The 55,482-nt window shown below is 70.8% G+C and carries 54 protein-coding genes (2 of these 54 running past the window's edge); 30 read left to right on the plus strand and 24 right to left on the minus strand.

Annotated features, from left to right (window positions below; all coding sequences use genetic code 11):
• On the plus strand, positions 1 to 74 hold the 3' portion of the coding sequence (locus OF850_RS10315) for a class I adenylate-forming enzyme family protein (protein WP_301589987.1). Its footprint begins 1,261 nt before the window's first position; only the last 74 of its 1,335 coding nucleotides appear in the window; the start codon falls outside the window, past its left edge; its stop codon occupies positions 72 to 74.
• Here OF850_RS10315 and OF850_RS10320 read toward each other — a convergent pair.
• On the minus strand, positions 71 to 493 hold the full coding sequence (locus tag OF850_RS10320) for a YciI family protein (RefSeq protein WP_301589989.1): 423 nt from the start codon (positions 491 to 493) through the stop codon (positions 71 to 73). The genes OF850_RS10315 and OF850_RS10320 overlap by 4 nt on opposite strands.
• Positions 494 to 669: 176 nt before the next feature.
• On the opposite strand from OF850_RS10320, the gene OF850_RS10325 reads away from it, so the two are divergent.
• Positions 670 to 1,638, plus strand: coding sequence for a Bug family tripartite tricarboxylate transporter substrate binding protein (locus tag OF850_RS10325; RefSeq protein WP_301589990.1), 969 nt, complete (start codon positions 670 to 672; stop codon positions 1,636 to 1,638).
• A 1-nt stretch (position 1,639) separates the two neighbouring features.
• On the opposite strand, the gene OF850_RS10330 is transcribed toward OF850_RS10325, so the two are convergent.
• From OF850_RS10330 to OF850_RS10350, 5 genes are read right to left on the minus strand one after another with little or no spacing between them, the layout of a single operon-like run.
• Entirely contained in the window at positions 1,640 to 2,116 is a 477-nt protein-coding gene (locus tag OF850_RS10330; protein WP_301589991.1) for an ureidoglycolate lyase, read from the minus strand.
• Positions 2,113 to 3,051 carry an allantoinase PuuE gene (locus tag OF850_RS10335; protein WP_301589992.1) on the minus strand — a complete coding sequence of 313 codons (939 nt, stop codon included), beginning with the start codon at positions 3,049 to 3,051 and terminating at the stop codon, positions 2,113 to 2,115. The genes OF850_RS10330 and OF850_RS10335 overlap by 4 nt, the downstream gene beginning before the upstream one ends.
• Position 3,052: 1 nt before the next feature.
• Complete coding sequence (locus OF850_RS10340) at positions 3,053 to 3,742, minus strand: cyclase family protein (RefSeq protein WP_301589994.1); 690 nt, start codon at positions 3,740 to 3,742, stop codon at positions 3,053 to 3,055.
• Between the two features lie 7 nt (positions 3,743 to 3,749).
• On the minus strand, positions 3,750 to 4,559 hold the full coding sequence (gene proC / locus OF850_RS10345) for a pyrroline-5-carboxylate reductase (protein ID WP_301589995.1): 810 nt from the start codon (positions 4,557 to 4,559) through the stop codon (positions 3,750 to 3,752).
• Between the two features lie 51 nt (positions 4,560 to 4,610).
• Positions 4,611 to 5,237, minus strand: coding sequence for a YqgE/AlgH family protein (locus OF850_RS10350; RefSeq protein ID WP_408906467.1), 627 nt, complete (start codon positions 5,235 to 5,237; stop codon positions 4,611 to 4,613).
• A 93-nt stretch (positions 5,238 to 5,330) separates the two neighbouring features.
• Between OF850_RS10350 and OF850_RS10355 the strand changes: the two genes are divergently transcribed.
• Positions 5,331 to 5,813: a peroxiredoxin gene (locus OF850_RS10355; protein ID WP_301589996.1), complete on the plus strand. Its 483-nt coding sequence runs from the start codon at positions 5,331 to 5,333 to the stop codon at positions 5,811 to 5,813.
• A gap of 8 nt (positions 5,814 to 5,821) precedes the next feature.
• Here the strand turns inward: OF850_RS10355 and OF850_RS10360 are convergent, their stop codons facing one another.
• From OF850_RS10360 to OF850_RS10370, 3 genes are all read right to left on the minus strand, one after another.
• On the minus strand, positions 5,822 to 7,828 hold the full coding sequence (locus OF850_RS10360; protein ID WP_301589998.1) for a sensor histidine kinase: 2,007 nt from the start codon (positions 7,826 to 7,828) through the stop codon (positions 5,822 to 5,824).
• Positions 7,829 to 7,948: 120 nt separating this feature from the next.
• Complete coding sequence (locus OF850_RS10365) at positions 7,949 to 8,599, minus strand: TVP38/TMEM64 family protein (RefSeq protein ID WP_301589999.1); 651 nt, start codon at positions 8,597 to 8,599, stop codon at positions 7,949 to 7,951.
• Positions 8,596 to 9,312 carry a glycosyltransferase family 2 protein gene (locus tag OF850_RS10370; protein ID WP_301590000.1) on the minus strand — a complete coding sequence of 239 codons (717 nt, stop codon included), beginning with the start codon at positions 9,310 to 9,312 and terminating at the stop codon, positions 8,596 to 8,598. Before OF850_RS10370 ends, OF850_RS10365 begins: the two co-directional genes overlap by 4 nt.
• A gap of 81 nt (positions 9,313 to 9,393) precedes the next feature.
• On the opposite strand from OF850_RS10370, the gene OF850_RS10375 reads away from it, so the two are divergent.
• The 3 genes from OF850_RS10375 to tldD are packed head-to-tail and all read left to right on the plus strand — an operon-like array spanning position 9,394 to position 16,435.
• A complete protein-coding gene (locus tag OF850_RS10375; RefSeq protein ID WP_301590001.1) occupies positions 9,394 to 10,476 on the plus strand; it encodes a COX15/CtaA family protein in 1,083 nt (360 codons plus the stop codon).
• Positions 10,476 to 15,005, plus strand: a complete 4,530-nt coding sequence (locus OF850_RS10380) for a PAS-domain containing protein (protein ID WP_301590002.1) — start codon at positions 10,476 to 10,478, stop codon at positions 15,003 to 15,005. The genes OF850_RS10375 and OF850_RS10380 overlap by 1 nt, the downstream gene beginning before the upstream one ends.
• Positions 15,002 to 16,435, plus strand: a complete 1,434-nt coding sequence (gene tldD / locus OF850_RS10385; protein ID WP_301590004.1) for a metalloprotease TldD — start codon at positions 15,002 to 15,004, stop codon at positions 16,433 to 16,435. The genes OF850_RS10380 and tldD overlap by 4 nt, the downstream gene beginning before the upstream one ends.
• A gap of 18 nt (positions 16,436 to 16,453) precedes the next feature.
• Here tldD and OF850_RS10390 read toward each other — a convergent pair whose 3' ends face one another.
• The 6 genes from OF850_RS10390 to OF850_RS10415 all read right to left on the minus strand — a co-directional run bounded on the left by OF850_RS10390 (position 16,454) and on the right by OF850_RS10415 (position 22,635).
• Positions 16,454 to 16,735, minus strand: coding sequence for a hypothetical protein (locus tag OF850_RS10390; RefSeq protein WP_301590005.1), 282 nt, complete (start codon positions 16,733 to 16,735; stop codon positions 16,454 to 16,456).
• 161 nt (positions 16,736 to 16,896) lie between these two features.
• Positions 16,897 to 17,787 carry a DMT family transporter gene (locus OF850_RS10395; RefSeq protein WP_301590006.1) on the minus strand — a complete coding sequence of 297 codons (891 nt, stop codon included), beginning with the start codon at positions 17,785 to 17,787 and terminating at the stop codon, positions 16,897 to 16,899.
• Between the two features lie 54 nt (positions 17,788 to 17,841).
• Positions 17,842 to 19,848, minus strand: coding sequence for a TonB-dependent receptor (locus OF850_RS10400; RefSeq protein WP_301590007.1), 2,007 nt, complete (start codon positions 19,846 to 19,848; stop codon positions 17,842 to 17,844).
• Between the two features lie 153 nt (positions 19,849 to 20,001).
• Positions 20,002 to 20,820 carry an ABC transporter permease gene (locus OF850_RS10405; protein WP_301590008.1) on the minus strand — a complete coding sequence of 273 codons (819 nt, stop codon included), beginning with the start codon at positions 20,818 to 20,820 and terminating at the stop codon, positions 20,002 to 20,004.
• The gene (locus OF850_RS10410; protein ID WP_301590009.1) at positions 20,813 to 21,601 is read right to left on the minus strand and encodes an ABC transporter ATP-binding protein; all 789 of its coding nucleotides are present in this window, start codon (positions 21,599 to 21,601) and stop codon (positions 20,813 to 20,815) included. Before OF850_RS10410 ends, OF850_RS10405 begins: the two co-directional genes overlap by 8 nt.
• A 17-nt stretch (positions 21,602 to 21,618) precedes the next feature.
• Complete coding sequence (locus OF850_RS10415) at positions 21,619 to 22,635, minus strand: ABC transporter substrate-binding protein (protein WP_301590010.1); 1,017 nt, start codon at positions 22,633 to 22,635, stop codon at positions 21,619 to 21,621.
• 156 nt (positions 22,636 to 22,791) lie between these two features.
• Here OF850_RS10415 and OF850_RS10420 point away from each other — a divergent pair, with 156 nt between their 5' ends.
• Together OF850_RS10420 and OF850_RS10425 are read left to right on the plus strand one after the other, a co-directional pair.
• Positions 22,792 to 23,208 carry a rhodanese-like domain-containing protein gene (locus tag OF850_RS10420; protein ID WP_301590011.1) on the plus strand — a complete coding sequence of 139 codons (417 nt, stop codon included), beginning with the start codon at positions 22,792 to 22,794 and terminating at the stop codon, positions 23,206 to 23,208.
• The gene (locus OF850_RS10425) at positions 23,205 to 23,669 is read left to right on the plus strand and encodes a DUF3237 domain-containing protein (protein ID WP_301590012.1); all 465 of its coding nucleotides are present in this window, start codon (positions 23,205 to 23,207) and stop codon (positions 23,667 to 23,669) included. The genes OF850_RS10420 and OF850_RS10425 overlap by 4 nt, the downstream gene beginning before the upstream one ends.
• A 12-nt stretch (positions 23,670 to 23,681) precedes the next feature.
• On the opposite strand, the gene OF850_RS10430 is transcribed toward OF850_RS10425, so the two are convergent.
• The 7 genes from OF850_RS10430 to OF850_RS10460 form a co-directional block, all read right to left on the minus strand.
• Complete coding sequence (locus OF850_RS10430; RefSeq protein ID WP_301590013.1) at positions 23,682 to 24,266, minus strand: ankyrin repeat domain-containing protein; 585 nt, start codon at positions 24,264 to 24,266, stop codon at positions 23,682 to 23,684.
• Position 24,267: 1 nt separating this feature from the next.
• Positions 24,268 to 24,549, minus strand: coding sequence for a hypothetical protein (locus tag OF850_RS10435; RefSeq protein WP_301590014.1), 282 nt, complete (start codon positions 24,547 to 24,549; stop codon positions 24,268 to 24,270).
• 48 nt (positions 24,550 to 24,597) lie between these two features.
• Positions 24,598 to 25,989, minus strand: coding sequence for an HlyD family type I secretion periplasmic adaptor subunit (locus OF850_RS10440; RefSeq protein WP_301590015.1), 1,392 nt, complete (start codon positions 25,987 to 25,989; stop codon positions 24,598 to 24,600).
• Positions 25,986 to 27,710 (minus strand): type I secretion system permease/ATPase, encoded by a 1,725-nt coding sequence (locus OF850_RS10445; RefSeq protein WP_301590016.1) that lies wholly within the window; start codon positions 27,708 to 27,710, stop codon positions 25,986 to 25,988. The genes OF850_RS10440 and OF850_RS10445 overlap by 4 nt, the downstream gene beginning before the upstream one ends.
• Positions 27,710 to 28,048, minus strand: coding sequence for a hypothetical protein (locus OF850_RS10450; RefSeq protein ID WP_301590017.1), 339 nt, complete (start codon positions 28,046 to 28,048; stop codon positions 27,710 to 27,712). Before OF850_RS10450 ends, OF850_RS10445 begins: the two co-directional genes overlap by 1 nt.
• Before the next feature lie 83 nt (positions 28,049 to 28,131).
• Complete coding sequence (locus tag OF850_RS10455; RefSeq protein WP_301590018.1) at positions 28,132 to 28,515, minus strand: GtrA family protein; 384 nt, start codon at positions 28,513 to 28,515, stop codon at positions 28,132 to 28,134.
• Positions 28,516 to 28,549: 34 nt separating this feature from the next.
• A complete protein-coding gene (locus tag OF850_RS10460) occupies positions 28,550 to 31,132 on the minus strand; it encodes a tetratricopeptide repeat protein (RefSeq protein ID WP_301590019.1) in 2,583 nt (860 codons plus the stop codon).
• A 277-nt stretch (positions 31,133 to 31,409) separates the two neighbouring features.
• Between OF850_RS10460 and OF850_RS10465 the strand changes: the two genes are divergently transcribed.
• The 3 genes from OF850_RS10465 (at position 31,410) to OF850_RS10475 (ending at position 36,162) form a co-directional block, all read left to right on the plus strand.
• A complete protein-coding gene (locus tag OF850_RS10465; RefSeq protein ID WP_301590021.1) occupies positions 31,410 to 32,705 on the plus strand; it encodes a Hint domain-containing protein in 1,296 nt (431 codons plus the stop codon).
• Positions 32,706 to 32,867: 162 nt separating this feature from the next.
• Entirely contained in the window at positions 32,868 to 34,478 is a 1,611-nt protein-coding gene (locus OF850_RS10470; protein ID WP_301590022.1) for an ABC transporter substrate-binding protein, read from the plus strand.
• Positions 34,479 to 34,584: 106 nt separating this feature from the next.
• A complete protein-coding gene (locus OF850_RS10475; RefSeq protein ID WP_301590024.1) occupies positions 34,585 to 36,162 on the plus strand; it encodes an ABC transporter substrate-binding protein in 1,578 nt (525 codons plus the stop codon).
• Between the two features lie 7 nt (positions 36,163 to 36,169).
• On the opposite strand, the gene OF850_RS10480 is transcribed toward OF850_RS10475, so the two are convergent.
• Together OF850_RS10480 and OF850_RS10485 are read right to left on the minus strand one after the other, a co-directional pair.
• Positions 36,170 to 36,586: a hypothetical protein gene (locus OF850_RS10480; RefSeq protein ID WP_301590025.1), complete on the minus strand. Its 417-nt coding sequence runs from the start codon at positions 36,584 to 36,586 to the stop codon at positions 36,170 to 36,172.
• 21 nt (positions 36,587 to 36,607) lie between these two features.
• Positions 36,608 to 36,790 carry a hypothetical protein gene (locus tag OF850_RS10485; RefSeq protein WP_301590026.1) on the minus strand — a complete coding sequence of 61 codons (183 nt, stop codon included), beginning with the start codon at positions 36,788 to 36,790 and terminating at the stop codon, positions 36,608 to 36,610.
• A gap of 73 nt (positions 36,791 to 36,863) precedes the next feature.
• Here OF850_RS10485 and OF850_RS10490 point away from each other — a divergent pair, with 73 nt between their 5' ends.
• The 19 genes from OF850_RS10490 to OF850_RS10580 all read left to right on the plus strand — a co-directional run.
• Positions 36,864 to 38,438: an ABC transporter substrate-binding protein gene (locus tag OF850_RS10490; RefSeq protein ID WP_301590027.1), complete on the plus strand. Its 1,575-nt coding sequence runs from the start codon at positions 36,864 to 36,866 to the stop codon at positions 38,436 to 38,438.
• Entirely contained in the window at positions 38,435 to 40,015 is a 1,581-nt protein-coding gene (locus OF850_RS10495) for an ABC transporter substrate-binding protein (protein WP_301590029.1), read from the plus strand. The genes OF850_RS10490 and OF850_RS10495 overlap by 4 nt, the downstream gene beginning before the upstream one ends.
• A 190-nt stretch (positions 40,016 to 40,205) precedes the next feature.
• A complete protein-coding gene (locus OF850_RS10500) occupies positions 40,206 to 41,798 on the plus strand; it encodes an ABC transporter substrate-binding protein (protein WP_301590030.1) in 1,593 nt (530 codons plus the stop codon).
• Positions 41,799 to 41,820: 22 nt separating this feature from the next.
• Entirely contained in the window at positions 41,821 to 42,762 is a 942-nt protein-coding gene (locus OF850_RS10505; protein ID WP_301590031.1) for an ABC transporter permease, read from the plus strand.
• Complete coding sequence (locus tag OF850_RS10510; protein ID WP_456314022.1) at positions 42,759 to 43,667, plus strand: ABC transporter permease; 909 nt, start codon at positions 42,759 to 42,761, stop codon at positions 43,665 to 43,667. The genes OF850_RS10505 and OF850_RS10510 overlap by 4 nt, the downstream gene beginning before the upstream one ends.
• Positions 43,668 to 43,713: 46 nt before the next feature.
• Entirely contained in the window at positions 43,714 to 44,709 is a 996-nt protein-coding gene (locus OF850_RS10515) for an ABC transporter ATP-binding protein (protein WP_301590032.1), read from the plus strand.
• Positions 44,706 to 45,737, plus strand: a complete 1,032-nt coding sequence (locus OF850_RS10520; protein WP_301590033.1) for an ABC transporter ATP-binding protein — start codon at positions 44,706 to 44,708, stop codon at positions 45,735 to 45,737. The genes OF850_RS10515 and OF850_RS10520 overlap by 4 nt, the downstream gene beginning before the upstream one ends.
• Positions 45,727 to 46,035 (plus strand): hypothetical protein, encoded by a 309-nt coding sequence (locus OF850_RS10525; protein WP_301590034.1) that lies wholly within the window; start codon positions 45,727 to 45,729, stop codon positions 46,033 to 46,035. The genes OF850_RS10520 and OF850_RS10525 overlap by 11 nt, the downstream gene beginning before the upstream one ends.
• 69 nt (positions 46,036 to 46,104) lie before the next feature.
• Positions 46,105 to 46,608: a (2Fe-2S)-binding protein gene (locus OF850_RS10530; RefSeq protein ID WP_301590035.1), complete on the plus strand. Its 504-nt coding sequence runs from the start codon at positions 46,105 to 46,107 to the stop codon at positions 46,606 to 46,608.
• 57 nt (positions 46,609 to 46,665) lie between these two features.
• Positions 46,666 to 49,038, plus strand: a complete 2,373-nt coding sequence (locus tag OF850_RS10535) for a xanthine dehydrogenase family protein molybdopterin-binding subunit (RefSeq protein ID WP_301590036.1) — start codon at positions 46,666 to 46,668, stop codon at positions 49,036 to 49,038.
• Positions 49,039 to 49,052: 14 nt separating this feature from the next.
• Entirely contained in the window at positions 49,053 to 49,847 is a 795-nt protein-coding gene (locus tag OF850_RS10540; RefSeq protein WP_301590037.1) for an FAD binding domain-containing protein, read from the plus strand.
• A 38-nt stretch (positions 49,848 to 49,885) separates the two neighbouring features.
• A complete protein-coding gene (hpxZ, locus tag OF850_RS10545) occupies positions 49,886 to 50,284 on the plus strand; it encodes an oxalurate catabolism protein HpxZ (RefSeq protein WP_301590038.1) in 399 nt (132 codons plus the stop codon).
• Positions 50,281 to 51,519 carry an NAD(P)/FAD-dependent oxidoreductase gene (locus OF850_RS10550; protein WP_301590039.1) on the plus strand — a complete coding sequence of 413 codons (1,239 nt, stop codon included), beginning with the start codon at positions 50,281 to 50,283 and terminating at the stop codon, positions 51,517 to 51,519. Before hpxZ ends, OF850_RS10550 begins: the two co-directional genes overlap by 4 nt.
• Before the next feature lie 97 nt (positions 51,520 to 51,616).
• Positions 51,617 to 52,390, plus strand: a complete 774-nt coding sequence (locus tag OF850_RS10555; protein ID WP_301590040.1) for a cold-shock protein — start codon at positions 51,617 to 51,619, stop codon at positions 52,388 to 52,390.
• Positions 52,391 to 52,480: 90 nt separating this feature from the next.
• Complete coding sequence (locus OF850_RS10560) at positions 52,481 to 52,777, plus strand: hypothetical protein (protein WP_301590041.1); 297 nt, start codon at positions 52,481 to 52,483, stop codon at positions 52,775 to 52,777.
• A gap of 18 nt (positions 52,778 to 52,795) precedes the next feature.
• Positions 52,796 to 53,791, plus strand: a complete 996-nt coding sequence (locus OF850_RS10565) for a Bug family tripartite tricarboxylate transporter substrate binding protein (protein ID WP_301590042.1) — start codon at positions 52,796 to 52,798, stop codon at positions 53,789 to 53,791.
• 84 nt (positions 53,792 to 53,875) lie between these two features.
• Positions 53,876 to 54,559 carry a GntR family transcriptional regulator gene (locus OF850_RS10570; protein ID WP_301590043.1) on the plus strand — a complete coding sequence of 228 codons (684 nt, stop codon included), beginning with the start codon at positions 53,876 to 53,878 and terminating at the stop codon, positions 54,557 to 54,559.
• Positions 54,556 to 55,062 (plus strand): cysteine dioxygenase family protein, encoded by a 507-nt coding sequence (locus tag OF850_RS10575; RefSeq protein WP_301590044.1) that lies wholly within the window; start codon positions 54,556 to 54,558, stop codon positions 55,060 to 55,062. The genes OF850_RS10570 and OF850_RS10575 overlap by 4 nt, the downstream gene beginning before the upstream one ends.
• A gap of 57 nt (positions 55,063 to 55,119) precedes the next feature.
• A protein-coding gene (locus OF850_RS10580; RefSeq protein WP_301590045.1) for a DMT family transporter crosses the window boundary here: on the plus strand, positions 55,120 to 55,482 show its 5' portion. It continues 528 nt past the right edge of the window; the window shows 363 of its 891 coding nt (coding positions 1-363); the start codon lies at positions 55,120 to 55,122; the stop codon falls past the right edge of the window.

Raw genomic sequence — 55,482 nt, forward strand, 5'->3', positions numbered from 1 at the left:
TGGGCACCCTGCCGCGCACCTCCCTGGGCAAGGTGCAGGTGGCGGCGCTGCGCGCCCTGATCGGCGATGCCTAGTGGCGGGGTGAGGCCGGACGCAGCCTTTCCTCCGCCTCGGCCAGTTCGGGCGTCATCGCCTCGCCGAAATCCGCCATCTCGTAGAGGGGGCGGATTTCCAGCGTGCCGCCATCGGGCATCGGGTCCGGGCAGCGCTTTGCCCAGGCCAGCGCCTCCTCCATGTCCTTCACCTGCCAGAGCCAGAAACCGGCGACGAGTTCGGTCGTGGCGGCGAAGGGCCCGGACTCCACGCGGCGCTCACCACCCCCGAACACGACGCGATGCCCGGCCGAGGAGGGCTTCAGCCCTTCGCCGGCCAGCAGGATGCCGGCCTGCGCCAACTCCTCGTTGAAGCGGCCCATCGCCGTCAGCAGCTCGGTCGTCGGCATCGTCCCGGCTTCGCTGTCCCGTGTCGCCTTCACCAGCACCATGACGCGCATCGGATCGTATCCCTTTTACTTCGGACGAAGCCTCGCGCAGCATGGCGGCACGGCCAAGGGGCCTCCTGCCCGGAATCCGGGCAGGATCGGGCCGGGCAGGGCCACTTCGCCGTCGCCGCTTCGATTGACACCGTGTCATCTGCGGCGGGAGGCTGCGCCATCTCAGGAGAACCGCCATGCCGACCCGCCGCCTCCTCCTTGCCGCCGCGCTTGCCGCACCCGCCATCGCGCAGGCGCAGGGCAGTGATTGGCCCCAGCGCTCCATCCGCCTCATCTCGCCCTTTCCGCCGGGCGGTGCCGCCGACCTCCTCGCCCGCGTGCTGGCGGAGGAGCTGAGTCCGGTCCTGCGACAGACCGTGGTGGTGGAGAACCGCACCGGCGCCGGCGGCAGCGTCGGGACGGAAGCGGCGGTGCGCGCCACGCCCGATGGCTACACGCTGGTGATGGGCAGCACGGGGCCGATCTCCATCAACCCCTCGCTGTTCCGCCTGTCCTACGATCCGGCGCGGGACCTTGTCCCTGTCGCGCCGCTGGCCTCCGTCGCCTCCGTGCTGGTGGTGCATCCCGCCGTGCCCGCGCGCAACCTGGGCGAGCTGATGGCGATGGCGCGGGCGCGCCCAGGCGAGCTGTCCTACGGTTCCAGCGGCATCGGCTCCGCGCAGCACCTGTTCACCGAATTGCTGCTCCAGCAGACGGGGCTGAACATCAACCACATCCCCTATCGCGGCACTGGCCCGGCCATGGTGGACACGGTGGGCGGGCGGCTGACGATGATGTTCGACACCACCCCGACCGCGCTGCCGCATATCCGCGACGGGCGGGTGCGGCCCCTGGCCGTCACCGCCGCGCGGCGCGACCCCGCCCTGCCGGACGTGCCCACCATCGCCGAGGCGGGCGTGCCGGGCTACGAGGCGCTCGGTTGGTACGGGCTCTTCGCCCCCGCCGCCACGCCGCGCCCGGTGGTCGAGCGCCTCGCGCAGGAAGTGAACGCGCTGCTGGGCCGCGCCGAGTTCCGCGCCAAGCTGGAGGCGCAGGGCGTGGAGCCGATGAGCCGCAGCGTGGAGGAGTTCTCCCGCTTCGTCGCGCAGGACCGCACCCGCTGGGGCGAGGTGATCCAGCGCGGCAACATCCGCCCCGACGGCTAGTTCACTCCGAAAGGGTCACCGGCTCCGGCAGGGTGGCCCATTCCTCGTCCCGCGCCTTCTCGCCCGTGCTCCACATGAGCACGGCGAAGCGCGCGGGACGGTCCAGCGCGTGCATCGGGTGGTGCCAGGCGTCGATCGCGTAGTTCACCGCCTGGTCGCCGCGCGCCACGAAGCCGCGCAGCCCCGCCATGTCCGGCGCCCCGCCCTTGTCCGGCGCGACCATGACCACGTAGCGCGACACGTCCATCGGCACGAAGCACTGCGAGGACGAATTGTGCCGCTCCATCCTGGTCGCGACGATGGGCAGCGCATGCGGCGCGATGTGGCTGAAGGCGAGCGTGGGCGTCGGCGCGCCCGGCAGGGCGCGCAGCGAGGCGCCGAGCATCGGACGCTCGCCCAGGGCGGGCGCGTCCATCACCTCGCCAAAAGGCGCGAAGGCCTCGGCCGTGAGGGGTTCGAGGCGAAGCGTGCGGGTCATGGCGCCTCCAGCGCGATCTGCTCCATCCCCGGCTCGTAGGGGAAGGTGCGATGCCAATGCTCCGCGATCTCGACGCGGCGGGCGACCCAGACGCGGTCGTGGCCGCGAACGTAGTCGAGGAAGCGCGCGAGGCCGGCGGCGCGGGCCGGGTGGCCGATCAGCCGCAGGTGCAGCCCGCAGGACATCATGCGCGGCTGCGTCTCGCCCTCGGCGTAGAGCATGTCGAACTGATCTCGCAGGAAGGAAAAATAGTCATCGGCGGTGGAGAACTGGCCGCGCCCGAACTTCGCGTCATTGGTGACGAGCGAGTAGGGCACGACGAGGTGCGGCTTGCCGTCCTGCGTCACCCAATAGGGAAGCTCGTCGTTGTAGGCGTCGCTGTCGTAGCGGAACCCGCCATGCTCCAGGAGCAGGGCGCGGGTGTGGATGCTGGGTCCGTAGCGGCAATACCAGCCGGCGGGGCGCTGGCCGGTGGTCCGCTGGAGGCTTTCGACGGCGCGGCTGATGTGCTCGCGCTCCTCCTCTTTCGAGAGCTTGTAGTGCTCGACCCAACGCCAGCCATGGCAGCAGATGTCGTGCCCGGCCTCGCGGATCGCCTGCGCGGCGGGCGGATGCCGCTCCAGCGCCAGGGCGCAGGCGAAGATGGTCATGGGCATTCCGCGCTCGGCGAAGAGGCGCATGACCCGCCAGAAGCCGACGCGGGCGCCGTACTCGAACATCCCTTCCGCCGCCAGGTCGCGCTGCCCGACGGGCACGGGCGAGGCGGGCGTCTCGGTCAGCCCGGCTTCCGAGCGCCCGTCGCCATCGGGCAGGGAGGGCTCGGAGCCCTCCTCGTAATTCATGACGAAGTTGATCGCGATGCGGGCATCGCCGGGCCAGCGCGGATGCGGCGGATGGGCGCCGTAGCCGACGAGGTCGCGCGGATAATAGGTCATGCTATTCGAACAGCGCGACGGCGCGGATCGGGCTGGCCGTGCCGCCGCGGATCTTCAGCGGCAGGCCGATGAAGCGGAAGCGGCCGCGCCCCACCAGCGCCTCCAGGTTGGCGAGGCATTCCATGTGGGTGATGCCGCGCTCCGCGCAGGCGAGATGCGCCTGGAAGTTCGGCTCGCCCTCCGGCGCGGGGCTGATCGCCTCCACGCCGAACATGCCGATGCCCTGATCGGCGAGCCAGTGGATCGCCTCGACCGAAAGCCCTGCGAAATCGTGCAAGTAGCCCGGCTTGCCGAGCAGCCGCGCATTGGTGCCGAGCAGCACTAGCACCGTGTCGCCCACCCGGATCGTCTCGCCCGACTTCCGCACCGCCTCCTGCACTTCTTCCACCGTCGCGGCGTGCTTCAACGGTACGTGCGACAGGTCGATGCAGAAGGCGGAGGTGATGAAGCGCTCCAGCGGCACCTCGTCGATGGAGGCCGCGCCGGGGCGGGAGTCGAAATGCACCGGCGCGTCCACATGCGTGCCCGCGTGGTCGCTGAAGCTGATGGAAAGCGCCTTGCTGCTGAAGGTCGTGTTGCCGGCGTGCTTCTTCTCGGTGTGGTCGTTCCACACCGTCATCACCACGGGCGGATGCGACGGGTGCACCTGGGTGCGGTGGAAGATCTCTCGGCTGAGGTCGATGATTTCCATGGAAGCCTTATCCTGCCAGTTCGCGGGAGCGCGCGGTCGCGGCGGCGATGGCCTCGCGCATCAGGGCGGGCCACGCCTCCTCGCGCATCAGCACGGCCAGGGCGCGTTCGGTGGTGCCCTTGGGGCTGGTGACGTTCACCCGCAGCGTCGCCGCGTCCTCCGTGCTGGCGGCGAGCAGCGCGCCCGATCCGGAAACGGTCGCCCGCGCCATGCGGCGCGCGAGATCGGCGGGCAGGCCCTGCGACAGCGCCGCCTGCTCCAGCACCTCGGCGAGCAGGAACACATAGGCCGGGCCGCCGCCGGACACGGCGGTGACCGCGTCCAGCATCCCTTCCTCCTCCACCCAGGCGCATTCGCCGATGGCGCCCAGCAGCGCGTCGGCCAGCGCCTTATGCTCCGACGAGACGCCGGGCCCGGCGAAGGCTGCGGTGAAGCCCTGGCGCACGGCGGCGGGGGTGTTGGGCATGGCGCGCACGATGCGTGCGGACCCGCCGAGCAGCGCGTTCATCCCCGCCACGCCGCGCCCGGCCATGATGGACAGGAACACCGTGTCCTCGCCCGCGAAGCGCGCCAGCGGCGGCAGCGCACTCGGCGCTTCCTGCGGCTTGGTGGCGAGGATGACGGCGCCCGGGCGGAACCCGTCGGGGATCGCGCCGGGTTCCGGCACGTGGCGTACGCGGCCCGCGAAGGCCGCGACGGCGGGGGCGTGGGGCTCGACCACCACGGTTTCGGGCGGCAGGCCCTGCTCCAGCCAGCCGGCGAGCATGGCCCCGCCCATCTTGCCGCAGCCGAGCAGGAGAAGGGGAGGGAGCGTCATGCCGGAAAGCCTAGCTTGGCTTTCCGGGGGCGGGAACCTCGTCCCCGCCGTTCAGGCGTGGCCGGCGGCGCCGCTCAGCAGCAGGGGGTCCACCTTCAGCTTGGCCAACGCCCGGCGCCACTTGGTCGCGGCGTCGCCGTCGAACAGCAATTCCTCGTCCGCGCCGACGGACAGCCAGGAATTCTGCACGATCTCCTCCTCCAGCTGGCCGGCGCCCCAGCTGGCATAGCCCAGGGCGAGGATGCATTCGCGCGGGCCGCCCCCCGCGGCGATGGCCTTCAGGATCTCCACGCTCGCGGTCAGGCCGAAGCCACCCTCCACCGGCAGCGAGCCCTCGGCCTTCCAGTCGCCGCTGTGCAGCACGAAGCCGCGGCTTTCCTCCAGCGGGCCACCGGCGACGAGGCGGATGCGGCGGGCCGGCGGCACCGGTTCCACCCCCACCTGCTTCAGCAGCGCGTCAAAGGTCAGGCGCTCGATGGGCTTGTTGAGGATGAGGCCCATGGCCCCCTCCTCCGAATGGGCGCAGACGCAGATCACTGCCCCGGCGAAATTCGGGTCCTGCATGTGTGGCATCGCGATCAGCAACTGCCCGGCGAGGCGTCCCTCCGCGATGGGATCCTCCGGGCTGGGCCCACCCCGCGCCGCCCCGAAGGCGGCCTTCCAGTCGTCCTTGGCCATAGGTGGAAGATGGCGAGGCCGGTGCCCCCCTGCAAGCGTGACAGCGTCCCGGCTCTTGCCTAAAGCGGAGGGCAGCACTCCGGAGGAATCGGGATGACGATCAAGGTCGGGGACAAGATCCCCTCTGCGAAGCTGATGCAGGCCACGGCCGAAGGGCCGCGCGAGGTGACGACGGAGGAGTTGTTCGGCGGCCGCACCGTCGTGCTGTTCGGCGTGCCGGGCGCCTTCACTCCCACCTGCTCGGCCAAGCACCTGCCGGGCTACGTTTCCAACGCCAAGGCGCTGCGCGACAAGGGCGTGGACACGATCGCCTGCGTCGCGGTGAATGACGCCTTCGTGATGGGCGCCTGGGGCCGCGACCAGGGCGTGGGCGAGGACGTGACGATGCTCGCCGACGGGTCGGGCGCCTTCACCAAGGCGATGGGCCTCGAGCTCGACCTCACCGCCCGCGGCCTCGGCCTGCGCTGCCAGCGCTTCGCCCTGGTGGCCAAGGACGGCGTCGTGTCGCACGTGGCCGTGGAGGCGCCGGGCGCCTTCGAGGTCAGCAAGGCCGAGGCGCTGCTCGACGCCGTCTGAGCGCCGGGTCAAGCCTGACGGAGGAGGGCGAGGGGGGCCGTGCCGGTCGGCGTGGCCTCCCCCGGCCAGCGCAGTACGCGGCGCAGCCCATCCGGCGCCCATTCCTCCTCCACGCACCCGCCCAGTTGGGCGACAACCGTGGCATCCACCAGTTCCGAGCCGAAGCCACGCTCCGCCGGGGGTGAGACGGGCGGGCCGCCCTGCTCGCGCCAGGACAAGGTGATGGTTCCCCCCGGCACCGACAGGTCGAGCAGGATCCGGCCGCCCGGACGGGACAGCGCCCCGTGCTTCAGCGCATTGGTCAGCCATTCATGGACGACCAGGGCGAGGGGCTGCACCTGGTCGGCGGGAAGCGTCGCGTCCAGGCCCAGCACCACCACCGCGTCCCCATGCGGCTTGGCGAGGCGCTTCAGCAGCCCCCGCACCGTCGCGGCATACCCGCCCCCGCGCGACAGGTCGTGGGCCACGGAAAGTGCGTTCAGCCGCTCGCGCAGCTCCTGGGCCAGACCTTCCGCTTCGGGGTGGCGGTGCGCGCTGGCCGCGACCAGGCCCGTCACCAGAGCGAAGCTGTTTTTCACCCGGTGATCCATCTCGCGCGCCAGAAGTTCGGCGCGCCGCCGCTCCTCCGCCTCGGCCGAGACGTCCAGCACGGAACCGACCAGCCGTTCCACCCGCCCATCCTTGCCGCGCAGTGCGAGGGAGCGGTGCCAGACATGCACCCAGTGCCCGGCGGCGTGGCGGACGCGGTAGCGGGCCTCGAAGCTTTCGGCCTCGCCGCGCTCCAGCGCACTGCGCGCCGCCAGCCAGCGCTCCCGGTCGGCGGGATGGATGCGTGACCGCCACCACTCGCGGCCGGGCTCGTCCGACGCCTCGCCCACCAACGCCGCGACGCCGGGGGAGCGGACCTGCTCGTCGCGGTCGGGCAGGCATTCGTACACGCCGCCGATGAAGGCCTCGGTGACGAGTCGCAGCCTTTCCTCGCTCAGGCGCAGCGCCTCGTGCGCCTCGTCGCGGGCGCGGCGCGCGAAATGGATGCGCCGCGCCGCCTCGTCCACCTCGGCGATCCCGGTGCCGGCGCCGGGAACCGGCCCCGCGCGCAGCCGGTCCAGCGCCCCGACGAGCCGGCGCCCCAGCAGCACGGCGATAACGATCCCGAACAGCACCAGCGCAAGCCCGGCGAGCAGGGTGGGCGCCATGGCGCGCGAGGCGGCGGCCAGCGGCGCCAGCTTCGGCGCGGCCATCACCACCGCATAGCCGCTTTCCGGCGCCGGGGCGGCGGCGACCACGCTGCGCTGCCCATCCATGCTGACAAAGGAGGGGTGGACGCCCTCACCCCTGCCGAGCAGATCCCGGATCTCCGGCCGGGCTTCCGCGCCCACGAAGCGCTCCTCCAGGCGGGAGCGGGCCGCCACGCGCATCCGGTTGTCCAGGATGGCCGAAGTCCAGTTCTCCGGGATGCGCTGGGCCTGGAGGAGGTCCTGCAGCCGGCTGTTGCTCAGCACGTAGCCGAGCAGGAAGCGCTCGCCCCCCAGGATCACCGGCCGTCCGATCAGGATGAAGGGCTTCCCCGAATGCGCGCCGATGAACAGGGGGGAAACGAAGAACCCCTCCTGCGCCAAGCCAGCCGTTACCGCCTCTCCCGCACCGGAAAGGCGCGGGTCGACCCGACCGAGCTTGGTGTCGAACAGCATGGTGCCGCGCGAGTCGTAGAGCGTGACGGAGGTACCCTCGGGCAGGGTCGGCCGGGCCTGCTCGATGAAGTCGTCGAAGTCGCGCGAGGCCAGGGAGCGGGCCAGGACCAGGGTGTCGATCCGCGCGCGGGCTTGGCCCAGCTCCCGATCCACGGCGAGGGCGAGGGCGCGGGCTGTGGCGAGGAGCTGCTCGCTGAACCGGTGCTGCTCGGTGCTGACCGCCCGCCAGACCGCGTGGCTGGCCAGGACGGTGAAGGGCACGGTGAGGCCCAGCGCCATGAGGACAAGAAGCAGCCGGAAGGAAACGGGGAGCCGCTTCAGCATCGCTCTCTCCCCGGCGGACATTAGCGGCAGGATCCCAGCTACTGTGATGCTTCCATTATGGATAAGTCGGAGGGAGGTGTTTGCGCAAGCCAAACGCGTGAAAGTTGCATGGCTTCTCCGTCAGAAATGGCGATTCCGCCGCATCATCCACAAGCCGAGCCCGACTGAAGCCGCAAGCATGAGCAGGGAGAGCGCGACCTGCACCGCGCCGTCCACTCGTACGCCCTTACCCAGCAACGAAAAAACCACGGTCTGGGGAAGGAAGCCCAGGGTCGAGGCCAGCAGGAAGGGCCCCGCGGGAATGCCCACGGCGCCAGCAAGGAGGTTGAGGGCCAAGTTGTTGCCGACGGGAAACAGCCGCAGGGCCAGGGTGGTTCCGAAAGGCTGCCGACGCATGGACTCAACCAAGGGACGCAGCCGCGCCCCGAAGCGCCCGGCGAGCTTGTCCTCGGTCCAGCGCCTCCCAATGGCCCGCGCCCAGAAAAAGGAGATCCCGCTTCCCCCGGCCTGGGCGAGCAGGGCGAGGGCGGAGCCCAGCGCGGCGCCGAAGGCATAGCCCCCCAGAAAGGCCACGGCCTGCCGCGGTAGGCCCGCCGCGACCATGACGGCGCCCAGCAGCAGGAACGCGGCCTCTCCCCTCACGCCCTGGCCGCGCACATGGGCGTCCACCCATTCGGTGCCCGGCACGGCGCCCAGTTCCCGCAGGATCCAGCCCACGGAAGCCAGGCCCAGCACCAGGAGAAGGAGCCGGCCCAGCGCAGCGGGGCTCACTGCTCCTCCACCTCCGGCCGCCGGCCGCGGCGCTGCAGCCAAGCCACGCCCACGAGGTCGAGAAAGGACACCAGCAGCCGGTCCAGCGTGCCATAGTTGGAAGCGCCGCGCGTGCGGGGCCGGTGATTCACCGGCTCGCTGACCACCCGCCCCCCCGCGCGCAGCGCCAGGGCGGGGAGGTAGCGGTGCATGTGGTCGAAATGCGGAAAGCCGAGGAACATGGCCCGCGAGAAGACCTTGAGGCCGCAGCCCGTGTCCGGCGTGGCATCGCGCAGCAGCCGGGCGCGCACCCGGTTGGCGATGCGCGAGGTGACGCGCTTCGTCGCCGTGTCGCGCCGGTTGACCCGGTGCCCGGCCACCAGCACGGATTCCCCCTCGCGCCGGGCGCGGTCCAGCAGGCGCGGAATGTCGGCCGGGTCGTTCTGCCCATCCCCGTCCAGCGTGGCGATCCAGGGGGCGCGGGCCGCCTTCACTCCCGAGACGATCGCCGCCGACTGGCCGCAGCTTTCGCGGTGGCGGAGCCAGCGCAGCGCCGCATGGGTGCCTGCCGCCTCGCGCAACGCCGCCGCCGTGCCGTCGGTGGAGCCGTCATCCACAAAGATCACCTCGTGTGGGACGCCGGCCAGCGCGGCCCCGATCTCCGCCAGGAGGGGGGCGACATTGGGGGCCTCGTTCCGCGCGGGAATGACGACCGAAACGAGCGGTTCGGGCATGGATGCGGCGCTACCACCCGCGCCCTTGCCCCACAAGCGGTGGGCTGCCCATGCGATGCGAGTCTCACTATCATGGGTTGCATGCCGTTCGACGCCTCCAGCAAGACCGCCATCCCCCCCGCCGAGCACGGGCGGCGCGGGAACCCGCGCGCCGTCGCGCTATGGCTCCTCGCGGTGGCAGGGCTGATCTGGATCATGGTGGCGCTGGGCGGCGCGACGCGCCTCACCGGCTCCGGTCTTTCCATCATGGAGTGGGCGCCGGTGGCCGGCACCCTGCCGCCGCTTTCCGAGGCGGAATGGCGCCGCCTCTACGACCTTTACCGCACCATCCCGCAATATGAGCTGGTGAATGCCGGCTTCGGGCTGGAAGGCTTCAAGCGGATCTTCTGGCTGGAATGGGCGCACCGCTTCTGGGGGCGGCTCATCGGCTCCGTTTATCTGGGGGGCTTCCTGCTGCTGTGGTGGCGCGGCGCCATCCCGCGCGCGCTGATGCCGCGGCTGTGGCTGCTCTTCGTGCTGGGCGGGATGCAGGGGGCGATCGGCTGGTTCATGGTCGCCTCGGGCTTCGAGGCGGACCGCACCGCGGTCTCGCCCTACCGCCTCGTGCTCCATCTCGGCATGGCCTTCCTGCTCTTCGGGGTGATCCTGTGGACGGCGCTGGGCCTGCTGCGCCCGGTGCGCGAGGCGCTGGGGCCGCGTCAGGGCAGCGTGCGGCGCCAGGCCCTGGCGGCCTTCGTGCTTTCCGTGGCGACCATGCTGGCGGGCGGCTTCGTCGCCGGGACGCGGGCGGGCTTCACCTGGAACACGTTTCCGCTGATGGACGGGCGCCTCGTCCCGGCCGGGTATCTCGACCTGTCGCCGCTCTGGACCAACCTGACGCTCAACCTCGCCACAGTGCAGTTCAACCACCGCCTCCTCGCCACGCTGACGCTGCTGGCCGCTTTCGGCGCGGCGCTGGCGGCATGGCGGCGCCTCCCCGCCGGCACGGCGTGCCGTGCCGTGCTCGGCTTCGCGGCCGTGATCGGCGCGCAGTACGCGCTGGGCATCGCCACGCTGGTCCATGTCGTGCCGGTCTCGCTCGGCACGCTGCACCAGGCGGTGGCGGTGGCGGTGCTCGCCACGGGGCTTCTCGCCTTGCACACCCTGCGCAAACCGGAACGTTGATGGACACGCCGCGCCAGCCAAGCCTCCAGGACGCGCTGGACGCGCTTCCCTTCTCCTTCGCCGCCTTTGCGGAGCATGGGCGCCTCATCCTGTGCAATGAGGCCATGCGCCAGCATCTCGGCCTTGCGCGGGCCGAGGCCGAGGCGCTGGACTGGACCGCCTTCCTCCGGCGCCTCGCCTTCCGGGGGCTGCTGGGCGACGGTGCGCCGGAGGAGCGCGCGGCGGAATTCCTGCCCTTCGGCGGCAGCCCAGCCACCGGGGCGCGGCTGCTTCGCACCGCCGAGGGGCGGGCGCTGGACTGGTTCCACGCCTCCATGGCAGGCGGCTGGGTCGCCGGGCTTGCCGAAGCGGGACCACGCGCCGCGGCGCTCCAGGCGGCGGAAGCCGCTTCCCGCCAGGCGAGCGAGGTGATCGCGCAGCTGCAGACCGGCTTGGCCCGCTTCGACAGCAACGGGCGGCTGCGCCGGGCCAATCCGCGCTACGCGGATCTGCTGGGGCTGCCCGAAGGAACGCCGCTCGAGGGGGTGACCCTTTCCGACCTGCTCGACATCCAGATCGGCGCGGGCGAGATCCCGGCGGAGGTGAAGCCGGCGATCGAAGCAGATTTCGCCGAAAGGCTGAGCCGCGCGCGCGGGTCCTGGCACGTGGAGCGGACCAAGCCCGATGGCCGCACCATCCGCTTCGTGAACCACCCGATGCCCGATGGTGGCTGGCTGGCCGAGGTCACGGACATCTCCGAGGCGCGCAACGCGGAGCGCGAGGCGCGTCGCCGCGCCGCGATGCACGACGCGCTGATCGAGGCCCTGCCGGTTGGCGTCGCGGTCTATGGACCCGACCGGCGCGTGTCGCTGGTGAACCAGGCCTATAACCGCATCCTCGCCGACGACCCGATCCGCATCGGAGAAAATCTCCGCGACATCGTGGAGCGGCGCGCCCGGCGCGGTGAGTTCGGCCAGACCGACCCGGAAGCGGCGGTGGAGCGCGTCCTCAGCCGGCTGGACCAGCCGCAGGGCTTCGAGCGGCGGCGCCCCGGCGGCGGCGTCGCCGTGCATCGCTCCGTGCCCCTGCCCGATGGCGGCCACGCCATGGTGGTGTCGGACATCACCGACCTCCAGGCCGCGCGGGAGGAAGCGAAGGAAAGCGCCTCCGTCCTCGACACGATGCTGGAAAGCACGCGCCATGGCATCGTGCTGTTCGACGCGGAGGGCAAGGTGGTGGCCGCGAACCGCCTCGCCGCGCCGCTCGCCGGCGTTTCGCCCGACGCCTTTGCCCCCGGCACCTCCATCTACCAGCTTCGCGAGGAGCAGGCGCGCCGCGGCGTGTTTGGCGACAAGGCGGAAACCCAGGCCTTCCTGGAATGGCGCGGGCACCAGCCGCTGCGAGCGCAGGACGCTTATCGCCGCGCCGGCCCGTCCAACACCGTCATCGAGGTGGTGACCGACGCCCTGCCCGATGGCGGCTTCGTCCGCTCCTACACCGACGTCACGGCGCTGGTGCGGGCTGAGCGCGAGGCGCAGGCGCGGGCGCAGACCTTGCAGCGCGTGCTCGACACGGTGCGGCACGGCATCATCATGTATGACGCCGAGAACAAGGTGGTGGCCGGCAACGGCCTCGCCGAGCGGCTCTTCGGCCTGCCCGAGGGAGCAGTGCATCCCGGCATCACTTATGACGAGCTGCGCGCCATCCAGGTGGCGCGCGGCGAGCACGGGGAGCCGGAAAGCGCCGCCCGCGCCATGGCCGCGCGCCCGGCCCTCACCGACGGAGAAAGCACCTACCAGCGGCGCCGCCCGGACGGCACGGTCGTCGAGATCCGCACCGAGTACTTGCCGGAGGGCGGCTGCGTCCGCTCAGTCACGGACATCACCGCCCTGGCCGCCGCTCAGGCGGAATCCGCCAACCGCGCCGCCATGCTCCAGGTCATGCTGGACAACATGCGGCACGGCATCATGCTCTTCGACGCCGAGGAGCGGGTGGTCGCCTTCAACCGCCTCGCTGCCGAGTTGACCGGCATGGGCGAGGCGCTCGTGGTCGGCGCCACCATGGCGGAGCTGCGCGCCGCCCAGGCCGCGGCCGGCGAGTTCGGCGACGCCGAGGGAACGGCGCGCTACGTCGCGGAGCTGGAAGGGCGCGACAACCGCCAGCCGGCGCAGCGCCGCCGCCGCCGGCCGAACGGGATGGAGCTGGAGGCCACCTTCAGCCCCGTCCCCGGCGGCGGCTACGTGCTCACTGTCACCGACGTGACGGGCCGTGTCCGCGCGGAGGAGGAAGCGAAGCAGCGCGCCGCGCGCATGGAGGCGACGCTCAACGCCACGCGGCACAGCCTCACCCTCTACGGGCCCGACCACCGCCTCGTCTCCGCCAACGGCATCGCGGGGTCGCTCGTGGTGGGCGGCGACCCGAGGCCGTTGATCGGCCTCACCCTCCGGGAAGTGATGCGCATCCAGCTGGAGCGCGAGTTCCCCAACCAGCCGGAGGAGGTGGAGCGGGAGCTTTCGAGGATCATGGCGCTGGACCGTTCGCAGCCGCAGCGCTACCAGCGCCGCCGCCCGGACGGGCGCGTGCTGGACATCACCTCCGACCCCACGAAGGATGGCGGCTTCGCCGTGGCCGTCGCTGACGTGACGGCGCTGGTCCGGGCGGAGGAGGAGGCGAAGCGCCGCAGCGAGTTCCTGCAGGCCATGGTGAACAACAGCCGCCAGGGCGTGCTGCTCTACAACAAGGACCGCGTCCTGGTGGCGGCGAACCGCCTGGCCGGCGAGCTGCTGAACATGCCTGGCATCGAGAACCGGGCCGGCGCCACCGGCTCGCAGATCATGTCCGAGCTGGGGCCGGCAGGGTATTACGGCGAGCCCGGCACCGCCGAGGCGGAGGCGGTGGAAACGCAGCTGCGGGGCCTCGACCGCTCCATCCCGCACCGCTTCACCCGCGCCCTGGCGGATGGGCGGGTGCTCGACATCTCCTCCGACCCCACGCCCGATGGCGGGATCGTGATCAGCGCCAGCGACGTGACGCCGCTGGTCCAGGCGGAGGAAAAGGCGCAGCGGCGTGCGCAGACCCTTTCTGCCATGCTGGGCAATAGCCAGCAGGGCGTCCTGCTCTACGACCGAAACGGCCGGCTGCTGCAGGCGAACAGCCTGGCTGCGGAGTTGTTCAGCCTCCCCGGGCTGGAAGGCCGCATCGGTGCCACGCTGGAGGAACTGGTGCTGGAGCAGGCGCGGGCCGGCCAGTTCGGCGTGCCCGGCGATCCGGAAACCGAGGCGCAGATCGCGGCGGTGCTTTCGACCGACCGCTCGCGCAGCCAGCGTTCCACCCGCCGCACGGCCGATGGCCGCGTGATGGCCATCGCCTCTGACCCGCTGCCCGATGGCGGCTTCGTGGTGTCGGTGAGCGAGATCACCGCGCTGGTGCGGGCGGAGGAGGAGGCGCAGCGCCGCGCCGACCTGCTGACCGCCATGCTGGGCAATATCCGGCACGGCCTCGCCATGTTCGACCGGAACGGGGCGATCGTCGCCTCCAACTCCATCCTGCACGAGATGCTGCACATCTCCGCGGAGGTGGTGGCCCCCGGACGCACGCTGGACGACATGGTGAACGCGCTGCGCGACGCCGGCGAGTACGGCGAAGGGCCGGAAGGCGCGGCGATGGCGGAGCAGATCAAGCGGCGCGACCGCAGCGTTTCCATCCGCTCCACGCGCCAGCGCGCGGATGGGACCGCGGTGGAGGTGGTGTCCGACCCGACCCCTGATGGCGGCTGGGTCGTCACCTACACGGACGTGTCGGAGGACCGGCGCATCCGCGCCGAGCTGGAACGCGCCCGCGAGGCGGCCGAGGCCGCCAACCTCGCCAAGTCGCGCTTCCTGGCCACGATGAGCCACGAGCTGCGCACGCCGCTGAACGCGGTGATCGGCTTCTCCGAGGTGCTGGCGGCCGGGGCGGATGCGCGGCTGGTGCCCGAATATGCCGGGGCCATCCAGGAGGCGGGGCGTCATCTCCTCACCCTGATCGACGACATCCTCGACATCACCCGGGCGGAGGAGGGACGCCTGCCCGTGGCGAAGGAGCGGGTGGATCTGGGGCCGCTGCTGCGATCCGCCTGCCGGATGATGTCCGGCCAGGCCGAGGCGGCGCAGCTTTCGCTGGAGGTCATGGATGCGCCGGAGGATCTGCCCGCCCTGACCGCCGACACGCGGCGGCTGCGGCAGGTGCTGCTGAACCTGATGTCGAACGCGGTGAAGTTCACCCCGGCGGGCGGCACGGTGACGCTTTCCGCCGCGCGCGAGGAGGGGGCGCTGGTGATCGACCTGCGCGACACCGGCATCGGCATCGCCGAGTCCGACATGGGGCGGCTCTTCCAGCCCTTCGCCCAGGTGGAGAGCAGCGCGTCGCGGCGCTATGCCGGCTCCGGGCTCGGCCTTTACCTGTGCCGGGTCCTGGTGGAGGCGCAAGGCGGGACGCTCACCCTGGAAAGCGAGATGGGCAAGGGGACCCTGGCGCGGCTGCGCTTCCCGCCCCATCTTCTGGAGGCATGAGCCTCGACACCGCCCTTTCCGTCACGGAACGCCTCTTCCACGCCACGCTGGACCCCGATGCCGCGCTGCGCCGCCTCCGCGAGGCGACGACGGGCGCCGAGGATGGGGAGCTGTTCCTGGAGCACCGGGAAAGCGAGGCGGTGTCGCTCGATGACGGGCGCATCCGCTCCGCCGCCTATGACCAGTCGCGCGGCTTCGGCCTGCGCGCGGTGAGCGGCGAGGCCGCGGGCTACGCCCATTCGGGCGAGATTTCGGACGAGGCCCTGGCCCGCGCGGCCGAAACCGTCCGCGCCGTTTCCCAGGGCCGCTCCGGCACGATGGAGGCAGGGCCGCGCGCCACCAATGCTCGGCTCTATGACGATGCCAACCCGCTGCTGGCGATGGACTTCGCCGAGAAGACGGCGTTGCTGATGGAACTGGACGCGCATGCCCGCGCGCTGGACCCGCGCGTGGTGCAGGTCAGCGCCTCGCTCACCGGCGAGTGGCAGGCGGTGCGCATCCTGCGGCCCGACGGGCAGGTGGTGGCCGACCTCCGCCCGCTGGTGCGGTTCAACGTTTCCTTGGTGGTGGAGAAGGACGGGCGGCGCGAAACGGGCTCCTTCGGCACGGGCGGCCGCCATGGCTATGACCGCGTGCTGGGCAATGGCGGCTGGCAGCGCGCCGTGGGCGAGGCGCTGCGCCAGGCCCTGGTGAACCTGGAAAGCGTCCCCGCCCCGGCCGGCGAGCAGGAGGTGGTGCTGGGGCCCGGCTGGCCCGGCATCCTGCTGCACGAGGCGATCGGCCACGGGCTCGAGGGCGACTTCAACCGCAAGAAGACGAGCGCCTTCGCCGGCCTCGTCGGCAGCCGCATCGCCGCGCCCGGCGTGACGGTGGTGGATGACGGGACCATCGAAGGGCGCCGCGGCTCCATCACCGTGGATGACGAGGGCACGCCGTCGGGCCGCACCGTGATGATCGAGGACGGCATCCTGCGCGGCTTCATCCAGGATCGGCAGAATGCCCGCCTCATGGGCGTCGCGCCCACGGGCAACGGGCGCCGGCAGAGCCACGCCCACAGCCCCATGCCGCGCATGACCAACACCATCATGCTCGGCGGCGCGCACGAGCCGGCGGAGATCATCCGCTCGGTGAAGAAGGGCATCTGGGCGGTCAACTTCGGCGGCGGGCAGGTGGACATCACCTCCGGCAAGTTCGTCTTTTCGATGAGCGAGGCCTACATCATCGAGGATGGCCGCGTCGGCGCCCCGGTGAAGGGCGCGACCCTGATCGGCAACGGGCCGGACGCGCTGACCAAGATCCGCATGATCGGCAACGACAGCGGCATGGATCCGGGCATCGGCACGTGCGGCAAGAACGGCCAGGGCGTGCCGGTGGGCGTGGGCCAGCCGACGCTGCGGATGGGCGGGCTTACGATCGGCGGCACCGGCTGAGGGGCTGCGCGGCCGCGCTCAGTTCCAGCGCGGCTGCAGGATGATCAGGGCGAGAAAGAACAGGCCGAGCAGCGCCACCGGCACCGCCAGGAGGCCGAGCAGCGAGACGGCCTGCGCCTGGCGGCCGGCGCGGTGCAGCGCGATGCCACCCCAAACCACCGCCCCCAGCCCGCCGAGCAGCACCATCCAGTGCAGGATGTTGAAGGACGACACGCTGCCGTCGCCCATGCCCCACAGGAAGAAGAAGACCGCGACGGCCAGCGCCAGCGCGTCGATGCCCAGCAGGATGCGGTAGGTCATGCCCCGTCCCCCTCGCCCCGCCGGGATGGTGCTCCGCCGCGTCCGTGGCGTGCAAGCGTCAGAAGCGGCGCGTCAGCCCGCCATGGATCGCGTGGCAATGACAGCGTCACGGACCCCGGCACCTGCTGCGAGAACGGCCAGGGCGTGCCGGTGGGCGTGGGTCAGCCCTTGGCTCCGCACGATCGGCGTACCCGGCCGAAGGGCCGCCCGTCCATCACCGCGAGGCCCAGCGCGATCAGCCCCATGCCCAGGGCATGGGGCCAGCCCAGCGCCTCGCCCAGCACGGCCCATCCCATCAGCGCTGCGAAACCGGGGATGATCAGCGTCACCAGCAGCAGGTTCACCGGCCCCGCCAGTTCCAGCACCCGGAAGTAGACCTGGTAGGCCAGGGCGGTGGACAGCAGCGCCAGTCCCACCAGCGCGGCCGCCGTGCCGGGGCTGGGCCAGGGCGGCAGCGGGCCGAGCGCCACGAAGGGAAGCAGCAGCAGCGACGCGACGCTGACCTGCCCGCAGGCGGCCAGGAGCGGCGGGATGCCCAGCGCGCGGAAGCGCCGCCCCCAGAGCCCGGCCAGCGCATAGGACAAGGTCCCGCCCAGCATGGCGGCGACGGCGGGCCAGGGCGCCGCGAGCGGGTCCACCCCCACCATCGCCACCACGCCGGAAAAGCCGATGGCGATCCCGGCGAGGCGCGCAGGGGTGGCGCGCTCCGCCAGCGCAAGGTGCGTCAGCAGCACGGCCCAGAAGGGCGTGGTGGCATTCAGGATAGCGGCCGCCCCCACCGGCAGGGAGAACTGCGCCCAGACGATCAGGGTGAAGGGAACGACGTTGTTCAGCACCCCCATACCAAGATGCGCGCGCAGGGCAGCGGCGTCGCGACGCACCGGCAGGCGCAGCGCCGCCACGACCGCCCAGAGGGCGCAGGCCGCCAGCCCCACCCGCGCCAGGACGATCGCCAAGGGCGGCCATTCCCGCACCGCCACCCCCACGAACAGAAAGGACCCTCCCCACAGGAAGGCGAGGAAGGTCAGCAGCGCCCAGGCCCGGGATGTCATGGCGGCATCGCAGCGCGGATGGCGGGGCGGCGCCATCCGGCCGTTGCGGCGTCGTCAGAAGTGGCGCGTCAGCCCGCCATAGATCGCCCGGCGCGGCAGGAATTGCGGCGCCCCCACCCCGATGCCCGATCCGTCGCGCAGCTGGGTCCGCGCATCGGCGAGGTTGAGCAGGTCGAGCCGCGCGGTCCAGCGCCCGGCACCCGGCAGGGAAAAGTCGTGCGCGATACCGATGTTGAGCGTCGCATAGGGGTCCTGCTTCTCCGTGTTGGCGAAGCCGCGCCGCAGCCCGCTGCCGAACAGCGCCGTGGCCGAGATGCGCCCGCCCTCCCACGCGCGCCACACCGCGCCGGCCGAGGCGGTCAGGAGCTGGTCGTGATCGGTGCGGACCCACTTGTTACGCACGTAGTCCAGCTCCTCCGGTTCGAAGTTGAACTGCGAGGTGCGGATGTCGCGGCCGGAGGCGCGCGAGACGGTGAGGTTGGCGTAGAGGTCCAGCCGCTCGCCGCGCCACTGTCCGGTGAACTCGACGCCGGTGGAGCGGCCCTGGCGGTAGTTGAAGGGCGTGAAGACCAGGGCGCGGCCGAACTGCCCGAGGTCCAGCAGGTCGCGCGCCTCCTTGTGCCAGGCGCTGGCGCCCAGGGTCAGGCGTTCCGTCACGCGCTGCGAGATGCCGGCAGAGAAGTAGTGGGAGCGCTCAGGGCGCGGCAGGTCGGCGCGGAAATTCTCCGGCTCGTTGGTCGTGCCGGCGAAGCGCGAAACGTCGCCCGGCGTGATCAGCTCCTGCGCCGGTGGCGTGAGGTAGCGGGCATAGCCCACCGTCACGGTCGTGCGGTCCAGCGGCCGCCAGACCACGTTGACGCGGGGCGAAAGCTGCGCGGCCCGCGCCGCCTGGTCTGCGTAGTCGCCGCGCAGCCCCGCGTTGAGCGTCAGCCGCTCCGAGAGGCGGAACTCGTTCTGGAGGTAGACGCCATGCACCCAGCTGGTGCGGCCGCGCCGCGTCCCGATCGCAAAGGGATCGCCCGCGACGTCGCCATCCTCGTCCAGCGGCAGGACAGTGGTGACGTTCCCGGCGAAGCTGCGCTCGCCCATGCTCAGGACGCCGAAGCGCAGCGTGTTGCGCTCGTTCAGGCGATAGGAACCGTCGGCCTGGATGCCGAAGGCAGTGGAGCGGCGCCGCACCTGGCTGGCGACGCCGTTGAAGGCCAGCTCGCCCAGCAGGTCGGGAAGGTAGCTGGTGCTGGAATCGCGGCCGAACCCCGCCACCTGCCAGTCCAGCGCGCCGGAGCCGCCCTGCAGCGCCACCACGCCGAAGCGGTTGCGCTCCCATTGCCGGGCGCGGAGGCGGGCGCTGTCGAACTCCTCGCCGATCACCGGGAACTCGATGGGCTGGCTGGGATTGTTGGGCATCTGGAAGCGGTTGGCCGAGGCGCCGCCGATCACGGAGAGCCGGACGGTGTCGGACAGGAGGCGCGACACGCTGACGAGGCCGCGCAGCTGGTCCGTGCGGTTGTGCAGCGGGCTGGTGCTGGCCGTCGGCGGCTCGACCCCCAGGCGCGATTGCCGGAAGGTCCCGGTGGCGAAGACATCCCAGCCGCCATGGAGTCCCGCGTAGCCAATGGAGGGCTGGAAGGTGGAATAGGAGCCGCCATAGGCGCTGACCCACCCGCCGGGGGCATTGGCGCCGGAGCGCAGGGTGATGTCCACCACGCCGCCGGTCCGGTAGCCGAATTGGGCGGGCAGGGCGCCGGTCAGCAGGCGCAGCTCCGCGATGGCGCGCGCGTCCAGGAAGGCGCCGAAGCCCTGGATGCCCACGGGCAGGGTGACGCCGTTGATGCGGTACTGGAGGTTGCGGTGCTCACCGCGCACATGGATCTCGCCGAAGCTGTCCTGCACCACGCCGGGGAACTGCAGCAGCAGCCCGTTGACCGGCGCGTCGGCGCCCCCGGGCAGGTTCTCGATCGTCTCGCGCTTCAGGGAGGAGACGCTGGCGCCCAGCGTGGGCGAGATCGCGGTGCGGGCCTCGTCCAGGCGGCGGGCCTGGATCACAAGGTCGGGAAGCACGGTTTCCTGCGCTGCGGCAGGAAGCGGGGTGAGGAGGGATAAGAGGAGAAGGGAGCGGCGCATGTCGGAGACGCTACATTATAACATATAACTCCGTCCACCCGTCGTAACGGAACGACCCACACCGGAATCGGATGGTGTGGCGAGGCTTCCTCACCCCCCCGGCGCGAAGCCCTCCTGCCCGCGCGTCGCCCAGCCCGTTACCCGGCGCTCCAGCCGCTCCGCGATCCAATACAGCGCCACCCCCATCACCCCCGTCACCACCAGCCCGGCAAAGACCAGCGGCACGTCGAAGCGGGAGGAGGCGACCATCATCAGCCGCCCGATCCCCGCATTGGGCGCCACGCTCTCCGCGATGATGGAGCCGACGAAGGCCACGGTGATCGCCACCTTCAGCGAGGCGAAGAAATACGGCATGGCGCGCGGCAGCCCGATCTTGCGGACGATGTCCAGCGGCCGCGCGCCCAGCGCCCGCAGCACGTCGCGCAGCTCCGGCTCCACCGTGGCGATGCCGGTCGCCACGTTCACCACGATGGGGAAGAAGGAAATCAGGAAGGCGGTGATCACCGCCGGCCAGATGCCGATGCCGAACCAGACGATCAGCACCGGCACCACCGCCACCTTGGGGATGGAGTTGAAGGCGATCAGCAGCGGATACAAGCCGCGATACACCAGGGTGGAGGAGCCGATCGCCACCCCCAGCGCCAAGCCGAACACGATCGCCATGGCAAAGCCCAGCAGCGTCGTGCCCAGCGTCACCAGGCTGTCCTGCAGCAGGGGCTGCCACCAGCGCAGCCCGGCCTGCACCACGGCGGAGGGCGCGGGCAGGATAAAGGGCGAGATGCCCAGCAGCCACACCGCTGCCTCCCACAGGATGAAGGCGCCGCCGATCACCAGCCAGGGCAGGGCGGCTTGCAGGCGGCGCTGCCGGCGCGCGGCGGCGGCCAGGGCCTCGGCGCGGGAGTCAGGCATCGGGCGCCTCCCCGGCGCGGGCGCGGGCGATCAGCGCGCGCAGCTCCGCCACCACCGCGTTGAACTCTGTGTCATAGGTGTCCTCCAACCGGCGTGGGCGGGGGAACTCCACCCGCCGCTCGGCGATGATGCGGCCGGGGCGGGCGCTCATCACCAGCACGCGGTCGGCCAGGTACACGGCTTCCCGCAGGTCATGCGTCACCAGGATCACGGTGGGTTTCCGCTCCAGCCACACGTCTTGCAGGACGGCCCAGAGATCCTCCCGCGTGAACACGTCGAGCGCGGAGAAGGGCTCGTCCAGCATCAGCAGCGGCGGCTCGTGGATCAAGGCGCGGCAGAGCGAGGTACGCTGCTGCATCCCGCCGGACAGCTGGTGCGGGTGGCGCTGGCCGAAACCTTCCAGCCCGACCAGCTTCAGCAGCGCCTCGGCCTTGGCTGCGTAGGCGGCGCGCTCGGCCCGCAGCCGGGAGCGGTGCGCCGGCACCACCTCCAGCGGCAGCATCACGTTGTCGAGGACCGAGCGCCAGGGCAGCAGGGTCGGGTTCTGGAAGGCCATGCCGACCAGCGGCACCGGCCCCGACACCTCGCGCCCCGCGACCCAGACCTGCCCCTCGCTGGCGGGCCAAAGGCCGGAAACGAGGCGCATCAGCGTGGACTTGCCGCAGCCCGAAGGCCCGACCACCGCCACGAACTCGCCTTCCCGGACCGAGAGCGTGCAGCGCTGCAGGGCCAGCGTGCCCTCCGCGCCGCCATAGCGCATGGCGACGTCGGCGATCTCCACGAAGTTCCGCAAGCGCGTCAGACCCGGCGATCGGCGGCCGGGGGCAGGAAATCCGCGGTGTAGAGCTGCGCGGCCTGGAGGCGCGGCTGGAGGCCATAGGCCTCCTCCACCGCGGTGATGCCGCGCTGCAGCCGCGCCATGTCCACGGAGGAAAGCCCGTTCTGCCGCACGTTCTCCGTCATGATCACGCGCTGCACGTTCATCCCGTGGCGCTCGGTCTCCTGGGCCACGTCGACCAGCGGCTCGGCCTGGCGCAGCACCTGCATCGCGGCGGCGGGGTTGGCCAGCTGGTCGCGGAAGCCGCGGATCAGCGCGGCGGTGGCGCGGCGCACCGCCTCGGGGTTGTTCTGGATGAAGCGGCGCGTGGTCAGCAGCGCGCCGCCATACAGGTCCAGCCCGTGGTCGTAGTACATCATCACCCGCTGCTGCGGGTGGTCGAGGCCGATGCTCTTGAGCGAAAGGGCCGAGGTGGTGACGAAGCCCGTCACCCCGTCCACCTCGCGCCGCACCAGCATGGGTTCGCGCAGCGCCGGGTTCACCGAAAGAAAGGTCACCCGCCCCGCATCGATGCCGGCCGCCTTGGCGAAGGCCGGGAAGAGCTGCCGCCCCGCGTCGAACTCGGGCGCGGCGAGGCGCCGCCCCTCCAGGTCCTTGGGCGTCCGCACCGGCCCATCCGCCCGGACGATGGCGCAGAGCGGCGAGCGGTCATGCAGGATCGCCACCGCGACGAGGCCGCTATCCGGGTTCTGGGCCAGGAAGCGGATCGCCGGGTTGATGTCGGCATAGCCCAGATCGTGCGTGCCGGAGGCCAGCGCCGGCGGCACTGCGCCGGAGCCCTGGCCGCGATCCACCGAAACCTCCACCCCCGCCTCGCGGAAGAAGCCGCGCTCCCGCGCCACCAGCGCGAAAGCGTTGGGTGCCTGGAAGGTCCAGTCGAGCATCATCCGCACCCGCGGCGCCGCCTGGGCGCGGCCGATGGAGGGCATGGCGAGCAGGGCGGGGCTCGACAGGAGGAGGCGGCGGGGCAGGGACATCGGGCGGTTCCGGGCAGGGATTCCGCCGCAAGACACACCAGGGCGGGGGCCTTGCGCAAGCGGCGGCCTTGCGCGAGGCGTCCGGCAGGGGCCGCGCCCTGGGCAAGCGCCCGGTTCCGCGCCATGCTGCACCACGGAATGCGAGAAGGAGAGGCCATGCCAGGCGTGCCCGACGTGACGCCATCCGAAGCCTTCGCAGCGCTGCAGGGGGACCCGGGCGCGGTGCTGGTGGATGTGCGGACCGATGCCGAGTGGAATTTCGTCGGCGTGCCCGACCTGTCGGCGCTGGGCAAGCAGGTGGTGCTGATCCCCTGGCAGGTCTTCCCCTCCATGCAGGTGAACGACCACTTCCCCGAGCACCTGCGCCGCGCCGGCGTCACCGCCGAAAGCAAGGTCTACTACATCTGCCGCTCCGGGGCGCGCTCGCTCGCCGCCGGGCAGGCGGCGCAGCTGGCCGGCTTCCCGCACGCCATCAACGTGCGCGACGGTTTCGAGGGGCCGGTTGACGCCGAGGGCCATCGCGGCACCGTGGGGGGATGGAAGGCCGAGGGCCTTCCCTGGAGGCAGCGATGAGCGAATTGCGCGGCGAGCATCTCTTCACCCTCGACCTCAAGGTCGGGGAACCGCAGAACGCCGGGGTGGGGCCCGACGGGCATGAGCTGCGCATCGTCCCGGTCACGGGCGGCACGGCAAACGGGCCGCGCCTGCGGGCCGAGGTACTGGGCGGCGCTTCCGCCGACTGGCTGCGGGTGGAAACGGACGGCACGGCGCATATCGACGTGCGCCTGACCCTGCGGGCCGAATCCGGCGGCATCGTCCACGTGCGCTATTCGGGCATCCGCACCGGCGCGAAGGAGGTGCTGGCGCGCCTCGCGGCCGGGGAGGCGGTGGACCCGTCCGAGTACTATTTCCGCGTCGCGCTGCGCTTCGAGACGGGCGCGCCGGACCTCGCCTGGCTCAATCGCGTGGTCGCGGTGGGCATCGGCCAGCGCCCGCCCACCGGCCCACGCTACGAGGTGTACAAGCTGCTCTGACGCGCGGGGGGCTCAACCCCGCCCGGCGTCGAAGCCCAGGAAGCCGATCTCGGGGCGCGGCGTGCCGCCATCGTTGCCGAACAGGCGGGGCCGAACCTGCGCGGCGGGCTGGACAGGCACCGCAGCCTCGCGACGCGACGCCTCGCGCGGCAGCGGCGCGGGGCGGGCGGCGCCACGTCCCTGCGGCGCGGCGGAGGGCGGCGGGGGCGCGCTGCTCGTGCCGCGCACGGACAGAAGATAGACGGTGATCTCCGGCCTCCCCTGATCTACGGCCGAATCCAGCGCCGTCAGCCCCAGCGCGTTGCGGGCATTCACGTCCGCCCCGCGGTTGATGGCGTCGCGCACCGTGCCGATGTCGCCGCGGTTGATCCCGTCGAACAGCGCGTCGTTGGGGTTCATCCCGGACGGGTCGGTCTCGGCCGGGATGGGACGCTGTCCGCGCCGCGCCGCCACGCCGGGCAGGCCCTGCGGTGCCTCGCGTGGCGGCGCCGCCCCGGTTTGCGGCGTGATCGGGCCGCGGCCCATCAGCGAGCCCTGGGCCTGGGCGGCGGCGGGAAGGGCGGCCAGCAGGGCCGCCACGGCGAGGACCATTCGCATCTCAACGTTCCCCGAAGGTGAAGGCGCCTGGAAGGGCGGCCGGCGCCTCGGCGCTGGCGGCGGATTTCTGCGCCTGCGCCTCGCGCGCCCGCGCCTCCACCTGCCGCAGCACGGTGTTCAGCGCCTGGGCGACGGCGGGAAGCTGCACCAGCGGCACGCAGATCGTCCCGGCCGCGGCAGGCTTCCCGTCATTCTGCAGCTGGGCCAGCACCAGCCGCACCACGCCATGGTGGACCGAGGCTTCCATCACCCCATCCGCGAAGATCACCGGCGTCGTCACCATGCAGGACTCCCTTGATCCGCCACCCTTACCCGGCGGCGCCCCCCACGGCTACTGCTCCGTGAAGGCGCGCTGCAGGCTGTCGCGGATCGGCTGCGTCACGTAGCGCCAGAAGGTGCGCTGGCCGATCTGGATATGCGCCTCCACCGGCATGCCCGGCGTGAGGAAGATGGAGGGCAGGCGCTCCAGCTGCTCCCGGTCGATCAGCACATGGGCGCGGAAGTGGGTCTGCCGCGTCGCCTGGTCGGTGGTGACGTCCGCTGCCACGAAGGTGACGTGGCCGTGCAGGTAGGGAACGAGGCGCTGCTTGAAGGCGGGCAGGCGGATCTCGGCCTGCAGCCCCGGATACACCACGTCGATGTCGGTGGGCTGCACGTTCACCTCGGCCACCAACCGGTCCTGGGTGGGGATGAGGTCCACCACCGGGTCGCCCGGCCGCAGCACCGCGCCCACGTTGAACAGGCGCAGGTTGACCACCGTGCCGTCCTCCGGCGCCAGGATCTCGCGCCGGGTCGAGACGTCCTCGGCGGCGCGGATGCGCTCCTCCGCCTCTGCGCGGCGGCCGGCGACCTCGCGCGCCTCCGTGCCGACTTCCTGGCGGCGCTGGTCAAGCGTGGCGCGGATCTGGCTCTCCGCCTCCTCGATCGCGCCGCGGGAGCGGGTGATCTGGCCGCGCAGGTCCACGATCTGCCCTTCCAGCCCGGCCCGCGCCCGCTGCACGGCCAGAAGCTCCGGCAGGCGCGCGAGGCCCTGGTTCGTCAGGGTTCGACGCATCACCTCCTCCTGCCGGATCAGGTCCAGCTGCTGGATGGAGGCGGCAAGCTGCCCCTCGGCGGAGGTGATGGAGGCGCGCGCCTGGTCGCGCCGCGTTTCCAGCACCAGGAGTTGGCTGACGAGGCTCGCCATGCGCGCGTCGAACAGGGCGCGCTGACCGGAAACCGACTCGGCGGCGCGGGGATCCTCGCTTTCCAGCAGCTCGGCCGGGAAGGCGATCTCCGGCGCCCGCGCCATCTCGGCGGCGAGGCGCGCGGCCTGGGCGACGAGGCCGAAGCGCTGGGCGCGCAGCGCCTCGAGGTTGGCGCCGGACTGCACGTCGTCCAGGCGCATCAGCGGCTGGCCCTGCCGCACCCGGTCGCCGTCGCGCACCAGGATCTCTCGCACGATGCCACCCTCGAAATGCTGCACCGTGCGGCGCTGCCCCTCGACCTTGATGACGCCGGGGGCGATGGCGGCCTCGGCCAGCGGGGCGGTGACGGCCCAGGCCATGAAGCCGCCAAAGAACCCGACCATGACCACGAGGCCTAGCAGGGCCGGCCAGAAGGTGCGCGGGCGCTGGGCGTCCAGGACCGGGTCGGCGGGCGGGACCACCAGGGGCGGCAGGGTGCGGCGGGCGGGGAGCGCCGGGCGCTCCAGTACCTCGACGGCGTTGGGGGTGTCGCTCATGCGCTGGCTCCCTGCGCGATGCGTTCGGCCGGGCGCGGGGGCGCCATGAGCCGCTTCAGCACCTCGGCGCGCGGACCGAACATCTCGATCGCGCCGTCCTTCAACAACAAGACCTTGTCCACGCCCTGCACCAGGGTGGGACGGTGGCTGACCAGCACCACGGTGGTGCCGTCGGCCTTCACCTGCTCCAGCGCGCGGACCAGGTTGGCCTCGCTGTCGCCGTCGAGGTTGGAGTTCGGCTCGTCCAGCACCACGAGGCGCGGGGCCCCGTAGAGGGCGCGGGCGAGGCCGATCATCTGGCGCTGCCCGCCCGACAGGTGCTGCCCGCCCTCGCCGATCTCCGTGTCGTAGCCCTGGGGCAGGCGCAGGATCAGGTCATGGCAGCCGGCCAACTTGGCGGCGGCGAAGACCGCCTCGGCATCCGGCTCGCCCATGCGGGCGATGTTCTGGATCACGGTGCCGTCGAACAGCTCCACATCCTGGGGCAGATAGCCGACATGGCGGCCGAAATCCTCGCGCTGCCAGGTATACACGTCGGCCCCGTCGAGGCGCACCGTGCCGGCGGAAGGCGGCAGCGTGCCGATGATCATGCGGATCAGCGTGGTCTTGCCGGCGGCGGAAGGCCCGATCACGGCGAGGCTCTCGCCGGGGGCGAGGTTGAAGTTCACGCCCTTGATCAGCGCGACGCCCTGGCCGGGGAAGCCGAAGGACACGCGCTCCACATGGAGGTGGCCTTCGGGCGCGGGCAGGGGCATGCCGGGGGGGCGGGTGCGCGGCATGGCCAGGAAGGCCTGGAGGCGCCGGAAGGACTGGCGCGCCTGCACCAGCGCCTTCCAGCCGCCGATCACCTGCTCCACCGGCGCGAGGGCGCGGCCCATGATGATGGAGCCGGCGATGGAGGCGCCCGCCGTCAGCTCCTGCCGCAGCACGAGCCAGCAGCCGAGGCCGAGGATGGCCAGCTGCACGGCAAGGCGGAAGAACTTGGTGAGCGACAGGATCATGGCGGCGCGGTCGGCGGCGCGCTGCTGCGGCGGCAGCATCTTCGCCACGCCCTGGCGCCAATGGGCCATGACGGCAGGGCCCATGCCCATGCTGTCGATCACCTCGGCGTTGCGGGCGATGGCGTCGGCGCGGCGCTGGCTGTGCATCGCCGCCACCCCGGCCTCCTTCATCAGCCCGGAGGTGATGAGCTCGTTGGCGATGGTGAGGCCGAGCAGCAGCAGGGCGCCCGCGACGGACAGCCATCCCATCAGCGGGTGCAGCATGAAGATCACGGCAAGGTAGATCGGCACCCAGGGCACGTCATAGAGCGCGAGCATGCCCGGCGAGCCGAGAAAGGAGCGGCAGACCGCGAGGTCGCGCAGCGCCTCCATCCGGTAGGTGCGGCCGCGAAGCTGCGCCTCGATCGCGCGGTCGAACCCCTCGGGCGCCACGCGCGTCTCGATCCAGGCGGCGATGCGCTGCATGACGATGGAGCGGCACGCCTCCAGCGCCGCCAGCACCAGCAGGGCGAAGAAGGCGATCAGCGTCAGGTGCACCAGCGTGTCGGTGTTGCGGGTGGCCAGCACCCGGTCGAACACCTGCATCATGTAGATGGAGACGGTGAGCTGGAGCAGGTTCACCACGCCGGAAAAGGCGCCGACCAGGGTAAACTGGCCCTTGCAGGCGGCGATGGCGCGGGCGAGCGGCGTTTCGCGCATGGAGGTGGCTTGGGGGGGCATCAAAGGCTTGGACTCCCGGGCAGGAGGCGCAGCCCATCCAGCAGGGCCGGCTGCGACGCGAGGAACAGGGCCAGCCCGCCCGCCAGGGCCAGGGCCAGAAGCGAGGCGCCGACGGCGCCCCAGAACCCGAGCGGCGAACGAAGCCGGCCCAGATGCTCGTCCACCGCCTCGCGCCGGATCTCGGCCACGCGGTTGTGGAGATGGAGGAAGGCATGCTCGGCCAGGAGCCGGCGCGCCATATCGGCGTGGGCGGGGCTGGGCTCGGTGCCTGCCTCGCGCGCCAGGGCCTCTGCCACGAGGCGCTCCAGCCTGTCCAGGCCGCCATCGGGATTTTTCATGCGAGAGGAAATAATCCTTTCAGCGCCCGATGTATGCTGCGGCAAATTGCTTAACCGGGCTGCAAGGGGGACAGGCCTGATCCCTATCCTTCCCGGAATACGTAGCGCCGGGACAGAAAGAAATTGAACCCCATTCCGGCGAGTGAGCCGGCGGCCACGGCGGGGAGGGGATGCACCCCGGCCAGCCCGACCAGCAGCGCATAGGTGCCGTAATTCGCGGTGAACCCTACGAGGTTCAGCACGGCGAAGCGCCCCCACTGCGTCGCCACCCGGCCGCCGGCGCCCTTGCGGTCGCGGAAGGTCCAGGCGCGGTTGAGGGCGAAGGTGGTGGAAACGGCCGCGAGATAGGACAGGGCGCGGCCGGAATACTTGTCCATGCCGAGCGCCAGGGCAGCCATCAGCACCCCCGCATCCACCAGGAAGCCGACGCCCCCCACCACCCCGAAGCGCAGGAACTGGCCGATCATCTGTCTTTCCCGGCTGAAAAAGGGGGCGGCCGGCTCAGGCCCCGCCCTGTCCGAAGGCCAGCTGCAGCCAGTGCCGGCCCGCGGCCTTGTAGCTGGCCCCGCAATGCACCGCCACGGCCCGGAACAGCTCGCGCTGCCCCAGCACCGCCATGCCGCCCAGCCGCGCCCCGGGGGAAAGGAGCGGGTCGGCCAGCGTTTCCGCCGCCGCGCGGGTCAGGCAGCCCGGTCCGGTCGCCAGCCAAAGGTAGTCGCTGTCGCCCGTCCGGGCCGCGGCCACCGCGTCGCGCAGCGCGCGCCCGATCACCTCGTGCTGCGGCACCGCGCCCACGAGGTTGTTGCAGAGCGAGCCCAGCTCCTCCTGATGCGCCACGAGCGTGGCGCCGGGCGACGCGATCGTCGCGAGCGGGGCGTGGCAGCGATCGTCGCAATCAGCGTACCAGCCTCCGGCGGCGTAGAGCCAGGCGAGGCGGAACACGTCGGATTTCTGGGTCGGGCTCGGCGCGCGCTCATAGGCGTCCAGCACCTCCGCGCCGAAGTGGCGTGCCAGGAAACCGCGCGCCGCCTCGTCGTCAAAGAGCAGGATCTCGTGGTCCGGGTTCTGCGCGCCCCAGCTGGCCATGAGGGGGCGCAGATCGGCCGGCGGCTCCTTGGCGTCCCAGAACTGCGCGATGCGGCGCGGGATGGGCGAGGGGCCGGCCGCCCCGCCCCGCCCATCGAGTTGGCCCGCCTGGCGCAGCGCCACCATCAGCGCGACGGAAGCGGCGGTCGATCCGGGGAAGCGGCGCAGCACCGCCAGGGCACCTTCCGCCCGCTCGGCCGGGGGCAGGTCGCGGATCGCCTCCAGCGCGGTCAGCGCGTCGGCGCCCAGCTCGAACTCGTTGAGCAGCTGGCCGAGATGGGTGTGGGGAATCCGGCGCGGCCGCTGCGGGCCCTTGCGGGGCGGCTGCTCCAGCCTGACGAAGCTCCTCATGTGTCGGCGCATCGCCGGGATGTCGAGCAGCAGCAGGCGCATCCGCGCCGCGTCGATGTAGCGCCACACCCCGGCCTGCGGCGCGAGGCGCAGCGCCTCCTCATACCCGTCCGCCGCGTCCCGGAGCCGCCACTGCGCCTCCGCCCATTTCGCCGACATCCAGGCGAGCCGCGCCCGGTCCTCCAGGCGGGCGGTGGGCATACGGGTCAGGCAGGCCTCGACCGCTTCCGCCTCGCCCACCAGGATCTCGGTGCGGAAACGCTGCTCCCACAGGGCGGGCAGGCCGGGCCAGCGCCCCGTCGCCTCGCGCGCCGCCGCCAGCGCCTCCAGCCACAACCCGGCGGAACGCATCAGCTCGATGCGCCGCGCGGCCACGACGCCCGCCTCGCCGGCCGGGATGGAATCGGCGGCGGCTTCCAGTTCCCGCAGCGCCGCTTCCACCTCGCCCTGGTCGGCCAGGGCATGGCTCGCGCCGATGCGCGGCCAGGGGTTGCGCGGATGCGCGTGCGCCGCCTTGCGGAAGATCGCGAGGGCGGAGGCGGACCGGTTCTCCATCCGCAGCATTTCGCCCAGCTGCTGCAGCGCGCCCGGGTGGTCGGGGTCGAGCGCCAGAGCGCGATCCAGCAAGGCGCGCGACGCCTCCAGCCGATCCAGCTGGCGCTCGCAAATCGCCATCTCCACCAGCGGCCAGGGCCCCGGCCGCTCCAGCTCGCGCAGGCCCGCGAGGGCGGTTTCGGGATCGCCGGCCTGCTGGCGCATCTGCGCCAGGAGGACGGAAGCCTGCTCCTGCTGCGGATTTCGGTCGAGGACTCCCCCGAGCGCGGCAGCCGCGCCTTCCGCGTCGCCCCGGTCCCGAAGCAGCGCGGCAAGGTCGATCCAGGCCCAGGGCGAGGCGGGGTCGGTTGCTGTCGCCTGGCGGAAGAAGGCCTCCGCGCCGGCGTTGTCCCCCGTGGCGCGGGCGGCCTGGCCGAGCGCACGCGCCGCCGTGTAGTTGCCGGGATCCCGCTCCAGCACCTGATGGAACAGCGCCCTGGCTTCCTCCATGCGGCCGAGCTGCCGCAGGAGTTCCGCCTGCTGCACGAGCGGCCGCAACTCCCCGGGCGCGAGGGCGGCGGCCTCGGCGAAATGTTCGAGCGCTGCCTCGTCCCGTCCGGCCTGCCGCGCCACCTCGCCTAGTTCCAGCCGCGCATGGAGGGCGGGCGGACCACCCTGGCTGGTGGCGAGAAGCAGCACCTCCTCCGCCTCCTCCAGGCGGCCGGCGAGGCGCAGTTGCTGGCCCGCGTAAAGCTGCGCCCAGGCATTGCCGGGCTGCAGCGCGCGCGCCGCCAGGAAATGTTCCAGCGCTTCCGCCGCCTTGCCCTGCTGACGCGCCAGATGCCCGAGTTCAAGCAGCACGCGCAGCCTTTCGCCCTCGCGGAGCAGGGCCTCGTGCAGCGTCCGCTCCGCCTCCTCGAGCCGGGCGAGCCGGCGGAGTTCCTGGGCGGCGTGAAGCAGGGGAAGCGCCGCTTCGGGGCGCGCCTCGGCGGCCTGAAGGAAGTGGGAGAGCGCCGCCGCCGCCGCGCCACGGGCACTGGCGGCGAGCCCGGCCTCCATGGGGTCGGCCGACCGCTCCGCTTCCTCCGCGCTCCCCCCTGGAGATCCCGACATTCCCCGCCTTCCCCGCGGCATCACGCCCTTTGCACCTCCTCTCCAATGCCGGGAGGATGCAGGACGATCAAGAGCCGCGCGTAAATTCGCGAAATGAGGCAAATCTCAAGGGGAGAATGAATATAGATGATCAGGAATGAGATATACTCGCGGAGTAAAAATATTTTAACAGTCAACAAAGTATTTTCCACATCTATCGAGCGTTTCTCATTTTGGTTACGACTTTTGCCATCTTTCACGGTCAGCAGCGGGCACGGCCCCATCGGTGAGGTTGGCAATGGCATTAACGGGTCTCACTTCGGTCACTCTGAGTTCCGCCGCAGGCGGCACCAGCGGCGGGACGACCACCAATTACATTGAGTGGCAGTCGAGTCTGACCTTCACCGTCAACGCGACCTCCGACCAGTCCGGCCAAGCGCACGACGTTCCTGTCTCGCTCCAGTACTATAACGGCACGAGCTGGGTGGAGATCGGAACGTTCACGATCGCCAGCAAGGGCGGCACTTCTGGCAGCGTGTCGGTCAACCTGTCCCAGACGAGCGCCCTCGTCTCCCAGGCGACGGTGAACTACTTCGCCGGCCTGAACGGCGCGGCGGTGCAGTTCAAGGCTGTGTCCACCAGCCCGGCCTTCACCTCCCAGACTACCAATTTCACCTTCGACACTGTGCGCGACAGCGGCGGTGACGCCACGCTGACGGTGGACCAGACGGCTGACAACCTCGTCAACAACACCGAGGCCCAGTCCCTCAAGCTGACGCTGAGTGGCATCGACACCGACGCTGCCTCCGTCACCGTCGCCTTCACCTACAATGGCACTACCGTCACGAAGACGCTGACGAAGATCGGCGGCACGACCTTCAACGGCCAGCACACGGTGAACCTGAGCGACTTGCCCTTCGGCACGCAGGGCAACGTCACCACCTCGATGACCGTGACCGACAACGCCGGCAACGTATTGACCAAGGGCGGCACGACCTTCCAGGGCGTGATCTGCTTCTACCCCGGCACCCTGATCGCCACGCCCGAGGGCGAGCGCGCGGTGGAGACGCTGGCGTGCGGCGACCTCGTCCTCACTTCCGAGGGCAAGGCCGTGCCGGTGCGCTGGGTGGGCCGTCAGACCATCTCCACCCGCTTCGCCGATCCCGTCTGCTCCCTGCCGGTCCGCATCCGCGCCGGCGCGCTGGGCGAGAACCTGCCGAAGCGCGACCTGCTGGTCTCGCCCGGCCATGCCATGCTGGTGGACGGCATCCTCGCCACCGCCGCCGCGCTGGTGAACGGCACCTCCATCCTCCGCGAGGCTGCGGTGCCGGAGATCTTCACCTACTATCACGTCGAGCTGGCCGACCAGTCGCTGATCCTCGCCGAGGGCGCGCCGGCCGAGACCTTCCTCGACGATGCCGAGCGCGGCGCCTTCGACAACTGGGCCGAGCACGAGGCCACGCATGACGGCACGCCCGTCCGTGAGCTGGACCTGCCCCGCGCCACCTCCCAGCGCCAGCTTCCCGCCGCGACGCGCCAGCGCCTCGCCGAGCTGGCGGCGCGCCTCGACGGGACCGTCGCCGCTGCGGCCTGATCCGCCCGGCGCCACGGCGCACCGCATGGAGGCCCCGGGTTTCCCCGGGGCCTCTTTTTTTTGTTCTGCCCCCGCCCGTTGCAGCCGGGAGTTTGTGGAAACCCGCGCGAATCCCCTGCTAGTCTCGCTAGGCGATAAACTTCCGCTGGGAGATCCGAGGGAATGATCCAACGCCGCACCCTGCTCGGGGGCGCTGCCGCGCTGCCGGCCGCCTTCGCCGCGCCAGCCCTGGCCCAGCCGGCCGGCTCGCGCGTGCTGCGCTACGTGCCGCACGCCAACCTGCCGAACATCGACCCCTTCACCAACACCGCCTTCGTGGCGCGCGACCACGCCTTCCTGGTCTTTGACCAGCTCTACGGCATGAATGAGCGCTTCGAGCCGCAGCCGCAGATGGCCGAAGGCCACGTCACCGAGGATGACGGCAAGCTGTGGCGCTTCACCTTGCGCGAGAACCTGAAGTTCCACGACGGGTCGCCGGTGCGCGGGCGCGACTGCGTCGCCTCCATCCGCCGCTGGGGCCGCCGCGACGCCTTCGGGCAGGAACTCCTCGCCCGCGTCGCCGACATGAAGGAGGAAAGCGACCGGGTCTTCAGCATCCGGCTGAACCGCCCCTTCCCGAGGATGCTCGAAGCCTTCTCCAAGGTGACCACGAGCTGCCTGTTCATCATGCCCGAGCGGCTGGCGAACGTGGATCCCTTCACGAACCTCACCGAGGCGGTGGGCTCCGGCCCCTTCCGCTTCGTGCAGAATGAATGGGTGCCCGGCTCGCGCCTTGCCTATACGCGCAACCTGGACTACGTGCCGCGCCAGGACGGCACGCCTTCCATGACGGCCGGTCCCAAGGTCGCGCATTTCGACCGGGTCGAGTGGCACATCATGCCGGATGCCGCCACCGCCTCCGCCGCGCTGCAATCGGGCGAGATCGACTGGTGGGAGCAGCCGACCGCCGACCTGTTCCCGCTCTTCCTGCGCGGCGCGGGCGCGCGCAACATCAAGGTCGAGGTCATCAACAATTCCGGGCTGATCGGCATCTTCCGCCCGAACCATCTGGTCGCGCCCTTCAACAACCCGGCGGTGCGCCGCGCGGTGCTGACGGCCGTCAACCAGATGGACTTCATGACGGCGGTGATCGGCTCGTCCGGCGTCGAGGGCTACAACGACCTGCGCCGCGAGGGGATCGGCTATTTCGCGCCGGACTCGCCGTCGGCATCGAATGTGGGCCTCGACAAGCTGAAGAAGGACATCGCGGCGGCTCGGCGGGAGTTGGAGGCGGCGGGCGCCATGGGCGCGCGCATGGTGCTGATGAACGCCACCGACCTCGCCTCCATCAACGCGGCCACGCTGGTCGGCGCCGACCTGTTCCGGCGCATGGGCTTCAACGTGGACCTCGTCTCGACGGACTGGGGCACGGTGGTGGCCCGCCGCGCCAGCAAGAACCCGCTGGACCAGGGCGGATGGAGCGGCTTCTTCACCTTCTGGAGCGGCGTGGACCACTGGAACCCGGCGAGTCACGCCGCTATTCGCGGCCATGGCGACAATGCTTGGCCCGGCTGGCCCAACATCCCGGCCATGGAGCAGCAGCGCAACGCCTGGTTCGACGCGTCGGACGAAGCGTCGGCGAAGGCCGCCACCACGGAGATGCAGCGCATCGCCTTCGAGGAGGTGCCCTACGTGCCGGTCGGCATGTACTACCAGCCCACCGCGTATCGCCGGAACCTGTCCGGCATGCTGAAGGGCCAGCCGCCGCTGTTCTGGAACCTGCGGCGCGGCTGAGCACAAGGCGGCGCGTCCCCGGCGCGGGGATGCGCTGCCCCCTTGCGGCGCCGTAACCTGCCATGTCAGGCTTCCCGCCGCCGTTCAAAGTCCGGGAGCCATGCCAATGTTTCGACGATCGCTTCTCGTCGCATCCGCCGCCACGCTGGCGGCACCGCGCCTGGGACATGGCCAGGCCACGCGCCCGCTGCGCTTCGTGCCGCAGGCCAACCTGACGAGCCTCGATCCGATCTGGACCACGGCCAACGTCACGCGCAACCACGGCTTCATGGTCTATGACACGCTCTACGGCATGGACGCGCAGTTCAATCCGCGGCCGCAGATGGCGTCGGGCCATGAGGTCAGCGACGACAAGCTTTCCGTCACCATCACCCTGCGCGACGGACTGAAGTGGCACGATGGCGAGGCGGTTCGCGCCGCCGACTGCGTCGCCTCGCTCGGCCGCTGGATGAAGCGCAACCCGTCGGGCCAGCAGCTGGAGCGCGCGCTGGAGGAGCTGGTGGCGCTGGACGACAAGCGCTTGCGCTTCCGGCTCAAGAAGCCCTTCCCGCTGCTGTTCAACGCGCTCGCCAGCCCGGTGAACCCGGTCTGCTTCATGATGCCGGAGCGGCTGGCGCGCACCGACCCCTTCCAGCAGATCCGCGAAAGCATCGGCTCTGGCCCGTTCCGCTTCGTTCCGCGCGAGTTCAACTCGGGCAGCATGGTGGTCTACGAGCGCAACGCGGACTACGTGCCCAACCCGAACGGCCCGTCCTCCTTCACGGCCGGCCCGAAGCGCCCGAACTTCGAGCGCATCGAGTGGCACATCATCGTGGACGCCTCGACCGCGGCCGGCGCGCTGCAGACCGGCGAGATCGATTGGTACGAGCAGCCGCCGCCGGAGATCCAGCAGCTGCTGCGCCGCAACCGCAACGTGACGATCGAGGCGATCGACCCGCTGCCGCTCACCGGCATCATGCGCTTCAACCACCTGCATCCGCCCTTCAACGACAAGAAGATGCGGCAGGCCTTCCTCCCGGCCATCAACCAGGAGGATTTCATGCAGGCCGTGGTCGGCACCGACCCGAACCTGTATCTGTCGAATGTCGGCATCTTCACCCCCGGCACCCCGCTGGCGAATGACGAGGGGCTGGAGCCGCTGCGCACCCCGCGCTCGCTCGACGCCGCGAAGGCGGCGCTACGCGAGGCCGGCTACACCAACCAGCCGATGCGGCTGATCGGCCCGACCGACATCCTGGCGCCGGCTGCGATGACGCAGGTCGCCGCCGACCTTCTGCGCCGCCTGGAGGTGAACGCCGACATCGTCATCACCGACTGGGGCACGGTGGTGCAGCGCCGCGCCTCGCGCGAGCCGCTGGACCGCGGCGGGTGGAGCATCTTCCTCACCTCCTTCTCCTCCACCGACTTCATGGACCCGGCGGGGCATTTCCCGCTGCGCGGCAACGGCCTGTCCTCCTGGCCCGGCTGGCCCACCATCCCGCGCCTCGAGGAGCTGCGCGACGCCTGGTTCGACGCGCCCGACCTCCCGTCGCAGCAGCGCCTGGCGCGGGAGATGCAGCGCGTCGCCATGGACGAGGTGCCGTTCATCCCCGTCGGCGCCTATCGCTCCGTCACCGCGCATCGCCGCAACCTCGCGGATCGCGTGCCCGGCTTCGCCATCTTCTGGAACCTTCGGCGGACCTGACGCCGTGTCAAAAGGAGCGCCGCAGGCCCACGCCGATGAAATTCGAGCCGACGCCCTGCGGCGCTACCAGCCCCCAGGCGCCGGAGCGGTGGTGGATGCGCGGCGCCAGCACCGACCGTTCGCGCAGGGCGGCGTGCGACCACTCGAACTCCATTGGCACCTGGATCTGCGTGCGGCGGTTCTTTCCGCGATTGCCCCAGTCCTCCAGCTCCGGTCGGTCGAAGGCGTGGGACACGCCGATGCCGATGGCGAGATTGACCGCGAGGCTGGAAACCAACGGCACCTCGCCGGTGCGCAGCCGCAGGAAGACACCGATATCGGCATTGGTCTGCCCGCCGAAGAACTGAGTCGCGTTCACCCCGACCTCGATGCGGTTGCGGCGCAGCGCGCAGCCCTCGCAGGGCAGGGGAAGGTCGAAGCGCACCGCCTCCAGCGCGCCCTCGAATTAGACGTGGCCGGCCGAGCGCGTCTGGGCGCGGCCGGAGATCACGTCGTAGGGCAGGGCCGCCAGCCGCGCATCCACGTAGATGCCCGTCCCGAGCGTCAGCATCGCCGTGCGGTCGCGGGGCTGCGCGAGGGCTGGCAAGGCGACGCAGATGCCGGCGAGGATCAGCGCGATCTTTGTCATGGCGTTCCTCTCGTTTTCCAGGCGAGGGTGTGGGCCGCCCACCGGGCGGTCAATGACCAACCGGAGAGCAATCATGCGACGACGTGACCTGATGCTGGCGGCCGGCGCCGCCCCATTCGCCATTCACGACGCGCGCGCCCAGGCGGCTCGCACGCTGCGCGTAATCCCGCAGGCCAACCTCACCAGCCTGGACCCGATCTGGACCACGGCGGTCGTCACCCGCAACCACGGTTTCCTGGTCTACGACACCCTGACCGCCGAGGATTCGCGCGGGCAGGTCCGGCCGCAGATGGCCGAGGGGTGGCAGGTCTCGGACGATCGCCGGACCTGGACCTTCACCCTGCGCGAAGGCCTTCGTTTCCACGACAACGAGCCGGTGCGGTCGCAGGACTGCATCGCCTCCATCCGTCGCTGGTCCACGCGCGAAACCTTCGGCCAGATCGTCGGCACCGCCATCGACGAAATGCGGGCGCTGGACGACCGCCGCTTCGAGATCAAGCTGAAGCGGCCCTTCCCGCTGCTGGCTCTGGCGATCGGGCGCGGCCAGGGCCCCGCCTTCATCATGCCCGAGCGTCTCGCCAGCACCGACGGCGCAACCCAGGTGCGCGAAGCCACCGGCTCCGGCCCGTTCCGCTTCCTTGCCGACCAGTGGAACCCGGGCCAGCGTGCCGTCTGGGCGCGGTTCGACGGCTACCGCCCGCGCGAGGAGCAGCCGGACGGGCTGGCCGGCGGCAAGCATGCGCGGGTGGAGCGCGTGGAGTGGACCGTCATCTCAGACGCCGCCACCGCCGCCAACGCCATGACCCAGAACGAGCAAGATTACTGGGAATACCCGCTGCACGACCTTCTGCCGCTACTGCGCCGCTCGCGCGACGTGGTGGTGGAGCAGCGCCTGCTCTTCGGCACCTATGGCTGCCTGCGCTTCAACCACCTGCACCCGCCCTTCAACAACGTCGCCATCCGCCGCGCCGTCGCCATGGCGGTGGACCAGCGCGACTACCTGCGCGCCGTCGCCGGCGACGACCCGAATGGCTGGGCCACCTGCGAGGGAGTCTTCACCTGCGGCACGCCAATGGAGACGGAAGAGGGGAGTGAGATCCTCAAGACCCGCAGCGTCGACCGCGCCCGCGCCGCGCTGCGCGAGGCGGGCTACAACAACGAGCGGATCGTGCTCATCACGCCGTCCGACTATCCGCAGATCAACGCGCTGGGCCTCGTCACCCACGACCTGCTGCGCCGCATCGGCATGAACGTGGAGCTGGTGGCGACGGATTGGGGCACGCTGGTTCAGCGCCGCAACTCGCGCGAGCCGCCGGAGCGCGGCGGTTGGAACATCTTCCACACCACGGCGAGCGGCGACGCGCTGGCCCTGCCGCCGGTGCACCTGTTCCTGCGCTCCAACGGCACCAGCGCCTGGTTCGGCTGGCCCGACGATCCGGAGATCGAGCGCATGCGTCTCGCCTTCCTCGACGCCGAGGACCAGGCGGCGCAGCAGCAGCTGGCGAAGCAGCTCAACGCCCAGGCGATGAAGAGCCTGCCCTATGTGCCGCTCGGCTATTACTGGCAGCCCTCGGCCTGGAACCGCCGCGTCACGGGCGCCTTCCGCACCCCGGCGACGGTGTTCTGGAACATCGGGAAGAACGCATGATCACGCGCCGTACGGCCCTCGGCGCCGGGGCGGCGCTGGCGCTTCCGGGCGTGGCGACGGGGCAGGGGGCGCAGCGCCTCCTGCGCTTCGTGCCGCAAAGCAACCTCGCCAGCCTCGACCCGGTCTGGTCCACCGCCGTGCTGGTCCGCAACCACGGGCTGATGGTGTGGGACACGCTCTACGGCCTCGACTCGCAGTTCCGGGCCCAGCCGCAGATGGCCGAGGGGCACGAGGTCAGTTCGGATGGGCTCACCTGGGTCATCCGCCTTCGCGAGGGGTTGCGCTTCCATGACGGAGCGCCCGTCATGCCCCAGGACTGCGTCGCCTCCATCCGGCGCTGGAGCAAGCGCGACGTGCTGGGCCAGCGCCTGGACGCCCTGGCCGACGAGATCGCCCCGCGCGGCGACCGCGAGATCGTGATCCGGCTGAAGAAGCCTTGGCCCGGCCTCGCCTGGGCGATGGGCAAGCCCTCGGCCAATATCTGCGCCATCATGCCGGCGCGCCTCGCCGCCACCGATCCGTTCGCTCAGGTGGGAGAGGCCATCGGCTCCGGCCCCTTCCGTTTCCGGCAGGATCTGTTCCGCCCTGGCGACGTGGCCATCTACGAGCGCTTCGACGGCTACCGCCCGCGCGACGAGGCGCCGGACTTCCTGGCCGGCGGCAAGCAGGTGCATTTCGACCGCGTCGAGTGGCGCATCCTGCCTGACCCCTCCACCGCATATGGCGCGCTCCAGCGCAACGAGGTGGATTGGTGGGAAGCGCCCCTGGCCGACCTGCTGCCCCGCCTGCAGCGCGACCGCGACATCGTGGTGGACCTGATCAACGAAGCCGGCAATCTCGGCGTGCTGCGCTTCAACTTCCTGCATCCGCCCTTCGACAAGCTGGAGGTGCGGCGCGCCATCCTGCCCGCGCTGGATCAGCGCGCCTTCATGGACGCTGCGATCGGCACCGATCGCTCCCTGTCGCGCGTCCCGGCGGGGGTCTTCACCCCCGGCACACCGCTGGCGACAACCGAGGGGCTGGAGCCGCTGACCGGTCCGCGCGACCTCGCCGCCGCGCAGCGCGCGCTGGGCGAATCCGGCTATCGTGGCGAGCGCGTCGTGATGATGTCCGCCACCGACTTGCCGGTGCTGCAGAACCTGTCGGAGGTGGCGGCGGACCTGCTGCGCCGCATCGGCTTCAACGTGGACATGCCGGCAATGGACTGGGGCACGCAGATCCAGCGCCGCACCAATCGCGGCCCGGTGGAGCAGGGCGGCTGGTCCGTCTTCTGCACCACCTGGGAGGGGCTGGACGTGTCCGTCCCCGGCTCGCATCAGCCCCTGCGCGGCCACGGCGCCCAAGCCTGGTCGGGCTGGCCCACCATGCCGCGGCTGGAGGCGCTGCGCGAGGAATGGTTCGACGCACCCGACCAGGCGGCGGAAAAGGCGATCGCGGCGCGCATCCAGCGCGTGGCCATGGAGGAAGTGCCCTTCATCCCCCTCGGCCTCGTGCTTCCGCGGCAAGCCTATCGCCGCCACTTGAGCGGGGTGGTGAAGGGCGGGCCCGCCCTGTTCTGGGGCGTCCGCCGCGCGTGAACTGGCATGGTTGCTGCGTTTGCCGCGATTTCGGGGCTGGGCATGCAGGCCGCGACTGGCACGGTTGCTGCAACGCATCACGCCGGAGGCCGGAAACGCAGCTTCGTGATGCGAAGCTGCCCAGGAATCCGGCATGCTGAACGGAACCCGGGCTAAACTCCGGGCAAGGACAAACGGGAGAGCTTCAACGATGGACCGCAGGACCTTTCTTCAGGCGAGCGCCGCGACCGCGGCCAGCGCCGGCTTCGCCGCCCCCGCGCTGAGCCAGGGAGCCAATGCCCGCACGCTGCGCTTCGTGCCACAGGCCAACCTCGCCAACTTCGACCCGATCTGGGGCACGCAATACGTCGTCCGCAACGCCGCCGTCCTGGTCTGGGACACGCTCTACGGCATGGACGACAAGCTGGCTCCCCAGCGCCAGATGGTCGAGGCGGAGGAAAACTCCTCCGACGGCCTTACCTGGACCTTCCGCCTCCGCCCCGGCCTCAAGTTCCATGACGGCGAGCCCGTCCGCGCCCGCGACGTCACGGCCAGCCTCACCCGCTGGATGGCGCGCGACCCGATGGGCCTGATGATCCGCGGCATCCAGGAGGAACTCACCGCCACGGACGACCGCAGCTTCCGCTGGGTCCTCAAGCGCCCCTATCCGAAGCTGCTCGTCGCCTTGGGCAAGATGAGCACGCCCATGGCCTTCATCATGCCAGAGCGCATCGCCAGGACCGATCCCTTCACGCAGATCAGCGAGTATGTCGGTTCCGGCCCGATGCGCTTCATCCGCAACGAGTGGGTGCCGGGCGCGCGTTCAGTCTTCGAGAAGTTCAACGACTACCAGCCCCGCTCCGAGCCGGCCAACTGGCTCAGCGGCGGCAAGCGCATGCTGGTGGACCGCATCGAATGGGCCATCATGCCCGATCCCGCCACCGCCGCGGCCGCGCTGCAGAATGGCGAGGTGGACTGGTGGGAGAATCCCATCACCGATCTCATTCCCCTGCTGCGCCGCAACCGCAACGTCCAGGCCGACATCGCGGACCCGCTCGGCAATATCGGCGCCTTCCGCCTCAACCACCTGCACCCGCCCTTCAACGACGTACGTGCCCGCCGCGCCCTGCTGATGGCGATGGACCAGGAAGACTACATGCGCGCCATCGTCGGCAGCGACGACGCCATGTGGAAGCGCCTGCCCGGATACTTCACCCCTGGCACGCCCCTCTACACCGAGGAAGGCGGCGAGATCCTGAAGGGCCCCCGCAACCTCGACGCCGCCCGCGCCCTGCTGCGCGAAAGCGGCTACACCAACCAGCCCATCGTCGTCCTCGCCGCGCAGGACCAGCCGATCACCAAGGCCCAGGGGGACGTCACGGCAGACCTCCTGCGGCGCCTCGGCATGAACGTGGACTTCGTCGCGACCGACTGGGGCACCGTCGGCCAGCGCCGCGCCATGAAGAACCCGCCCAGCCAGGGCGGCTGGAACATCTTCTTCTCCTGGCATGCGGGCGCGGATTGCGTCTCGCCGGCCGCCAATGTCGGCCTCCAGGCCGGCGGCGACGGCGCCTGGTTCGGCTGGCCCAACATCCCGGCCGTCCAGCAGAAGATCGCCGAATGGTATGATGCTCCCGACCTCGAAGCCGAGAAGAAGGTGATCGGGGAACTCAACCGCGCCGCGCTGGACAACGTGGTCTACGTTCCCTCGGGCTTCTTCCTGGGTTACCAAGCTTGGCGGCGCAATGTCTCCGGCGTGGTGAAGGGTCCGATTCCCTTCGCCTGGGGTGTTTCCAAGTCGTGACGGCTCAGGGATAGTCACCGCCATGTGGGCCTACATCGTCCGACGCATCCTGGCCACCATCCCCGTCATGGCGGTGGTGGCCCTCTTCGTGTTCTCGCTCCTCTACCTCGCGCCGGGCGATCCGGCCGCGGTGATCGCGGGCGACCAGGCCACGCCGGAGGACGTGGAGCGCATCCGCGCCTCGCTCGGCCTGGACCGGCCCTATCTCGTCCGCTTCGGCGAATGGGTCTGGAACATCGCCCGTGGCGACCTCGGCATCTCCATCTTCACCAACCTGCCCGTCAGCACCATGATCGCGCAGCGGGTGGAGCCGACGCTGTCGCTCTGCCTCGTCACGCTGCTCCTCGCCATCTCCGTCGCCGTGCCGCTGGGGGTGGTGGCGGCCTGGAAGCAGGGCACGCTGATCGACCGCGCGGTGATGGGCTTCGCCGTGCTCGGCTTCTCCGTGCCGGTCTTCGTGGTGGGCTACCTGCTCGCCTATGTCTTCGCGCTGGAACTCGACTGGTTCCCGGTCCAGGGCTACACGCCCTTCAGCGAAGGGTTCCTTCCCTGGATCGAGAACCTCGTCCTGCCGGCCATCGCGCTGGGCGCGGTCTACATCGCCCTGATTGCCCGCATCACCCGCGCGACCATGCTGGAGGTGCTCAGCCAGGACTACATCCGTACCGCCCGCGCCAAGGGGGCGAACCAGGCTTCCATCCTATTCCTCCACGCGCTGAAGAACGCCGCCGTGCCCATCGTCACTGTGGTGGGCATCGGCCTTGCCCTGCTGATCGGCGGCGCGGTGGTGACGGAGAGCGTCTTCGCCATCCCGGGCCTCGGCCGCCTGACGGTGGACGCCATCCTGCGGCGCGACTACCCGGTGATCCAGGGCGTCGTGCTGCTCTTCTCCTTCGTGTACGTGCTGGTCAACCTGCTGATCGACCTTCTCTACACCCTCTTCGACCCGAGGATCCGGTATTGAGCGCGACGGCCATCCCTCCCAGCACGGCGGCTGCCCCGCCGATGCCGGACATCCTGCCCGACGTGAAGCCGAGGGCCGGTTTCCTCGGCTTCCTCCGGCGCCATCCCACCATCGCGATCGGCGGCGTGCTGCTGATGCTGATGCTTTTCGTGGCGATCTTCGCTCCCTTCCTGTGGACGCGCGACCCGACCGCCCTGGCGCCGGCGCTGCGGACGCGCGAGCCCTCGGCGCAGTTCTGGTTCGGCTCCGACATGCTGGGGCGCGACGTGTATTCGCGCGTGCTCTACGGGGCGCGCGTCTCGCTGCTGGTCGGCTTCTCCGTGGCGATCCTCGCCTCCGCGATCGGGCTGTTCATCGGGCTGACCTCGGGCTTCAACCGCATCGCCGACAGCATCATCATGCGCATCATGGACGGGATGATGAGCATCCCCTCCATCCTGCTCGCCATCGCGCTGATGGCGCTGACCCGCGGCTCGGTGCAGAACGTCATCCTCGCCATCACCATCGCGGAGATCCCGCGCGTTTCCCGCCTCGTGCGCGGCGTCGTGCTGTCCCTGCGCGAGCAGCCCTATGTGGAGGCGGCGGTGGCGTCCGGCACGCGGACGCCTGCCATCATCCTCAAACACATCCTGCCCAACACGCTCGCGCCGCTCACCGTGCAGGCCACCTACATCTGCGCGGCGGCGATGATCACCGAGGCGATCCTGAGCTTCATCGGCGCCGGCACGCCGCCCATCATCCCCTCCTGGGGCAACATCATGGCCGAGGGGCGGGCGCTGTGGCAGGTGAAGCCCTACATCGTCTTCTTCCCGGCCGTGTTCCTGTCCATCACCGTGCTGGCCGTGAACCTGGTCGGCGACGGGCTGCGCGACGCGATCGACCCGCGCCTGGCGAAGAGGCTCTGAGATGAGCGCGAGCGAGACCCTGGCCCCGCCGGGTGGAGGAGCGTCCATGGACAACCGCCCCGTGCTGCTGGATGTCGAGAACCTCCAGACGCATTTCCGCACCATGGACGGCGTGAACCGCGCCGTGGACGGGGTGTCCTTCTCCGTCCGCTCCGGCGAAACACTCGCCATCGTCGGCGAGTCCGGCTGCGGCAAGTCCGTCACCGCCATGTCCATCCTGCGGCTGATCCCGGAGCCCCCGGGCAAGATCGCCGGCGCCATCCGCTTCGGCGGGCGCGACCTTCTGAAGCTCTCCGACCGGGAGATGCGGCAGATCCGCGGCAACGAGATCAGCATGATCTTCCAGGAGCCGATGACCTCCCTCAACCCGGTGCTCACCGTCGGCCGCCAGATCGGCGAGACGCTGCGGCTGCACCAGGGGATGAGCGCGGGCAAGGCGGAGGAGCGTGCGGTGGAGATGCTGCGCCTCGTCGGAATCCCGGAGCCGGGGCGGCGGGTGCGCGAGTATCCGCACCAGCTGTCGGGGGGCATGCGCCAGCGCGTGATGATCGCCATCGCGCTCGCCTGCAATCCGAAGCTCCTGATCGCGGACGAGCCGACCACGGCGCTGGACGTCACCATCCAGGCGCAGATCCTCGACCTGATGCGCGACCTCAAGACGAGCGTCGGCGCGGCCATCGTCCTCATCACCCACGACCTCGGCGTGGTGGCCGAGGTGGCGGAGCGGGTGGTGGTCATGTACGCGGGCAAGAAGGTGGAGGAGGCCCCGGTCGGCGAGCTGTTCCGCCGGCCCAAGCACCCCTACACCCAGGGGCTGCTCGGCTCCGTGCCGCGCCTCGGCTCCTCGCTCACGGGGGAAACGACGCGGCTGGCGGAGATCCCGGGCCTCGTCCCCAGCCTGAAGCAGAAGATCCCCGGCTGCGTCTTCGCCTCGCGCTGCCCTAAGGCAACGGATTTCTGCGTGGCCGTCGCGCCGGCGCTGGAACCCAAGGCGCCGGCCCACGTCGCCGCCTGCCACTATGCCGAGAAGGAAGCGGCATGAGCCAGCGCATCCTGGAGGTCGCGGACCTCAAGAAGCACTTCCCCATCCGCGGCGGCCTGTTCGGCACCACCGTCGGCAATGTCTATGCCGTGGACGGCGTGAGCTTCCACATCGACAAGGGCGAGACGCTGTCGCTGGTCGGCGAGTCGGGCTGCGGCAAGTCCACCGTGGGCAAGGCGGTGCTGCGGCTGTTTCCGCTGACCGCCGGGCGGGTGGTGCTCAACGGGACGCGCATCGACGACATGCCGTCGGGCACGCTGCGCCCGCTGCGCCGGCAGATGCAGGTGGTGTTCCAGGACCCATTCAGCAGCCTGAACCCGCGCATGCGGGTCAAGGACATCCTGGCCGAGCCGATCCGCAATTTCGGCCTCGCCAAGGGTGGCGCGGACATGGACCGCCGCGTGGCGGAACTGATGGACAAGGTGCGGCTGCCGCGCGATGCCGTCCATCGCTGGCCGCACGAGTTCTCCGGCGGGCAGCGCCAGCGCATCGGCATCGCCCGCGCCCTGGCGGCGGACCCCGACCTTATCGTGTGCGACGAGGCGGTCTCCGCCCTCGACGTGTCGGTGAAGGCGCAGATCGTGAACCTGCTGCAGGACCTGCAGTCGGAACTCGGCCTCGCCATGCTGTTCATCTCGCACGACCTCGCCATCGTGGAGCACATGACGCACCGGGTGGCGGTCATGTATCTCGGCAAGATCGTGGAGGTAGCGGATCGCCGCACGCTGTTCGGCCAGCCACGGCACCCCTACACCGAGGCACTGCTGTCCGCCGTCCCGGTTCCCGTGCCCGGCGCGGCGCGGGAGCGGGTGGTGCTGCAGGGCGACGTGCCCAGCCCGATCAAGCCGCCCCCTGGCTGCCGCTTCCACACGCGCTGCCCCTATGCCTTCGACCGCTGCCGCGTGGAGGAGCCGCCTCTCGCCGACACGGGAGGCGGACACCTCGCGGCCTGCCACCTGAACGACCGGCCCGCGGCGGCGAACCCGCTGCTGAACAAGGCGCCACCCACGGCCTTCCGTGCCGCCTGAGCCCCCCCAGACCGTCCGTTTCACCGCCCGCGCGCCGCGCGGCACCTTCGGACAGGCGGTGAAATGGGCATTCTGGATCTTCCAGATCCTCATGGTGGCGGCGGCGCTGGGCAATTGCTCGCTGGTGCTGCCCTATCTCGGCAGCGACGACCCCGAGGTGGCGATGGGGGCGGGGATGTTCGCCACCTTGCTGGGCATGGGCGTGTTCCTGCTCTGGCCCCTCGGGACGGTCGTGCTGGGGGTGCTGATGTGGCTGACGCGCGGGCGGCGCATGGTGCTGGAGGCGCCGCCGCGCTGAGGCGCCGGCATGCTTGACGCCGGGCGGGCGAAACGCGACCTTTCCCGCAGCAAGTCCAGGGAGGGCGCGATGCCGCAAGTGACGCTCAGCGTGAACGGAACGACGCACACGGTGGAGGTCGAAGGCCGGACCCTGCTGGTCGAGTTGCTGCGCGAGAAGCTGCGCCTGACCGGCACGCATGTCGGCTGCGACACCAGCCAGTGCGGCGCCTGCGTCGTCCACATGGACGGCGAATCGGTGAAGGCCTGCACCACCCTCGCCGTGATGTGCGACGGCGCCCAGGTCACCACCATCGAGGGTCTGGCCCAGGCGGATGGCACGCTGCACCCGATGCAGGAGGCATTCCGCGAGTACCACGCCCTGCAATGCGGCTTCTGCACCCCCGGCATGGTGATGTCCGCCGTGGACCTGGTGAAGAAGAACCCGCAGGGCCTGTCGGAGCAGGAGATTCGCGAGGGCCTGGAAGGCAATCTTTGCCGCTGCACCGGCTATCACAACATCGTGAAGGCCATCGCGGCCGCGCAGGACGTGATGCACGGCCGCCGGGAGAGCCTCGCCGCCGCAGCCGAGTAAGGGTCGGGAGCGGCGGCCAACGCCGCCCCGCGTCAAAGAGACAGGGAGGGTTCAGCCATGAACGTGGTGCAGCCGTTCGAGGGAATCGGGGCCAGCGTCCGGCGGAAGGAGGATCGTCGCTTCCTGTCCGGGCGTGGCCAGTACACCGACGACATCAACCGACCCGGCCAGCTTTACGCGCATATCCTCCGCTCGCCCCACGCCCATGCGCGGATCACCGGCATCGACACGGCGGCGGCCCGCGCCATGCCTGGGGTGGAGGCGATCTACACGAGCGCCGACATGGCCTCCGTCGGCGGCATCCCTTGCGGCTGGCAGATCCACAACAAGGACGGCACGCCCATGGCGGAGCCGAAGCACCCCGTCCTGGCCGAGGGGAAGGTGCGCCACGTCGGCGACCCGGTGGCGGTGGTGGTCGCCACCACCCGGCAGCAGGCTCGCGATGCCGCCGAGGCGATCGAGGTCGGGTACGACGTGCTGACGGCTGCGGCCAACCTCGCCCAGGCCCAGGCCCTGGGCGCGCCCGCCGTGCATGACGACGTGCCCTCCAACCTCTGCTACGACTGGCACATCGGCGAGAAGGCCGCGGTGGACGCGGCCTTCGCGCAGGCCGCGCACCGCGTGGTGTTCGAGACGACCAACAACCGCCTCGTTCCCAATGCGATGGAGCCCCGCTCGGCCATCGGCGACTTCGACGCCACGACCGGCGAGCATACGCTCTGGACCACCAGCCAGAACCCGCACGTGATCCGGCTGCTGATGGGCGCCTTCGTGCTCAACCTGCCGGAATCGAAGCTGCGCGTGGTGGCGCCCGACGTGGGCGGGGGCTTCGGCTCCAAGATCTACCACTACGCCGAGGAGGCGATCGTCACCTGGGCGGCGCACAAGCTGGCACGCCCGGTGAAGTGGACCTCCGACCGCACCGAGGCCTTCATGTCGGACGCGCATGGGCGCGACCACGTGACCCGCGCGGAGCTGGCGCTGGACAAGGACGGCAAGTTCCTGGCGCTGCACGTGCAGACTCAGGCCAATATGGGCGCCTACCTGTCCACCTTCGCACCCTGCGTGCCCACTTACCTCTACGCCACTCTGCTGGCGGGGGTGTACGCGACGCCCGCCATCTATGCAGAGGTGAAGGCCGTCTTCACCCACACCGTCCCCGTGGACGCCTATCGCGGCGCCGGCCGGCCGGAGGCTTCCTACCTGCTGGAGCGGCTGGTGGACGTGGCCGCGAAGCAGTGCGGCTTCGACAAGGTGGAGCTGCGCCGCAAGAACTTCATCAGCACCGATGCCTTCCCCTACCAGACGCCGGTGGCGCTCCAGTATGACAGCGGCGACTATTTCTCGACGCTGGACCAGGCGCTGGAAACCTCCGGCTGGGCCGGGTTCGAGGCACGGCGCGCCGAGGCCAAGGCGCGAGGCAGGCTGCGCGGCATCGGCATCTCCACCTATCTGGAGGCGTGCGGCATCGCGCCCTCCGCCGTGGTCGGCTCGCTGGGCGCACGGGCGGGGCTGTACGAGGTGGGGACGATCCGCGTGCATCCCACGGGCAGTGTCACCGTGCTGACGGGCGCGCACAGCCACGGCCAGGGGCACGAGACGACTTTCGCGCAGCTGGTCGCCGACAAGCTGGGCGTGCCCATCGCGCAGGTGGAGATCGTCCACGGCGACACGGCCAAGGTGCCCTTCGGCATGGGGACCTATGGCTCGCGCTCGCTGGCCGTCGGCGGCTCGGCTATGGACAAGGCGATGGACAAGATCATCGCCAAGGGCAAGCGCATCGCCGCGCACCTGATGGAAGCCAGCGTCGAGGACGTGGAGTTCGAGCGCGGCACCTTCCGCGTCGCCGGCACGGACAAGACCAAGGCCCTGGCCGAGATCAGCCTCGCCGCCTACGTCCCGCACAACTACCCCATCGAGGAGCTGGAGCCGGGGCTGGAGGAGACCGCCTTCTACGACCCGAAGAACTTCACCTACCCAGGCGGTTGCCACATTGCCGAGGTGGAGATCGAGCCAGAAACCGGCCGCGTGCAGATGGTGAACTTCACTGCCGTGGACGATGTGGGTCGCGTCATCAACCCGATGATCGTCGAGGGGCAGGTGCAGGGCGGCGTCGCCCAGGGCATCGGCCAGGCGCTGCTGGAAGCCTGCGTCTATGACGAGGCGGGGCAGCTCGTTTCCGCCTCCATGATGGATTACTGCCTGCCGCGCGCCGAGGATCTGGCGCCGGTCAGCGTCGCCACCCACACCACGCTCTGCACCCACAACCCGCTCGGGGTGAAGGGATGCGGGGAGGTGGGGGCGATCGGCTCGCCCCCCGCCGTGATCAACGCGGTGGTGGACGCCTTGCGCGATTACGGCGTCGAGCATGTGGAGATGCCCGCGACGCCGCAGAAGATCTGGTCCATCCTCCACCGCCAGCAGAGCTGAGGGAGTCCCCTTCGATGTACGACTTCGCCTACCACAAGCCCTCCAGCCTCGCCGAGGCCACGCGGCTCCTGGCCGCCGACCCGGATGCGAAGGCCATCTCGGGCGGCCATACCCTGCTGCCCGCGCTGAAGCACCGCCTGAACCGCCCCACCGCGCTGGTGGACCTGTCCGGCATCTCCGAGATGCAGGGAATCCGGCGTGAGGGCGATGCGCTGGTCATCGGCGCGCTCACGAAGCACGAGGCGGTGGCGCGATCCTCCGAGGTGAAGTCGGCGATCCCGGCGCTGGTCTTCCTGGCCCAGCACATCGGCGACACGCAGGTGCGCAACCGCGGCACGATCGGCGGCTCCGTCGCCAACAACGACCCGGCGGCGGATTATCCGGCCGCCGTGCTCGGCCTCGGCGCCACGGTGCGGACCAGCCGGCGCGAGATCCCGGCCGACGAGTTCTTCCTGGGCATGTTCACCACCGCCCTGGAGCCGGACGAGATTCTGACCGCCATTTCCTTCCCGATCCCGGAGAAGGCCGGCTACGCCAAGATGCGCAACCCGGCGAGCCGCTACGTCATGGCCGGCGCCTTTGTCTCCAAGGGCAAGATGGGCGTGCGCGTCGCCATCAACGGCGCCGGTCCCTGCGTCTTCCGCCAGACCGAGATGGAAGCGGCGCTCGCCGCCAACTGGTCGCCCGAGGCAGTGGCCGGCATCAAGCAGTCCGCGAGTGGGCTGAACAGCGACATCCATGGCAGCGCCGAGTATCGTGCGCACCTGGTATCGGTAATGGCGAAGCGCGCGGTCCAGTCCGCGGGCTGACCTTTCCATGATCCGTGGCGGGGGGCATTCTCCCCGCCATGGAACTCGACGATCCCGGCGTCATTGCCGAAGTCCGCGCCGTCTTCGACCGCTACGAGGACGCGATCGCCAACAACCGCACCGAGGTGCTGGACGAGATCTTCTGGGCCGACCCACGCACCGTCCGCTTCGGCACGAGTGAGATCCTCTACGGGCACGACGCGATCCGAGCGTTCCGCGCCAGCGTCCAGTCCTACGCCGCGCGGCGCGCGCGCAAGATCCACATCACCTCCTTCGGCCGCGACTTCGCCTGCACCCACCTGGAGTATGAGCGGCTGGGGAGCGGCAATGTCGGACGCGAGACCAAGATCATGGCGCGGCTGCCCGGAATTGGCTGGCGCGTCGTCTCGGCGCATGTCTCGCTGCTGAAGCCCGATCCGGAGATCGAGAAGAAGTGACGCGGCTTGCTGTCATCGGCGGCGGCATCATGGGCGCCTGCCTCGCCCTGGAGGCGCAGGCAGCGGGTTTCGACGTCACGCTGATCGAACCCGGCACGCCGGGCGGCGAGCAGGCGGCGAGCTACGGCAATGGGTGCTGGCTCAGCCCCGCCAGCGTCATCCCGGCTTCCGTCCCCGGGCTGTGGCGCAAGCTGCCCAAGTTCCTGCGCGATCCGCTCGGCCCGCTCGCCATCCGGCCGGGCCGGCTGCCCGCCGCGACGCCCTGGCTGCTGCGCTACCTTTGGGCCGGCTCGACGGAGGAGAAGGTGCGCCGCACCGCCCATGCGCTGCGAGCCCTGCTGAAGGATGCGCCGCGCCGCCACGTTGCGCTGGCTGAGCGTGCCGGGGTCGGCGCGCTGATCCGCCGCACCGGCCTGCTCTACGTGTTCCCCGACCGCGCTGCCTTCGAGGCGGAGGCCCTGGCCTGGAAGCTGCGTGCCGAGACCGGGGTGCAATGGCGTGAACTGGACGAGGACGCGCTGCGGCAGCAGGAGCCGGCGCTGGACCGGCGCTTCCGCTTCGGACTGCTGGTCGAGGAGGGCGGGCACTGCACCGATCCCGGCGCCTATGTCGCCGCGCTGGTGGCCCTGGCCGAGGCGCAGGGCGCGCGCCGCATCGCGGCCCGCGCGACGGGCTTCCGGGTGGAGAATGGCGCGCTGCGCGCCGTGCGGACCGAGTCCGGCGAGGTGGAGGCGGACAAAGCGGTGATCGCCGCCGGCATCCGCTCGGCCGGGCTGGCGCGGGAAGCGGGCGACCGCATTCCGCTGGAAAGCGAGCGCGGCTACCACGCCGTGGTCACCACGCCCAGCATCGCCCCGCGCATCCCGCTGATGCCGAGTGACGGCAAGATGGGCGTCACCCTGACCGAAACGGGGCTTCGCGCGGCCGGGCAGGTAGAAATCGCCGGGCTGGAGGCCGCACCCGATTGGCGCCGGGCGGAGATCCTTCGTGACCACCTGCGCCGCCTTTTCCCGGGGCTGGAGGGCGGGGAGGTAAAGGTCTGGCTGGGCCATCGCCCCTCGACGCCGGACGGGTTGCCCGTGCTCGGCCCCTCCCGCCGCAGCGGCGACATCCTGCACTGCTTTGGCCATGGCCATGTTGGGCTGGTGGCGGCGCCGCGGTCCGCGGAACTCGTGGTCGGGATGGCCAAGGGCGAATCGGCGCCAGTTGCTTATTCGCCTCGCCGATTTGGCTGAATCTTTTTTCGTGCATTTGCCGCGTGACAATGCCAGTCTCGGGTAGTCGACCCCGCATTGTGCGGGCCGGCGTACGATTAGTGGATTGAAGAGAAACGTGTCTGACGATTTTTCGCCTGCGGGCGGCGGCGACGGCCTGATCGAGGCCAAGGTCAAGTGGTACAATGGGCGCAAGGGATTCGGCTTCGTCCTCGGCCCTGATGGGCAGGACGTGTTCTTCCATGCCTCGGCCCTGACCGAATCCGGCATCGACCAGCCGGACACCGACGACATCCTGGTCTGCGAGATCGGCACGGACCGCACGGGCCGCCGCCTCGTGACCCGCATCACCGAACTGAAGCGTGGCCCCGGTGGCGGTGGCGGCGCGCGCGGTGGTTTCGGCGATCGCCCGCCCCGGCGTGACTTCGGCGACCGTCCCCCGCGTCGCGACTTCGGCGGCGGTGGCTTCGGTGGCGGTGGCGGCTTCGGTGACCGCCCGCCCCGGCGTGATTTCGGTGCCCCCGGCGGTGGCTTCGGCGACCGTCCGCCCCGGCGTGACTTCGGTGGCGGTGGTGGCGGCGGCTTCGGCGGCCCCCGCGGCGGCGGCTTCGGCGGTGGTGGCGGCTTCGGTGGCGGCGGCGGTGGCGATCGCGGCCCCCGGCGCAACTTCGACGAGGGCAGCGGCCCCGTCTACCCGCTGAACGGCACGGTGAAGTGGTTCGACTCGGTGCGCGGCTTCGGCTTCGTGACGCCCGAGGATGGCGGCCAGGACGTGTTCCTGCACTCCTCCGTCCTGAACCGCGCCGGTCGCACCGACCTGCAGCAGGGCGAGAAGGTTTCGCTCGACGTGCGGGACGGGCAGCGCGGCCGTCAGGCTGTCGGCATGAAGTAGGCCCTTCCGCTTTCGGAAGGCCCGAGGCCCCGGCGCGAAAGCTCCGGGGCCTTTTCTGTTTCTCCATCCTTCGCGGCACAGGCTTGCGCCATGCGCTTTCTTTTCTCGCCCCTGCTGCTGCTCGCACTGCCGGCGGCGGCGCAGCTTCCGGTTTGCAACGCCTATCGCGAGGGCATGGCGATCTGCTTCGAGAGCCGGCTCTGCCTGTGCCGGCAGGAGCGTGGTGGACAGCTCACCGGTCGCCCCGAGGGGTTCCGCTGGGATTGCGGCCCGCTGCGCCCCGATTGCCGGGAGCGGGCCGAGCCGGTGCCACCCTGGCCGCCCGGCATTCCGCCGCCGCAGCTTTTCATGGACGGCCCGTCACGCCGTTTCCCTTCGCCTCGCTAGAGGGTTATCCTCCTGGGCATGATGCAGCGTCGCGCCCTCCTTGCCTTGCCCCTCGCCCTGCCGGCCCTCGCCCCCAAGGGCGCCGCCGCGCAGGATAGCTGGCCCAGCAACCGGCCGATCTCCCTGATCGGCGGCTTCCCCAACGGGTCCGGGGTGGACATCTACCAGCGCCGCCTCGCCGAGCCCCTGTCGCGGGCGCTGGGCCAGACCATCGTGGTGGACAACCGCACCGGGGCAGGGGGCAATATCGGTTCCGACTTCGTCGCCAAGGCGCGGCCCGATGGCTACACCTTCTACTTCGGCACGGCAGGCACCCACGCCATCAATGCCAGCCTCTACCGTACCCTTCCCTTCGACGTGGTGCGGGACTTCACCCCCATCGCGCATCTGGGCGACGTGCCGAACGTCCTGACCGTCAGCCCGGAGCGCCGGCCGCAATACACGGATTGCCAGGCGGTGCTGCAGGCGGCACGGGCCAATCCGGGGCATCTCAACTACGCCTCCACCGGCAACGGCGCCTCGACCCATCTCGCGGGGGCGCAATTCGCCAACGCGGCCAATGTGGACGTGACGCACATCCCGTATCGCGGCCAGCCTGGGGCGCAGACGGCGCTGCTGGCCGGCGACGTGGATTTCTTCTTCAACCAGACCGGCCCCGCCATTGGCGCGATCCGCCAGGGCCAGGTGCGCGGCCTCGCCGTCACCACCGCCGAGCGCGTGCCGAGCCTGCCCGACATCCCCACTGTGGCGGAGGCCTGCAACCTGCCGGGCTTCGTCAGCACCACCTGGTATGGGCTGTTCGGACCCGCCAACCTGCCGCCCGCCATCGTGAGCCGCATGTCGGAGGAGGTGAACAAGGTCCTCGCCGATCCGGAATTCCAGCGTTGGCTGGTGCAGGAGCAGGGAATCAGCCTGCCGCCGGTGAAGACGCCGCAGGAATTCGCCGAGATCCAGCGCCGTGACATCGCTCGCTGGGCGGAGGTGGTGCGCCGCTCCGGCGCCACGGTGGACTGAGGAAACCGACACCCCGCCGCGCAAAGTGCTTGCGGCGGGGGGTTCTCTGCGCTAGGTCTGACATGTCAAGACAAGGTCAGACCCATGTCTCTGGTCGCGCCCTTCGAGGCTCCGCTCTCCCTTACGGAACGCGCCGCCGCCGGCTTGCGCGCCGACATCCTCGCCACGCGCCTCGCCCCAGGCGAGGTGATCAGCGAGGCCATGGCGGCCGACCGGCTGGAACTGGGCAAGGCACCGATCCGCGCCGCCCTGGCGCGCCTGGCGGAGGAGGGGCTGGTTTCCTCCGTGCCACGGCGCGGCTGGGTCGTGTCCCTGGTCACCATCCGCGACATCCATGAGGTCTTCGACCTCCGCTTGATGCTGGAGCCCGAGGCGGCGCGGCGTGCAGCAGGACGGGTGGATGCGGCGATGCTGTCGCGCCTCGATGCGGTCTGCGCCGCCGGCTACGAATGCGGCAACCCGGAAAGCTGCATGGGATTCCTCCAGGCCAACAAGGCCTTCCACGTCGCGGTGGCGGAACTCTCGGGCAATGCGCGCCTCGCCCGGCAGGTGGATCGCCTCTTGGACGAAAGCACGCGCATGCTGGTCATGGGCCTGTCCCGCCGCGACCGCACCGGCGAGATGGCGCATGAGCACCACGCGCTGGTGGAGGCACTGGCCCTGGGCCAGGGCGAGGAGGCGTCGCGCATCATGCATGGGCAGGTGGCGGAAAGCCGCCGCATGGTGCTGGACGCGCTCACGGCGCCCGATGCGGGGATTGCGATATGAATGTGCTTCGTCCCGGCCTCGCGCTCGATGCCATGCTGGATGCCATCCACCGCGCCACCCGCGCGCCGGAGGCGGAGCGGCCCGGCGCGGTGGCCGACGCCATGGTCCCCTTCCTGCGCGACCCGACCTTGCTGGAAGGGCGCGACTGCCCGTCCTGCCCGAACGGCTACAAGCGCCACCTGCTGCACGAGGGCGCGGATTACGCGGTCGTCGCGCTGGTGTGGCGGCCGATGCAGATGTCGCCGGTCCATGCGCACCGCGCCTGGTGCGCGCTGGGGGTGCATCGCGGCATCCTGACCGAGCATTTCTTCGAGCCGGGATCGGCGACGCCGCGCCCGGTGGACGCGGTGCTGCGGCGGGAAGGCGACACGTCGCACGGCGTCGCCGATCCGCGGCTGATCCATCGCCTCGCCAACTGCTCGGCGGAGGTGTCGGTCTCCATCCACGCCTATGGCCTGCCCTTCGCGCGCTTCGCCGAGGGGCTGAACCACATCCTGGCCTGAGCGCGCCCATGCGCCGGCGCGCATAGGCACGCGGCCGGCCGCGTGCCAGTGTCCGGCATGGCTCTCGCCCCGAAGCTCCTGCTCGGCCTGCTGCTCGGGGCCGTGGCGTCGATGATCTGGGGCGGGCACGCGGTGGTGGCGCGCCTCGCGCTCACTGGCCAGGGCATCACCGTGCTGGACATGATGTTCTGCCGCTACCTGCCTGCGGCGCTGATCCTGGCGCCGCTCGCCTGGCGGGAGCGCGCGGCGCTGGCGGCGATCGGCCCGCGCCGCATCCTGCTGCTCACCCTGTTCGGCGGCTGCTTCAACCTGCTGCTCTTCGCCTCGGCGCTGCGCTACGCGCCGGCGAGCCATGGCGGCACCATCGCGCCCATGACCGGCCCGGTGGTGGGGGCGCTGGCCGCATGGTGGCTGCTGCAC

The sequence above is a fragment of the Sabulicella glaciei genome, assembly GCF_026183895.1.
GTDB lineage: Bacteria > Pseudomonadota > Alphaproteobacteria > Acetobacterales > Acetobacteraceae > Roseococcus > Roseococcus glaciei.

What these genes read in the sequence shown, in the direction of transcription:
- OF850_RS10320 (WP_301589989.1), bottom strand. Translation starts at nt 493, where the DNA reads ATGCGCGTCATGGTGCTGGTGAAGGCGACACGGGACAGCGAAGCCGGG.
- OF850_RS10325 (WP_301589990.1), top strand. Translation starts at nt 670, where the DNA reads ATGCCGACCCGCCGCCTCCTCCTTGCCGCCGCGCTTGCCGCACCCGCC.
- OF850_RS10330 (WP_301589991.1), bottom strand. Translation starts at nt 2,116, where the DNA reads ATGACCCGCACGCTTCGCCTCGAACCCCTCACGGCCGAGGCCTTCGCG.
- OF850_RS10335 (WP_301589992.1), bottom strand. Translation starts at nt 3,051, where the DNA reads ATGACCTATTATCCGCGCGACCTCGTCGGCTACGGCGCCCATCCGCCG.
- OF850_RS10340 (WP_301589994.1), bottom strand. Translation starts at nt 3,742, where the DNA reads ATGGAAATCATCGACCTCAGCCGAGAGATCTTCCACCGCACCCAGGTG.
- proC (WP_301589995.1), bottom strand. Translation starts at nt 4,559, where the DNA reads ATGACGCTCCCTCCCCTTCTCCTGCTCGGCTGCGGCAAGATGGGCGGG.
- OF850_RS10350 (WP_408906467.1), bottom strand. Translation starts at nt 5,237, where the DNA reads ATGGCCAAGGACGACTGGAAGGCCGCCTTCGGGGCGGCGCGGGGTGGG.
- OF850_RS10355 (WP_301589996.1), top strand. Translation starts at nt 5,331, where the DNA reads ATGACGATCAAGGTCGGGGACAAGATCCCCTCTGCGAAGCTGATGCAG.
- OF850_RS10360 (WP_301589998.1), bottom strand. Translation starts at nt 7,828, where the DNA reads ATGCTGAAGCGGCTCCCCGTTTCCTTCCGGCTGCTTCTTGTCCTCATG.
- OF850_RS10370 (WP_301590000.1), bottom strand. Translation starts at nt 9,312, where the DNA reads ATGCCCGAACCGCTCGTTTCGGTCGTCATTCCCGCGCGGAACGAGGCC.
- OF850_RS10375 (WP_301590001.1), top strand. Translation starts at nt 9,394, where the DNA reads ATGCCGTTCGACGCCTCCAGCAAGACCGCCATCCCCCCCGCCGAGCAC.
- OF850_RS10380 (WP_301590002.1), top strand. Translation starts at nt 10,476, where the DNA reads ATGGACACGCCGCGCCAGCCAAGCCTCCAGGACGCGCTGGACGCGCTT.
- tldD (WP_301590004.1), top strand. Translation starts at nt 15,002, where the DNA reads ATGAGCCTCGACACCGCCCTTTCCGTCACGGAACGCCTCTTCCACGCC.
- OF850_RS10390 (WP_301590005.1), bottom strand. Translation starts at nt 16,735, where the DNA reads ATGACCTACCGCATCCTGCTGGGCATCGACGCGCTGGCGCTGGCCGTC.
- OF850_RS10395 (WP_301590006.1), bottom strand. Translation starts at nt 17,787, where the DNA reads ATGACATCCCGGGCCTGGGCGCTGCTGACCTTCCTCGCCTTCCTGTGG.
- OF850_RS10405 (WP_301590008.1), bottom strand. Translation starts at nt 20,820, where the DNA reads ATGCCTGACTCCCGCGCCGAGGCCCTGGCCGCCGCCGCGCGCCGGCAG.
- OF850_RS10415 (WP_301590010.1), bottom strand. Translation starts at nt 22,635, where the DNA reads ATGTCCCTGCCCCGCCGCCTCCTCCTGTCGAGCCCCGCCCTGCTCGCC.
- OF850_RS10420 (WP_301590011.1), top strand. Translation starts at nt 22,792, where the DNA reads ATGCCAGGCGTGCCCGACGTGACGCCATCCGAAGCCTTCGCAGCGCTG.
- OF850_RS10425 (WP_301590012.1), top strand. Translation starts at nt 23,205, where the DNA reads ATGAGCGAATTGCGCGGCGAGCATCTCTTCACCCTCGACCTCAAGGTC.
- OF850_RS10430 (WP_301590013.1), bottom strand. Translation starts at nt 24,266, where the DNA reads ATGCGAATGGTCCTCGCCGTGGCGGCCCTGCTGGCCGCCCTTCCCGCC.
- OF850_RS10435 (WP_301590014.1), bottom strand. Translation starts at nt 24,549, where the DNA reads ATGGTGACGACGCCGGTGATCTTCGCGGATGGGGTGATGGAAGCCTCG.
- OF850_RS10440 (WP_301590015.1), bottom strand. Translation starts at nt 25,989, where the DNA reads ATGAGCGACACCCCCAACGCCGTCGAGGTACTGGAGCGCCCGGCGCTC.
- OF850_RS10445 (WP_301590016.1), bottom strand. Translation starts at nt 27,710, where the DNA reads ATGCCCCCCCAAGCCACCTCCATGCGCGAAACGCCGCTCGCCCGCGCC.
- OF850_RS10450 (WP_301590017.1), bottom strand. Translation starts at nt 28,048, where the DNA reads ATGAAAAATCCCGATGGCGGCCTGGACAGGCTGGAGCGCCTCGTGGCA.
- OF850_RS10455 (WP_301590018.1), bottom strand. Translation starts at nt 28,515, where the DNA reads ATGATCGGCCAGTTCCTGCGCTTCGGGGTGGTGGGGGGCGTCGGCTTC.
- OF850_RS10460 (WP_301590019.1), bottom strand. Translation starts at nt 31,132, where the DNA reads ATGTCGGGATCTCCAGGGGGGAGCGCGGAGGAAGCGGAGCGGTCGGCC.
- OF850_RS10465 (WP_301590021.1), top strand. Translation starts at nt 31,410, where the DNA reads ATGGCATTAACGGGTCTCACTTCGGTCACTCTGAGTTCCGCCGCAGGC.
- OF850_RS10470 (WP_301590022.1), top strand. Translation starts at nt 32,868, where the DNA reads ATGATCCAACGCCGCACCCTGCTCGGGGGCGCTGCCGCGCTGCCGGCC.
- OF850_RS10475 (WP_301590024.1), top strand. Translation starts at nt 34,585, where the DNA reads ATGTTTCGACGATCGCTTCTCGTCGCATCCGCCGCCACGCTGGCGGCA.
- OF850_RS10485 (WP_301590026.1), bottom strand. Translation starts at nt 36,790, where the DNA reads ATGACAAAGATCGCGCTGATCCTCGCCGGCATCTGCGTCGCCTTGCCA.
- OF850_RS10490 (WP_301590027.1), top strand. Translation starts at nt 36,864, where the DNA reads ATGCGACGACGTGACCTGATGCTGGCGGCCGGCGCCGCCCCATTCGCC.
- OF850_RS10495 (WP_301590029.1), top strand. Translation starts at nt 38,435, where the DNA reads ATGATCACGCGCCGTACGGCCCTCGGCGCCGGGGCGGCGCTGGCGCTT.
- OF850_RS10500 (WP_301590030.1), top strand. Translation starts at nt 40,206, where the DNA reads ATGGACCGCAGGACCTTTCTTCAGGCGAGCGCCGCGACCGCGGCCAGC.
- OF850_RS10505 (WP_301590031.1), top strand. Translation starts at nt 41,821, where the DNA reads ATGTGGGCCTACATCGTCCGACGCATCCTGGCCACCATCCCCGTCATG.
- OF850_RS10515 (WP_301590032.1), top strand. Translation starts at nt 43,714, where the DNA reads ATGGACAACCGCCCCGTGCTGCTGGATGTCGAGAACCTCCAGACGCAT.
- OF850_RS10520 (WP_301590033.1), top strand. Translation starts at nt 44,706, where the DNA reads ATGAGCCAGCGCATCCTGGAGGTCGCGGACCTCAAGAAGCACTTCCCC.
- OF850_RS10530 (WP_301590035.1), top strand. Translation starts at nt 46,105, where the DNA reads ATGCCGCAAGTGACGCTCAGCGTGAACGGAACGACGCACACGGTGGAG.
- OF850_RS10535 (WP_301590036.1), top strand. Translation starts at nt 46,666, where the DNA reads ATGAACGTGGTGCAGCCGTTCGAGGGAATCGGGGCCAGCGTCCGGCGG.
- OF850_RS10540 (WP_301590037.1), top strand. Translation starts at nt 49,053, where the DNA reads ATGTACGACTTCGCCTACCACAAGCCCTCCAGCCTCGCCGAGGCCACG.
- hpxZ (WP_301590038.1), top strand. Translation starts at nt 49,886, where the DNA reads ATGGAACTCGACGATCCCGGCGTCATTGCCGAAGTCCGCGCCGTCTTC.
- OF850_RS10560 (WP_301590041.1), top strand. Translation starts at nt 52,481, where the DNA reads ATGCGCTTTCTTTTCTCGCCCCTGCTGCTGCTCGCACTGCCGGCGGCG.
- OF850_RS10565 (WP_301590042.1), top strand. Translation starts at nt 52,796, where the DNA reads ATGATGCAGCGTCGCGCCCTCCTTGCCTTGCCCCTCGCCCTGCCGGCC.
- OF850_RS10570 (WP_301590043.1), top strand. Translation starts at nt 53,876, where the DNA reads ATGTCTCTGGTCGCGCCCTTCGAGGCTCCGCTCTCCCTTACGGAACGC.
- OF850_RS10575 (WP_301590044.1), top strand. Translation starts at nt 54,556, where the DNA reads ATGAATGTGCTTCGTCCCGGCCTCGCGCTCGATGCCATGCTGGATGCC.